Genomic DNA, 55641 nt, shown 5'->3' on the forward strand with positions numbered 1-55641 from the left:
TGCCGCGACCAAGCCTACATGGACGTATTTACGGCGTCCCCCTCAACCGGACCCACCCCGCCAACCCACGGAATGCACGCCTTTGACGTTGACGTTGACGTTGATTCTGCGGGTGCAGGGCTGCAAGCCCTGCCGGAACCCTTACCCCGCCGGGGTAGCAGCACCGTTCAAGTAATCCAGGCTCACCTGCATCAGCGCGCGGAACCCGACGTCCAACGCCTTCTCATCCAACAGGAACTTCGGCGAGTGGTTCGCCGGCGCCGTCGCCGGGTCGATGCCCACGCTGGTCGAGCCCACGAAGAAGAACATGCCCGGCACTTCCTTCGCGTACAGCGAGAAATCCTCCGCGCCCATCTGCAGCGGCGGCTCGTACACGTTGTCCTTGCCCACCACCGCCTGCAGGCTCGGCAGCATCTTCGCGGTCAGCGCCGGGTCGTTCACCGTGGCCGGGTTGCCCTCCGCTTCGTAGATGTCGGTCACCGCCTTGGCACCGTGCGCGGCCGCGGTGTGCTCGGCCACGTTGCGCAGGTCGGCGAAGATCTGCTGGCGCATGCCCTCGTCGAAGGTGCGGATGGTGCCGACCATTTCCACTTCATCCGGAATGATGTTGTAGCGGATGCCGCCGTTGATCGCGCCGAAGGTCAGCACCGCCGGCTGCTTGGACAGGTTGGCGCGGCGGCTGACGATGGTCTGTGCCGTACCGATCAGGTCGGCGGTGGCCACGATCGGGTCCACGCCGTTCCACGGTGCCGAACCATGGGTCTGGCGGCCGACCACCTTGATGCCGAAACGATCGGACGCGGCCATCAGCGGGCCACCGCGCACGGCGATCTGGCCCGCCTGCACGCTGGAAAACACATGCAGGCCGAACACCGCTTCCGGCTTGAAGTCGGCGAACAGGCCTTCCTTCAGCATCAGCGCCGCACCGCCCTCTTCCGGCGGCGGCGCGCCTTCCTCGGAGGGCTGGAAGATCAGCATCACCTGGCCGGGCAGGTCCTTCTTCATCGCCACCAGCGCCTGCGCCACGCCCAGCAGGGTGGCAGTGTGTGCATCGTGGCCGCAGGCATGCATCACGCCCACGGTCTGCCCGCGGTACTGCGCGGTGGCCTTGGATGCGAACGGCAGGCCGGTCTGCTCAGTCACCGGCAGCGCGTCCATGTCCGCGCGCAGGGCGATCTTCGGGCCCGGCTTGCCGCCTTCGATGATCGCCACCACGCCGTGGTGGGCGATGCCGGTCTTCGGCTTCAGGCCCATCGCACGCAGGCGCTTGGCGACCTCGGCCGAGGTGCGCTCCTCGCGGTTGGACAGTTCCGGGTGCTGGTGGAAATCACGGCGCCACTCCACCACCTGGGCCTGCAGGCGCTGCGCGGCGGCGGTCACCTCCGGGCGCTCGGCCTGCTGGGCGTGAGCAAGGGCCGGCAGGGCCAGCAGCAGGGCGGACAGCAGCAGGGAACGGCGCATCGGGGTCTCCACGGAAGGGGTCTGCACCTGAATGTAGGCCAACACCGCCGCTACGGGAACCTCCTTCGCTGCGCCCGGTCTTAGCGCCCGTCCCATACGTCATGCAGGAAACGTAGCGGGCCACAGGTATGCTTTGCGCATTGCCATCCGGGGTCCGCCCCGACCAGCCCTCTTGGAGTCCTTGAATGTCACGTGTTTGGAAGATCGTGCTGCTGGTCGTGGCAGTGCTGGTGCTGGCGGTGGTGGGCGTGCGCGTCCTCGGTGGCGGCAAGGACAAGGCCGGTGGCCAGGCCGCAGGTGCGCGCCAGGGCGGTGAGGATCCCGATGCCGGCCCGGTGCCGGTGACCGTGGTCGATGCCACGCGCCAGGACGTGCCGGTGTATGCCAGCGCGCTGGGCACGGTGACCGCGATGAACACGGTGACGGTGAGCCCGCAGGTCGGCGGCCAGCTGATGAGCCTCAATTTCCGCGAGGGCCAGGAAGTGAAGCAGGGTGACCTGCTGGCACAGATCGACCCGCGCAGCGCCCAGGCCAGCTACGACCAGGCCGTGGCCGCCAAGCGCCAGAACGAGGCGCTGCTGGCTACCGCCCGCTCCAACTACCAGCGCTCCAACGCGCCGGAGTACCGCCAGTTCGTCGCCAAGACCGATCTGGATACACAGCGAAACCAAGTGTCACAGTACGAAAGCGCCGTGGCCGCCAACGAAGCCAGCGCGCGTGCCGCGCAGGTGCAGCTGCAGTACACCCGCATCACCGCGCCGATCTCAGGCATCGCCGGCATCCGCGCGGTCGACGCCGGCAACGTGGTCAGCGCCGGTACCGCGCTGGTCACCCTCACCCAGATCCATCCGATCCACGTGCTGTTCAACCTGCCCGAGCGTCAGCTCGCCGACGTGCGCCAGGCGCAGAACGCCGGTGCCGTGCCGGTGGCCGCACTGGACCGCGCCGACTCGCACGTGCTGTCCGGTGACGGCAAGCTGGACGTGGTCGACAACCTGATCAGCGCCGACAGCGGCACCTTCAAGGCCCGCGCGATCTTCGACAACACCGACAACGGCCTGTGGCCGGGCCAGTTCGTCAACGTGCGCATGCAGCTGCGCACGATCGGCGGCGGCGTGGTCATTCCCACCCAGGCGGTGCTGCGTGGCCCGGACGGCGAGTACGTCTATGTCGTGCAGGGCGACAACACGGTGAAGATGCAGACCGTGCGCAGCGGCGTGGAAGTGGGCGACAGCCAGGTGCAGATCGCCGAAGGCCTGAAGGGCGGCGAGCGCGTGGTCAGCGAAGGCCAGTTCCGCCTGAAGCCGGGCAGCAAGGTGACCGCGCTGAAGCCGGGCGAGACGCCGGCGGCACCGACCGAGGCCGAACTGAAGGCCGCTGAACAGAAGAGTGGCGGCAGTGGCCGTCGTGGTGGTGGCCCGCGCTGAGCGCAGGCCACCCTTTCCTTTCGCGCCGGCCTCGCAGCCGGCGCTGCCATTGAAGCGCCAGCAAGGATCAGTCCGTGGGCTTTTCGACGATCTTCATCCGCCGTCCCATCGCTACCTCGCTGTTGATGGCGGGCCTGTTGCTGCTGGGCATCCTCGGTTACCGCAAGCTGCCGGTGTCGGCGCTGCCGGAAATCGATGCGCCCAGCCTGGTGGTCACCACCCAGTACCCGGGTGCCAACGCGACCACCATGGCCTCGCTGGTGACCACGCCGCTGGAGCGCCAGTTCGGGCAGATCTCCGGGCTGGAACTGATGACCTCCGATTCCTCGGCGGGGTTGTCGACGATCATCCTGCAGTTCTCGATGGACCGCGACATCGACATCGCCGCACAGGACGTGCAGGCGGCGATCCGCCAGGCCACCCTGCCCTCCTCGCTGCCCTACCAGCCGGTCTACAACCGGGTGAACCCGGCCGATGCGGCCATCGTCACCCTCAAGCTGACCTCGGACACGCGCCCGCTGCGTGACGTCAACAACTACGCCGACTCGATCCTCGCCCAGCGCCTGTCGCAGGTGCAGGGCGTGGGCCTGGTCTCGATCGCCGGCAACGTGCGCCCGGCCGTGCGCATCCAGGTCAACCCGGCGCAGCTGTCGAACATGGGCCTGACCATGGAGGAGCTGCGCAGCGCGCTCACCCAGGCCAACGTCAATGCGCCGAAGGGTTCGTTGAACGGCAAGACCCAGTCCTACAGCATCGGCACCAACGACCAGCTGGCCAGCGCCGCCGAGTACCGCGACACCATCATCAGCTACAAGAACGGCCGCCCGGTGCGGCTGTCCGACGTGGCCGACGTGATCGACGGCGTGGAGAACGACCAGCTGGCCGCCTGGGCCGATGGCAAGCCGGCCGTGCTGCTGGAAGTGCGCCGCCAGCCGGGCGCCAACATCGTGCAGACCGTCGAGCGCATCCGCGCGATCCTGCCGCAGCTGCAGGGCGTGCTGCCGGCCGACGTGCACCTGGAAATCTTCAACGACCGCACCGAGACCATCCGCGCCTCGGTGCACGAAGTGCAGTTCACCCTGATCCTCACCATCGGCCTGGTGGTGGCGGTCATCTTCGTGTTCCTGCGCCGGTTCTGGGCCACCATCATTCCCTCGGTGGCGGTGCCGCTGTCGCTGGCCGGTACCTTCGCGGTGATGGCCTTCACCGGCATGTCGCTGGACAACCTTTCGCTGATGGCGCTGGTGGTGGCCACCGGCTTCGTGGTCGACGATGCGATCGTGATGATCGAGAACATCGTCCGCTACATCGAGCAGGGCAAGAGTGGCAAGGAAGCGGCCGAGATCGGCGCGCGCCAGATCGGCTTCACCGTGCTGTCGCTGACCGTCTCGCTGGTGGCGGTGTTCCTGCCGCTGCTGCTGATGCCCGGCGTCACCGGCCGCCTGTTCCACGAGTTCGCGTGGGTGCTGAGCATCGCCGTCGTGCTGTCGATGCTGATCTCGCTGACGCTGACCCCGATGATGTGCGCCTACCTGCTCAAGCCCGACGCCCTGCCCGAGGGCGAGGACGCGCATGAGCGCGCGGCCGCGGCCGGCAAGCAGAACCTGTGGACGCGCACCGTGGGCCTGTACGAGCGCAGCCTGGACTGGGTGCTGGGCCACCAGAGGCTGACCCTGGCCGTGGCCGGCGCCGCGCTGGTTCTGACCGTGCTGCTGTACGTGCTGATTCCCAAGGGCCTGCTGCCCGAACAGGACACCGGCCTGATCACCGGCGTGGTCCAGGCCGACCAGAACATCGCCTTCCCGCAGATGGAGCAGCGCACCAGGCAGGTGGCCGAAGCACTGCGCCAGGATCCGGACGTGACCGGCGTGTCGGCCTTCATCGGCGCCGGCAGCATGAACCCCACGCTCAACCAGGGCCAACTGTCGATCGTGCTGAAGGAACGCGGCGAGCGTGATGGCCTGGATGAGATCCTGCCGCGCCTGCAGAAGGCCGTGGCCGGCATCCCCGGCGTGGCGCTGTACCTCAAGCCCGTGCAGGACGTGACCCTGGATACCCGCGTGGCCGCCACTGAGTACCAGTACTCGCTGTCGGACGTGGATTCGGCCACCGTGGCCACCCAGGCCACGCGCCTGACCGAGGCGCTGCGCAAGCGCCCGGAACTGGCCGACGTGGACAACAACCTGTCCAACCAGGGCCGCGCCCTCGAACTGAACATCGACCGCGACAAGGCCAGCGTGCTGGGCGTGCCGATGCAGACCATCGATGACACGCTCTACGATGCGTTCGGCCAGCGCCAGATCTCGACCATCTTCACCGAGCTCAACCAGTACCGCGTCGTGCTGGAAGTCGCGCCCGAGTTCCGCACCAGCACCGCGCTGATGGAACAGCTGGCCGTGGCCTCCAACGGTGCAGGCGCCCTCACCGGCACCAACGCCACCAGCTTCGGCCAGGTCACCTCGTCCAACTCGTCCACCGCCACCGGCATCGGCGCGCAGAACACCGGCATCACCGTCGGTGCGGGCAACATCATCCCGCTGTCGGCGCTGGCCGAAGGCAAGGTCACCAGCGCGCCGCTGGTGGTCAGCCACCAGCAGCAGCTGCCGGCAGTGACGGTGTCCTTCAACATCGCCCCGGGCTATTCGCTGTCCGATGCGGTCAAGGCCATCCAGGAAACCAAGGACAGCCTGGACATGCCGGCCCACCTGCATGCCGAGTTCATCGGCAAGGCGGCCGAATTCACCGGCAGCCAGACCGACGTGGTGTGGCTGCTGCTGGCCTCGCTGGTGGTCATCTACATCGTGCTGGGCGTGCTGTACGAAAGTTACATCCACCCGATCACGATCATCTCCACCCTGCCGCCGGCCGGCGTCGGCGCGCTGCTGGCGCTGATGGTGTGCGGGCTGAGCCTGTCGGTGGATGGCATCGTCGGCATCGTGCTGCTCATCGGCATCGTCAAGAAGAACGGCATCATGATGGTGGACTTCGCCATCGAAGCGCGCCGTGCCGGTGCCAACGCGCACGAAGCGATCCGCCGCGCCTGCCTGCTGCGCTTCCGCCCGATCATGATGACCACCGCTGCGGCCATGCTCGGTGCGCTGCCGCTGGCGCTGGGCACCGGCATCGGTTCGGAGCTGCGCCGCCCGCTGGGCATCGCCATCGTCGGCGGCCTGCTGCTCTCGCAGCTGGTCACCCTGTACACCACGCCGGTGATCTACCTGTACATGGAACGCTTCTCCGAGTGGCTGGCCCGTCGCCGCGAGCAGCGCGCCCTGCGTGACGGCACGCTGCAGGAGCCGCAGGCATGATCCACGCCCCGCTGCTGCGGGGGGCCGCACGATGAACCTGTCCGGCCCCTTCATCCGCCGCCCGATCGGCACTGCCCTGCTGGCCATCGGCTTGTTCATGATCGGCCTGATCTGCTACCTGCGGCTGGGCGTGTCGGCACTGCCGAACATCCAGATCCCGGTGATCTTCGTGCACGCCAGCCAGGCCGGTGCGGATGCGGCGACGATGGCCTCCACGGTGACCGCGCCGCTGGAACGCCACCTCGGCCAGCTGCCGGGCATCGACCGCATGCGCTCGTCCAGCTCGGAAGGCAGCTCGCTGGTCTTCATGATCTTCCAGACCGACCGTGACATCGATTCGGCCGCGCTGGACGTGCAGACCGCGATCAATTCGGCACAGGCCGACCTGCCCTCGGGGCTGGGTTCGCCCATGTACCAGAAGGCGAACCCGAACGACGATCCGGTCATCGCCATCGCCCTGACCTCGCAGACGCAGTCGGCCGACGAGCTGTACAACGTCGCCGATTCGCTGCTGGCCCAGCGCATCCGCCAGATCAGCGGCGTGGCCTCGGTGGACATCGCCGGTGCCTCGACGCCGGCCGTGCGCGTGGACGTCAACCTGCGCCTGATGAACGCCCTCGGCCTGACCGCCGACGACCTGCGCAATGCCGTGCGTGCGGCCAACGTGACCTCGCCCACCGGCTTCCTCAGCGACGGCAACACCACCACGGCGATCATCGCCAACGATTCTGTGGCGCGCGCCGCCGATTTCGCCGAGCTGGTGGTCAAGACCCAGGGCGATGGCCGGGTGATCCGCCTGAAGGACATCGCCAACGTCTACGACGGCCAGCAGGATGCCTACCAGGCCGCGTGGTTCAACCACAAACCGGCCGTGGTGATGTACGTGTTCACCCGTGCCGGCGCCAACATCGTCGAAACCGTGGACCGGGTGAAGGCGCAGATTCCCGCGTTGCGCGACTACCTGCAGCCCGGCACCACCATGACCCCGTACTTCGACCGTACGCCGACCATCCGTTCGTCGCTGCATGAAGTACAGATCACCCTGCTGATCAGCCTGGCCATGGTGGTGCTGACCATGGCGCTGTTCCTGCGCCGGCTGGCGCCCACGCTGATCGCCGCAGTGACCGTGCCGCTGTCGCTGGCCGGTGCCGCGCTGGTGATGTACGCGCTCGGTTTCACCCTCAACAACCTGAGCCTGCTGGCCCTGGTCATCGCGATCGGTTTCGTGGTGGACGATGCCATCGTGGTGATCGAAAACATCATGCGCCACCTCGACGAGGGCATGCCGCGCCTGCAGGCGGCCTTCACCGGCGCGCGCGAAATCGGCTTCACCATCGTCTCCATCACCGCCTCGCTGGTGGCGGTGTTCATCCCGCTGCTGTTTGCCAGCGGCATGATGGGCGCGTTCTTCCGCGAGTTCACCGTCACCCTGGTGGCGGCCATCGTGGTCTCGATGATCGTCTCGCTGACCCTGACCCCGGCGCTGTGCAGCCGCTTCCTCAGCGCGCATGACCACACCGCCGCACCGTCGCGCTTCGGCCGCTGGCTCGATGCCGGGCACGACCGCATGCTGCGCATCTACACGGTGTTCCTGGACTTCTCGCTGCGCCATGCCCTGCTGCTTTCGCTCACCCCGCTGATCCTGATCGGCGTCACCATCTTCCTGTTCGGTGCGGTGAAGAAGGGCGCGTTCCCGCCGCAGGACACCGGCCTGATCTGGGGCCGCGCCAATTCCAGCGCCACCGTTTCCTTCGAGGACATGGTCGCCCGCCAGCGCCGCATCACCGACATGCTGATGGCCGACCCGGCAGTGAAGACCGTGGGCGTGCGCCTGGGCAGTGGCCGCCAGGGTTCCAGCGCGCAGTTCAACGTCGAGCTGAAGTCGCGCAAGGACGGCCGCCGCGAGACCACCGCCCATGCGCTGGCCCGCCTGAGCGCCAAGGCCGACCGCTACCCCGACCTGCAGCTGCGCCTGCGGGCCATCCAGGACCTGCCCAGCAACGATGGCGGCGGCAACAGCCAGGGCGCGCAGTACCGCATCTCGCTGCAGGGCAATGACCTGGCCGCGCTGCAGGAGTGGCTGCCCAAGCTGCAGGCGGCGCTGAAGAAGAACCCGAAGCTGCGCGACGTCGGCACCGATGTCGACAGCGCCGGCCTGCGCCAGAACATCGAGATCGACCGGGCCAAGGCCGCGCGCCTGGGCATCTCGGTGGGTGCCATCGATGGCGCGCTGTACGGGGCCTTCGGCCAGCGCCAGATCTCCACGATCTACTCGGACATCAACCAGTACAGCGTGGTGGTCAACGCGCTGCCGTCGCAGACCGCCACGCCGACGGCACTGGACGAGGTGTACGTGAAGGCGCGCAGCGGCGAGATGGTGCCGATCACCGCGGTGGCCCGCCAGGCGCCGGGGCTGGCGCCGTCGCAGATCACCCATGAAAACCAGTACACGACGATGGACCTGAGCTACAACCTCGCACCGGGCGTCAGTGCCGGCGAGGCCAAGGCGATCATCGACGCGACGGTGGCCGGCATGCGCATGCCGGGCGACATCCGCCTGGCCGACGATGCGGGCTTCGGTTTCAATTCCGACCCCAGCGACATGCTGATCCTGGTGATGGCGGCGATCCTGACCGTGTACCTGGTGCTGGGCATGCTGTACGAGAGCCTGATCCACCCGGTGACGATCCTCTCGACCCTGCCAGCGGCCGGCGTGGGCGCGCTGCTGGCGCTGTTCGGCACCAACACCGAACTGTCGGTCATTTCGATGATCGCGCTGGTGCTGCTGATCGGCATCGTCAAGAAGAACGCGATCATGATGATCGACTTCGCCCTGGTGGCGCAGCGCGAGCATGGCCTGGCACCACGCGAGGCGGCGCGCGAGGCCAGCATCGTGCGCTTCCGCCCGATCATGATGACCACCATGGTGGCGATCCTGGCGGCGGTGCCGCTGGCGATCGGCCTCGGCGAGGGCTCGGAGCTGCGCCGCCCGCTGGGTATCGCGATGATCGGCGGCCTGCTGTTCTCGCAGAGCCTGACGCTGCTGAGCACCCCGGCGCTGTACGTGATCTTCTCGTGCCTGGCCGAACGCTGGCGGGCACGCCGCGCGCGCAAGCGCGAAGCAAAGCTGCTCAAGCGCGCGCAGCGGGCGTGATGGGAGGTGCCGGCCAGCGGCCGGCACTACCGCGGAAGGCCATCCACGCAGGGCGTGGATCTACTGGTAGAGCCGGCCGCTGGCCGGCTGCCTGGCCCTCCGGGTTTGACGCGCCGTAACGAAAAGAGAACAATTCGCATCCAGCCACGGTCCTGCGCCGCCTCCCCCAGCGACGCCCCGCTGCCGCTTGCCGGCACGCCTGCGTGATCCCAGCCATTGACCCCTTCCCTTCCGCCACCGCGGACGGTCGCGTGCTGTCCGCCGAGGATCCCCCACCGATGCTGCCCACCCGCTCCCCCCGCCTGGCCGTGCTGGCCATGGCCCTGTCCGCCGCCTGTGCCGCCCACGCCGGAGCCCCGGCCGATACCCGCAGTGCCACCGACCTGGATGCGATCAAGGTCACCGCCGAACGCACCCATACCGAAGCCGGCGCCCTCGGTGACCGCGCCCTGCGCGACACCCCGTTCGCGATCACCGCCGTCGGCCGCGAGCAGATCGAGCAGCGCCAGGTCGTCTCGCTGGGCGAAGTCTTCCTGTTCGATCCGTCGGTCACCACCCAGGTCAGCGCCTACGCCAGCGGCTGGAGCTCGCCGATCCGCAACCGCGGCATCGACCTCAACTTCGACAGCTACCGCGTCAACGGCCTGCAGGTGTCCTCGTGGGGTACCGAATGGCCGCTGGAAGTGATGGAGCAGGTGGACCTGCTGAAGGGTCCCGGTGGCTTCCTGTACGGCTTCGGCGCGCCCGGCGGCATCGTCAACTACATCACCAAGAAGCCGACCGACACCACCACCTTCAGCGCCCAGCTCGGCTGGCGCGAACAGGGCATCGCCAGCGGCGGCGTGGATGTCGGCGGCCGCTTCGGCAACGAGCAGATGTTCGGCTACCGCTTCAACGCGTACCAGGAAAAGGGCGAGACGTTCAACGGCGGCCATGTCGACCGCAAGGTCGGCGCGCTGTCGCTGGACGCGCGCCTGAGCGATGCGCTCACCTGGACCTTCGACGGCGTGTTCCAGTCGCGCGACCTCAGCGAGGAATCGCCGCAGTACTACTTCATCGGCCTGACCTCGCTGCCGCGCCCGATCGCCGGTGACGTCGACAACAGCGTACCCGGCACCTACTACGACACCCGCTCCAGCCTGCTGTCGACCGCCCTCAACTGGCAGATCAACAGCGACTGGAAGGCCAGCCTGAGCTACGGCGTCACCACCTCGTGGAATGACGTCAACAAGATCTTTGCCTACATCGACGATGTGAACGGCGACTACGACGTGAACGTGTACGAGCTGGGCGGCAAGAGCGAGTGGAAGCTGGCCCAGGCGCTGGTGCAGGGCAGCTTCCGCACCGGCCCGCTGCAGCACCAGCTGGTGGCCGGCGTCAGCCACCAGACCGGGCTGGGCTGGGACCGCCCCTACGAGTGGAGCAACATCGGCCGCGCCAACCTCTACCAGCGTTCGGCCATCCGCCACGACGCGGTGGGCTCGCGCGTACTCAGCCGCGGCGATGAAACCGTGCAGCAGGCGGTCTTCGCCAGCGACACCATCGATGTCGGCGGTGGCTGGTCGGTGCTGGCCGGCTGGCGCTACAACGACTTCGAAACCAAGGGCAGCTACCACACCTACCCGGTCACCCCGACCTACGCGGTGATGTACAAGCCCAGCGATGCGGTGACCCTGTACGCCAGCTACATCGAATCGCTGGAAGCCGGCAGCCGCGTCGGCAACACCTACATCAATGCTGGCGATGTGCTGGACCCGACCATCAGCAAGCAGTACGAGATCGGCGCCAAGGTGGAAGCCCCGCGCTGGAACGCGAACGTGGCAGCGTTCCGGCTGGAACGCGGGGCCAACATCGACCTGCTGACCAGCGCCGGCAAGTTCCTGGTGCAGGACGGCATCACCCTGTATGAAGGCGTGGAAGCCAGCGGCGACCTGCACCTGAGCGACGCGCTGACCGTCGGCGGCGGCGTGACCTGGCTGGACCCGACCTACGACAAGCTGTCCCCGGCCAGTGCATCGCAGGAAGGCAACCGCACCGCCGGTGCCGCCCGCTGGAGCGGCGTGCTGCACGCCAACTACCAGTTGCCGTGGGTGGACGGGCTGGAAGCCTATGCGGCCGTGCGCTACTACGGCGATGTCTGGTACGACGCCGACAACACCCTGAAGCTGCCCGACTACACCCTGGTCAACGCCGGCGTCGGCTACCGCCTGCTCGCCTCGGGCCATCCGGTCACCCTGCGCGCCAGCGTGGAGAACCTGGGCAACCGCAAATACTGGTCGAACGCGGGCGTCGGCCTGCCGCGCACCTTCGCGGTAAGCGTGCGCTGGGAGATGTGACCCGGCGCTACCCAACTCGGTGGGTGCGGACCGTTGGTCCGCACATCGGCTGCTGAAGGTGGGTGGGTGCGGACCGTTGGTCCGCACATCGGCTGCTGAAGGTGGGTGGGTGCGGACCGTTGGTCCGCACATCGTCCCCCCATTTCACGCGCGCACCGCAATAATGGGGGCATCCCGCCCCCCGAGCCTGCATGTCCACCCGCGAATCCCGTTTCAGCCGCCTGTGGGCACACGAAAAGGCCAGCTACGGCCTGCGCGTCTTCATCGCCCTGACCACGGCGCTGGGCGTGTGCTGGCACCTGGATGCGCTGCCGGCCCTGCCCGGGGTGTTCCTCGGCATCATCGCCAGCGCCATCGCCGAGACCGATGACAACTGGTGGGGCCGGACCAAGGCGGTGCTGCTGTCGCTGCTGTGCTTCTGCATCGCCGCCGCCTCGGTCATCTGGCTGTTCCCGCTGCCGTGGGTGTTCATCGGCGCGCTGGCGCTGTCCACGTTCTGCCTGACCCTGCTGGGCGCGCTGGGCGAACGCTACGCGTCCATCGCCCAGGCCACGGTGACCCTGGCCATCTACACCATGATCGGCCTGGAGCAGCACGGCGGCGCCGGCGACCTGCCGCGCGCCATGGAAGCGGCCAGCCACCTGCTGATCGGCGCGGTCTGGTACGGCCTGCTGTCGATCCTGTGGACGGCGCTGTTCGCCAACCGGCCCGTGCGCGAACGGGTCGCCCGCCTGTACGTGGAACTGGGCCGCTACCTGCAGCTCAAGGCCACGTTGTTCGAACCGGTGCGCGAAGCCGACCTGCAGCGCCGCCAGCTGGACCTGGCCGAACAGAACCGCCGCGTCGTCGGCGCGCTCAATGAAGCGAAGGCCGCGATCCTGGCCCGCTTCGGCCGCTCCGGCCGGCCCGGCGTCAATTCCGGCCTGTACCTGCGCCTGTACTACATGGCGCAGGATTTCCACGAACGCGCCAGTTCCTCGCACTACCCCTATGGCGCGCTGGTCGATGCGTTCTTCCACAGCGACGTGCTGTACCGCTGCCAGCGACTGCTTGACCTGCAGGGCCAGGCCTGTGCGCGCCTGGGCGAAGCCATCCGCCTGCGCCGCCCGTTCGTGTACGGCGAAAGCAACCAGCAGGCCGGCCGCGACCTGGCCGATGCGCTGGCCTACCTGCGCGACCAGCAGCGCCCGCAGTGGCAGCGCCTGCTCGGTTCGCTGGACCTGCTGGTGCACAACCTGCGCAGCATCGAACGCCGCCTGCTTGATGCCGAACGTTCCGAAGCCAGCCTGGACAACGTCGATACGCGCCTGCGCGACAGCAATCCACATACCCTGCGCGAGATGGGCGTGCGCATCCGCCAGCAGCTCACGCCGGGCTCGGTGCTGTTCCGCCACGGCCTGCGCATGGCCGTGGCACTGGTCGCCGGCTTCCTCGCCATCCGCCTGTTCGACGCGCAGCACGGTTCGTGGGTGCTGCTGACCATCGTCTTCGTGTGCCGGCCCAACTTCGGCGCCACCCGCCAGCGCCTGGCCCAGCGCGTGGTCGGCACCCTGGCCGGCCTGGTGCTGACCTGGGCGCTGCTGCAGCTGTTCCCGCAGCTGCACGTGCAGCTGCTGATCGCCCTGCTGTCGGCGCTGCTGTTCTTCTACAACCGCACCGATCGCTACCTGGTGGCCTCGGCAGCGATCACGGTGATGGCGCTGACCTGCTTCAACCTGATCGGCGACGGCTTCGTGCTGATCGTCCCGCGCATGGTCGACACGGTGCTGGGCTGTGCCATTGCCGCTGCCGCTGCGTTCCTGATCCTGCCCGACTGGCAGGGGCGGCAGCTGCACCTGGTGCTGGCACGGGTGCTGGATACCGCCTCGCGCTACCTCGATTCGGTGCTGGGCCAGTACCGCAGCGGCATGCGCGATGACCTGGCCTACCGCATCGCCCGCCGCGACATGCACAACGCCGACGCGGCCCTGTCCACGGCGCTGTCGAACATGCTGCGCGAGCCCGGCCACGTGCGCCGCAACCTCGATGCCGGCTTCCACTTCCTGGCCCTGTCCAACACCCTGCTTGGCCACCTGTCCGCGCTGGGCGCGCACCGCGACCAGGTGGACAGCTACGCCGGCGATCCACTGGCCCTGGCCGCTGGTGACCGGGTGCGCAAGGCGCTGCAGCAGCTGGCCACCGCGCTGACCGCACGGCAGCCGGTCAGCGAGGAGGACAACGATGCCGACCGTGCCGTGGCCGCCGAGCTGGAACAGATCGAAGAAGCGATGCCGCCGAAGCTGCAGTTGATCCGCACGCAGATGGCGCTGGTGCTGCGGCTGCTGCCGAAGGTGCGCGCGGCGGCGAACCAGGCGGTCACCACCCTGACCTGATGGGACGTGCGGACCAACGGTCCGCACCCACCGGGGCGCTTTCATGCGGACCAACGGTCCGCACCTGCCGATGCCGCACCATTGTGTTGCAGCTGGCGCTGCATGCCGATCACAGCGTCGGGTGGATACTGGCCAATCTCCCCCTTTGCTGGATGTTCCCCATGAAGATCGAACTGGGCGGCCGCACCGCGCTGGTCACCGCTTCCACTGCCGGCATCGGTCTGGCCATCGCCGAGGGCCTGGCCGCCGCCGGCGCCACGGTGGTCATCAACGGCCGCAGCGCCGACAGCACCGAGCGCGCCCGCCAGCGCCTGCTGGCCGCCGTGCCCGGTACCGAGGTGATCGGCGTGGCCGCCGACCTCTCCGATGCGGCCGGCGTGGACACCCTGCTGGCCGGCCTGCCGAAGATCGACATCCTCGTCAACAATGCCGGCATCTTCGGCCCGCAGGATTTCTTCGACACCGACGACGCCACCTGGGAACGCTACTGGCAGACCAACGTGATGTCCGGCGTGCGCCTGGCCCGTGCCCTGCTGCCGGCCATGGTCGATGTCGGCTGGGGCCGGGTGCTGTTCATTTCCTCCGAATCAGCACGCAACATCCCGGCCGACATGATCCATTACGGGGTCAGCAAGACTGCCCAGCTGTCGTTGTCGCGCGGCCTGGCCAAGCGCGTGGCCGGCAGCGGCGTCACCGTCAACGCGGTACTGCCCGGCCCGACCTTGTCCGACGGCTTCGCGGCGATGTTCGAGGAAGAACGCGCACGCAGCGGCAAGCCGCTGGAGCAGATCGGCCGTGAGTTCGTCATGGCCCACCGCCCGGCGTCGGTGATCCAGCGCGCGGCCACCGTCGAGGAAGTGGCCAACATGGTGGTCTACCTGGCGTCGGCGCAGGCCTCGGCCACGTCCGGCGCTGCCCTGCGCGTGGATGGGGGCGTGGTCGACGATATCGTGTAAGTGTTGGTGGGGTGTGCGAGGTGTGCGGACCAACGGTCCGCACCCACCAGAGTCCGGGTCCGCACCCACCAGAGTCCAGGTCCGCACCTACCGCATCCCTGCCTGACAGGCAGGAATGCTAGGCTGCGCCGGTCAAGGAGATTCCATGTCCGGTCACAGCCAGTTCGCCCTGCTCCGCCAGCGCCGCTTCCTGCCGTTCTTCATCGTGCAGGCGCTGGGCGCCTTCAACGACAACGTGTACCGGCAGGCCATCATCGGCCTGTTGTTCTACCTGGGCGTATCGGACGAGCAGCGCTCGCTGTACACCACGCTGGCGCCGGCCATCTTCATCCTTCCGTATTTCCTGTTCTCGGCCCTGGCCGGGCAGATCGCCGACAAACTGGAAAAATCGCGGCTGATCGTGATCACCACCACCATGGAGATCGTGATCATGTCGCTTGCGGCCATCGGGTTCATCACCGAGAACCTGCCGTTCCTGCTGGTGGCGCTGTTCTGCACCGGCATGCAGTCGACCCTGTTCGGCCCGGTGAAGTACTCGGTGCTGCCCTCGGTGCTGAAACCGGAGGAACTGACCGGTGGCAACGGCCTGGTCGAGATGGGCACCTCCATCTCGATCCTGTCGGGCATGATCATCGGCGGCTCGGTGTTCCTGCTGGCCGGCAGCCATGGTCCGATCGTGGCGGCAACAGCCGTCATCGCGCTGGCGATCTGCGGCAATCTCGCCGCGCGCATGATCCCCCGGGTCGACGCCGGCGACCCCGACCTGAAGATCAACTGGAACCCGCTGCCCGAGTCGCTGGTGGTGCTGCGCATGGCGCGGCAGCAGAAGGCGGTGCGCAACGCCATCCTCGGCGTGTCCTGGTTCTGGTTCGTCGGCACCGTGCTGACCTCGCAGCTGCCCAACTACGCGCTGGTCAACCTGGGCGGCGAGCCCAAGCTGTACCTGTTCGCGCTGGCGCTGTTCTCGGTGGGCACCGGCGTCGGTTCGCTGCTGTGCGAGAAGCTGTCGGCGCGCACGGTGGAAATCGGCCTGGTGCCGCTGGGTGCGTTCGGCATGACCGCCTTCCTGCTGGACCTGTACTTCGCCCGCACCGGCGAAGCGACCGTGCAGAACCTGGGCGTGCTGGCGTTCCTGCAGCAGCCGGGCAGCGTGCGCATCGTCATCGATCTTGTAGGCATCGGCCTGTTTACCGGTGTATTCGTGGTGCCGCTGTTCGCGCTCATCCAGAGCCGCACGCCGAAGGCGCAGATGTCGCGCGTGTTCGCCGCACTCAACATCCAGAATTCCGGTTTCATTGTCGCCGCGGCGCTGCTGTCGCTGGCCGCGCACCAGCTGCTGCACTGGTCCATCCCGCAGCAGTTCCTGGCGCTGGCCATCGCCAATGCCATCGTGGCGATCTACATCTTCACCATCGTCCCCGAATTCCTGATGCGCTTCCTCAGCTGGCTGATGGTGCGCTCGCTGTACCGGCTGCGCCCGCACGGCATCGAGGCCAACGTCCCCGACGAGGGCGCCGCGCTGCTGGTCTGCAACCACGTCAGCTACATGGACGCGCTGATCCTGTCGGCGACGATCCCGCGCCCCGTGCGTTTCGTCATGTACTACAAGATCTTCAACATCCCGGTGATGCGCTGGATCTTCCGCACCGCCAAGGCGATTCCCATCGCCGGCGCGCGCGAAGACCCGGCGCTGATGCAGCGCGCGTTCGACGAGATCGATGCGGCCCTGGCCGAGGGCGAGCTGGTCTGCATCTTCCCGGAGGGCGCGCTGACCAAGGACGGCAGCATGGCGCCGTTCAAGTCCGGCGTTGAGAAGATCCTCGAACGGCGCCCGGTGCCGGTGGTGCCGATGGCCCTGCGTGGCATGTGGTCGAGCATGTGGAGCCGGCGCGATACGCGCCTGGGCCGCATGCGCGTGCCGCGGCGTTTCCGCGCCACCGTGCATGTGGTGGCCGCTGCGGCCGTGGACGGCCACAGCGCCGATGCGCCCGCGCTGGAGGCGCAGGTGCGCGCCCTGCGCGGCGACCACGCCTGAGCATTTCCGCAGGGAAACCGGCACCCGGAAACCGTTCCAGTACTCCCCCGTCTGCTGCCGAGCCAGGCGTGGCGGGGATGTAAACGCATACATGGGCCGCCGGTTGCGGTAGATTACGCACCCACAGGGGGGAGGTTCGGTCTGTCTGCGACAGATCGACCGCCAAGGAATGGAGTCTTGCTTTGAATCAACCACCACAGCCCAGCCGTCCGGTCTACATCCCCAACCATCTGGTCTGGGCGATCCTGACGACGCTGTTCTGCTGCCTGCCACTGGGCGTGGTATCGATCGTGTATGCCTCGCAGGTCGATGGTCGCCGCGCGGCCGGTGATCTGGCCGGGGCTTACGCTGCATCGCGCAAGGCGGGCTGGTGGGCGGCGGCTTCGGCCGTGGCGCTGCCGGTCCTGTTGCTGTTGTGGTTCGGGCTGTTCGGCGGCTTGGCCGTTCTGGGCGCTCTTTCCGACCATTGATTCACCACCACCACCCATCGAGGAGCTTGAACCATGAATACCGCTACCCCGCAGATCCCGAACCACCTGGTCTGGGCCATCCTGTCCACGCTGTTCTGCTGCCTGCCGGCCGGCATCGTGTCGATCGTCTACGCCGCACAGGTCAACGGCAAGCTGGCCGCCGGTGACATCGCCGGTGCCCAGGAATCGTCGGAGAAGGCCAAGAAGTGGGCCATCTGGTCGGCCATCGCGGCGCTGGTCGTCGGCGTGCTGTACTTCATCCTGATCATGGCCATCGGCGGCATGGGCGCCCTGAGCGGCGGCAGCAGCTACTGATGCCTGCTACGGGATCCGGCCGCGCGCCGGGTCCCGTATCTCCCTGCATGCCTCCACCTCCCGTTCCCTCCCGCCTGGGCCGCTGGTCCCCGCTGCTGGCCGCTTCCGGCCTGGCCGCCGGTGCTGCCGTGGTGCTGCGCCACGTCAACCCGTATGTGCCCGGCAATCCGCTGCCGAGCTGCCCGCTGTATGCGCTGACCGGCTTCTACTGCCCCGGCTGCGGCAGCACCCGCTGCCTGTACTCGCTGGTCCATTTCGACCTGCCCGGCGCGATGGCGATGAACCCCCTGCTGGTCATCGGCCTGCCCTTCCTGTTCCTGATGCTGCTGCACATGGCGGGCGTGCGCATGAAGGCGCTCGATCCGTTGATGCGGCTGCTGGCCAATCCGAAGTTCTGGCTGTGGGTGCTGCCGGGGTATGCGCTGCTGCGCAACCTGCCGTGGGCACCGTTCACTGCGCTGGCACCGGTGTAGGTAGCGTCGACTGTCAGTCGACTGGCACCGCGCCTGGCCCGGCCTCTGACAGTTTCCGTGTGCGTTCACCACGGAAGAAAGAGAGGATCAAAAGCAGAAGCGGCTCGCTTCGCTCGGCTATGCTGGTGCGATGACTGATCGACGTGATGAATTGACCGCGGCCATGAAGGCTGCTGGCTGCACTGATCCGCGCAGCTGGGTGAACAGCGAACTGGGCGAGGACCTGCCGCAGTTCGCGCGCTTCCTGATGCTGCGCGATGTGCATACGCTGGCCGACGATGTGGACAGCGCGTTGTCCGAGGCGCTGTTTGATCGCCCGGAACTGGAACAGACACTGGCCACACTGCGCGGTGCGGTGGATCCGCAGGCCCTGCACGCGCTGCTGCGTGCGTACGGCAAGGCGCTGGGCAACAGCTTCGTGATGGCCGTGGATGAAGGTCCGGCGATGCGCGAAGACGGCATGCCCGGCTGGCTGCTGATGGAAACCGACGCCAACGACGAACCGACCGGACGCTTGGTGCAGGGCCTGCACGAGGATTACCTCGACTTCGACGATCGTTACACGCCGTAGCGCTGTGCAGCACCGCGCCATCCACGTATGGCGGATCTACGTCACCCAGCCGGCGATGACCAGCAGCGCCAGCACCGCCAGCCACAGCAGCAGCATCCGCCACACCAGGCTCATCGCATCGCGCAGGTCCGGCAGCCGCTGCCATACCGGCAACAGGCCCGCTTCGGTGTAGTCATGCGCCTCTTCGCGCAGCTCGGCATTCACGCTGGCCCGCGCCACCGCGCCGAGGAAGCCGATGCCACCGGCCAGGCGCTCGCCATGGGCCTGCCGCCACGCCTTCCACGCCGTATCGAAGTTGCCGACCAGCGCCATCGAGAACGCCATCAGCTGCGCCACTGGCCATTCGATCCAGGCCAGCAGGCGCTGTGCCAGCGCCAGTGGCTCCACCGGCACGCGTGCCCGCATCGGGCTCTCGGCCATCAGCGCCAGCAGGCGATAGGCCAATGCACCGACCGGGCCCAGCAGCAGGAACCAGAACAGCACCGCGAACCAGCGCCGCAGTGCATTGAGCACGGTCGCCTCGACCAGCGAGGGCACGTCCTCGCGCAGGCTGCCACCGGCGGCCTGCAGGTGGCGTACCGCCGCCTGGCGGCCCGCTGCGTCGTCGGCATCGATGATCGCTTCGATATCACGGTCGAGGTCGCGCGGGCCCCAGCACCAGGCCAGAACCGCCACGCCCAGCAGCAGGCCGGGCAGGCCGAACAGCACCCCGCGCAGCAACCAGGCCAGCAGTGCCATCAGCAGCAGCGGCGGCACGATCGCCAGCGCCACGCCGGCCGGCCCCTGCCATGCCCGTCCGCCATGCCCGTCCAACCAGCCCAGCCAGCGCCGGAAGCCGTCGAAACGGCGCAGCGAGGCGGCAGCAGCCGGGGCAACGTGGCCCAGGGCCAGCGCCACCAACACGGCGACCAGGGTGGTGAACATGGCAGGTCTCCCTACGAACAAGCGTTCTGCGCCGCTACCTTACCTGCCGCAGCGGCGCGTTCAGCGATGAACCCGACTGTAACCCGGCGCGTGTTCAGGTGGCGGCAATGCTGCCGCCGGCATCGGCCGGCACGGCCGCAGCGATCAGCCCTGCTGCTGCCGGTACCAGTGTTCGATCAGGCCGCGCGAGATCGAGATCGGCGGCGACAGGCGGATGCCTTCGCCATCGTCCTCGACGTCACGGGCCAGCGCCGCGCCCACCTCTTCAGCAGTGAACCAGCGTGCATCTTCCAGCTCGCCATTGACGGTCGGCACGTCGTCCTGCGCCTGCGCGCGGAACCCCACCATCAGCGCGCCGGGGAACGGCCACGGCTGCGAGCCGAGGTACTGGCAGGACGTCACCCGCACCTTGCTCTCTTCGTGCACCTCGCGCACCACGGTCTGCTCGAAGGTCTCGCCGGGCTCGACGAAGCCGGCCAGCACCGAATAGCGGCGCGGCGCCCAGTTGGACTGGCGGCCCAGCAGCAGGCGGCCCTGGTTTTCCACCGCGACGATCACCGCCGGGTCGACCCGCGGGTAATGCTCGGTGGAACACTGCGCGCAGCGACCGACGAAGCCACCGCGGGCGAAGGCCACCGCACCACCGCACACACCGCAGAAGCGCGTGCGCGAATGCCAGTAGGACATGCCGCGGGCGTAGCTGAAGGCGGTGGCATCGGCCACGCTCCACAGCAGTGCCGCCTGGCGCAGGTCGAGCCGGCGCGGTGCGGTCTGGGTGACGTTGGTGGCTTCGACGGAGAACCAGGCCTGGCCCGCGCGCAGGCCGAGGAAGATGGCCGCACCGGGGCCACCGCCGATATCGGCGCCAGTCAGGGCGACCGGCTGGTCGTCCTCACCGGTGAAGGCGGTGCCGTCCTGGTCCAGGACAAGAATGCGCGCATCCGGCCACAGGCGTGCCAGGGCATCGGCATCATCGCGCAGGGCATCGGCGCGCTCCAGCGGCTCGGCCACGAAGGCGAAACCGGAAAGCGGCGAAGGAGTATTGGGCATCCGACAAGCCTGCCGCCAATTGCCACAGGTGGCAAGGTCGGCGCTGTGCGCAATCAGTCGGTCTTGCGCGCAACGGCAGCGCGAGGCATCGGCCCCGCGCCCGGCATCACATGCTGAAGCTGCTGCCGCAGCCGCAGGTGGTCTTCGCGTTCGGGTTGCGGATCACGAACTGCGCACCGGTCAGGCTCTCGGTGTAATCCACCTCGGCGCCCATCAGGTACTGCAGGCTGAGCGGATCAACCAGCAGGGTGACCCCGCTGGTCTGCACCGCCAGGTCGTCCTCGGCGCGGTTCTCGTCGAACTCGAAGCCGTACTGGAACCCGGAACAGCCACCGCCCTCGATGTACACGCGCAGGGCTAGGTCGGGGTTGCCCTCGTCCTGGATCAGTTCCTTCACCTTGGCCGCGGCCGATTCGGTGAAGTTCAGCGGCCGCTCCAGCGACTGGTAGTCGGGAGCGGCGGCCGGCGTGGCGCCGGGCAGGGAAACTAGCGTGCTCATGACCTCAGCATGGGGGCGCCGGGGATGGCTTTCAAGCCATCGCCTCGGCCAGCTTGCGGCGCGCGGCGGTGCCGCCCTTGCCTTCCGTCGCTTCGCCTTCGCCTTCCGGCGCCGGCAGGGCCGCAACCGGGCTGCTGGCGTGGATCAGGCGGCCATTCAGCTGGGCGCCGGCGTTCATTTCCACCACCTGGTAGTGGACGTTGCCGTTCACCCGCGCGCTCGGGGTCAGTTCGACCTTCTCGCTGGCATGCACGTCACCGTCGAGGCGGCCACTGATGACCACCACCTGGGCGCGGATCTCGCCTTCGATGACGCCGTGCTCGGCCACCGTCAGGGTCGCGCCGCTGGCGCCTTCCTGGGCGATCACCTTGCCATGGATGCGGCCTTCCACGTACAGGCCACCACTGAATTCCACATCACCGCGGATCACCACCTGGTTGCCGATCAGGGCATCCACCACCAACTGGCCATCACGGCTGGATTTGCTGTTTCCGAACATCTGCCTACTCCCCTTTGCTGGCCGGTGCGCCGGCCTGTTTCCAGTCGAATACCTGCGTGGTGCCCCCTGCACCACTCCCCAGTGTCACCCTCACCCGTTGCGGGGTGAAGTCCGTCGGCAGCATCACACTGCCGGTGAGCTGCTGGAAGTACCGGAACGAGTAATCCTGTCCCGGCACCTTGCTGCGCTGGTGCAGCTCATCCCAGCTGATCGTGGCCAGCTTGCCGTTCTTCACGCCTTCCACGGTGAAGCGCATCTGCCCCTGGCTGATGGCCCCGCGGTTGAGGTTCTGGGTCAGCACCACGGCGTACTGCCAGGTGCCGGCCGATTCGGGGCTGAACTCGATCGAATGGGTGTTCAGGCCCTTGCGCTGGCTGGTCGAGCCGACCAGGCGCTCGTAGAAGGCCACGTCGGCACGCAGGCCCGCGATCTCTTCGTCGCGCTCGGCCAGCGAGGACTGCACCTCGGTGTTGGCGGCGCGGCTGATGCGGTCGGAGGCTTCCAGCGTGGCCTGCTTCTGGCGCAGCTCGGTCAGCTGTGCCTGCACCGTGTCGGCGCGCTTCTCGGCCGCCTGCAGGCGCTGCCCCTGGGCATCGCGCGGCGCGCCCAGCCAGCAGCCGCCCAGCACCGCCAGCACCAGGCTCAGCAGCCAGATGCCACCGATGACCAGCAGGCGGCGGCGGTCGAGCGGCTGCGGCTTGGCACCGGGCAGTCGGACCTGTACGCGCATGGGTGGGCGGTTGTTCATGGGTAGTCTCCGTGGACTCGCAATGGCGACACCAGCACGGCCCCTGTAGCAAACGACGGGCTAGTGTATGACAGGAACGGGGGCTTTCCCCGGTGCCGGCCGTCAGGGGCCGGTGGTGTTCAGCCACGTCATCGCCGATAGTGTGGCACCCCGCACAGTTCCGTCGCCGGAGCCCCGCCATGACCGAAGCCCACCTGTTCGTGATCGGCATCCTGCTGGCCTGGCTGGCCGGCATCCGCGTGTACCTCACCGTATTCGGCGTCGGCCTGGCCGGCCTGCTCGGCTGGGTCGACCTGCCACCGGCCCTGCAGGCCACCGAATCGTGGTGGGTGCTGGGCACCTCGGCGGCCCTGGCCATCGCCGAATTCTTCGCCGACAAGATTCCTGGCGTCGATTCCATCTGGGATCTCGTGCATACCCTGGCGCGGGTACCGGCCGGCGCCTTCCTGGCCGCCGCCACGCTCTCGCCCGATGGCCAGCTGGGCACCGGCACCCTGCTGGCCGGCGCCGGCGTGGCCCTGGCCAGCCACGGCCTGAAGGCCGGCACCCGCGCCCTGCTCAACACGTCGCCGGAGCCGGCCAGCAACTGGGTCGCTTCGGTCGCCGAGGACACCGTGGTGGTCGGCGGCCTGGCACTGGCACTGGCCCATCCCTGGATCGCCCTGGTCGTGGTGCTGGCCTGCAGCCTGGCCGGCGCACTGCTGGTGTGGCTGGTCTGGCGCACCCTGTGGAAGGGCGTGCGATGGCTTGCACGTGCTGGCGGAACAGCCTCTGCAGGCCAACCACGCACCGGCTGACGGCCGGGCTTGGCGCATAATGGCGGCGAACACCAGGAGCTTTGATGTCCGCAAATGAATCCCCCGCGGGCGCACGCCCCGGACGCGCTGAAACCCCTCCGGCCGATCATTGGCAGCGCTGGGCCAGTGCCCCGGCCGCCGCCGCGCCCAGTCTTGCCGTGGTCCCCTCCGCACCGGCAGATGCGACCGACGGGCTGGCGACGCCGCCGCCGCTGCCGCCCGCGCCGATGGATGCAGACAACAGCAGTGATGCCCCGGTGCCGTCCGACTCGCCGTACCGCGTGCTGATCGTCGAAGACGACCGCGCCCAGGCCCTGTTCGCACAGAGCGTGCTGCACGGTGCCGGCATGCAGGCAGTGGTGCTGTCCGATGCCGATGGCGTACAGCAGGCGATCCGCGAACAGCGCCCCGACCTGATCCTGATGGACCTGCACCTGCCGGGCCTGGATGGCATGCGGCTGACCGCGATGATCCGCCAGCAGCCGGGCATGCAGCTGCTGCCGATCGTCTTCCTCAGTGGCGACCCGGACCCGGAGCGCCAGTTCGAAGTGCTCGACAGCGGCGCCGACGATTACCTGAGCAAGCCGATCCGCCCGCGCCACCTGATCGCGGCCGTGGCCAACCGCATCCGCCGCGCCCGCGCGCAGGCCGCCACCCTGCCCGGCGCCAACGGTGCGCCGGCCACCAGCAACCCGGAAACCGGCCTGCCCACCCGCCACCATGTGCTGCAGCAGCTCAACGCCGCGCTGGAACAGCGCGACCGTGGCGGCGTGTTCTTCGTGGAAATCTCCAGCGCGCTGGGCCTGCGCGAGCGCTATGGCTACGCCGCCTTCGAGCGGCTGATGGTGCAGGCTGGCCAGCGCCTGGCCGAGGCCGGCCACCCGCACCTGCTGGCACGCCTGAACGACAACAGCTTCCTGCTGCTGGCCCGCGGTGCCGACGAGGAAAGCCTGGAAGGCATCGCCGCGGCGCTGCGCGAACAGCTGTCCGCACGCGCCTTCGTCATCCGCGACGATGAATCGGTACACCTGCGTGGCGTGGTCGGCTATGCGCCGCTGTCGCCGGGCTTCGACGATGCCAACAGCGCGCTGGAAGCCATCGAACGCACCACCCTGCAGGCGCGCCTGCTCACCGCCGGCGTGGCCGGCCACGTGCATCGCCAGGCGATGACCGAGCAGGAACACCTGGCCCTGCTGGAAGGCCAGCTGGAACTGGCCTACCAGCCGATCGTGGCCGTGGCCGGTGGTGATACCGCGCAGTACCAGCTGCTGCTGCGCCTGCGCCAGGCCGATGGCACCGTGCTCACCGCCGGCCAGGTCATTCCGGCGGCCGAAGCGGCCGGCCGCATCGCCGATCTGGACCAGCAGGTGCTGGAGCATGCGATGGGCCTGCTCGACCTGTACCGCCACGCGACGCAGCCGCTGAACCTGTTCGTCTCGCAGTCGCTGCGCACGCTGCAGCGCGATGCCTTCACCGATTGGCTGCTGGAATCGCTGCAGCAGCGCGACCTGCCCGGCAGCGCGCTGGTGATCGACGTGCGCCTGCCCGACGCGCTCATCCATACCGTGCCGCTGCAGCAGTTCTGCCAGCGCATGGCCAGTGCCGGCGTGCGCTTCTGCCTGAGCCAGTTCGAGCCCGGCAGCGAAGCCGATGCCCTGCTCACCCAGCTGCCGCTGTCGTTCGTGCGCATGGCCGCGCGCTTCTCCAGCAGCCATTCCAACCCGGGCACCCGCGAGGAACTGCGCCGGGCGATCGATCGCGCTCATGCCGCTGGCCTGCAGATCATCGGCCAGCAGATCGAGGATCCGCAGGCAGCCGCGGCGATGTGGGTCGGTGGCGTGGACTACATCCAGGGCAACATGGTGCAGTCGGCGGGCAGCGACCTGAACTTCGACTTCCACAACGCGGTGCTCTGAGTGCCGCTGACGGTCACGCTGCTGGCGGCACTGGTGCTGGCCACCGGCGTGGCAGTGGCCCTTGGCCTGCGCCTGCGCCAACGCGGCCAGGCGCTGGCGGCACTGCAGCGCGAACGCACGGTGCTGGCCAGCGAGCGCGACCAGCTGCGCCGCACCACCGAGCGCCAGGGCCAGCTGGAACAACAGCTGCTGCAGGCCAAGCAGGCCGCCGAAGCGGCCGCGCTGGCCAAGGGCGAATTCCTGGCCACCATGAGCCACGAGATCCGCACGCCGCTCAACGGCATCCTGCCGATGCTGGAGCTGATCGCACGCGGGCCGCTGGGCGACGACCAGCGGCAGATGCTGGCCACCGCATCGGTCAGCTCGCAGCAGCTGCTGCGCATCGTCGATGACATCCTCGACTACTCGCGCCTGGAAGCGCAGGCGCTGGAGCTGGAGATCACCAGCTTCAACCTGCGCGAACTGCTTGATGGCGTGGTGCAGCTGCTGCAGCGCGCCGCCGAATCGAAGGGCCTGGTGCTCGGCCTGCAGCTGGACCCTGCCGTGCGCCTGCCGGTGCGTGGCGATCCGGTGCGCCTGCGCCAGGTGCTGACCAACCTGCTGGCCAACGCCATCAAGTTCACCGCACGCGGCCAGGTCCAGCTGCGCGTGCAGCGCCTGGGCGAAGGCCCGGCCCAGCACCAGCTGCGTTTCGAAGTGGCCGACACCGGCATCGGCATCGACGCCACGCTGCAGTCACGGCTGTTCCAGTCCTTCAGCCAGGCCGATGCGTCGACCACCCGCCTGTATGGCGGCACCGGCCTGGGCCTGGCCATCTGCAAGCGCATCATCGACCTCATGCACGGCCAGATCGGCGTGCAGTCCACGCCTGGCCAAGGCGCCACGTTCTGGTTCGAGATTCCGCTGCTGAAGATCCCCGGCGACCTGCCGGCACTGGCGCGCGCGCCCTCGCCGCTGCTGCTGCACAGTGCCGATGTGGCCCTGCAGGCGCGCGTGGAACGCATTGCCGCCCACCACGGGCTGCCCGTGCAGGTGCTGGCCGAACGCGATCTCCTGCTGGAGCGCCTGCGTGCGGCGCCACGCCCCGGCCAGCCGCCGCCGGCGTGGCTGCTGGTGGACGCCCGCCAGCGCCGCGGCGGCGAAGCGACGCTGCTGCGCACGCTGGCCGAGCGCGGCACGGAGGACACGCTGCAGGTGCTGTGGCTGCAGGACGAGCCCGCGCCCACGCAGGCCCGCCAGCAGCAGTTGCCGGGCGGCTTCAGCGACGCCACCCTGCACGCCCTGCTGGCCACGCCCACCGCCAGCGTACGGCCGGCGGCCCTGCTGGCCACGGCCGAGTATGGCCAGGCACCGGCGATGCTGCCGCCCCTGGGCCTGCGCGTGCTGCTGGTGGAGGACAACGCGGTCAACCGCATGGTGGCCGAACAGCTACTGCGGGTGTTCCAGTGCGAGGTGCGCAACGCCGCCGACGGCGAGCAGGCCCTCGTGGCGCTGCGCCAGGGCGGTATCGACGTGGTGCTGATGGATTGCCAGATGCCGGTACTGGATGGCTATGCCGCCACCGGCCAATGGCGGAGCGAGGAAGCGGCACAAGGCCGCGCGCGGCTGCCGATCATCGCCATGACCGCCAACGCCATGGCCGGCGACCGCGAACGCTGCCTGCAGGCCGGCATGGATGATTACCTGTCCAAGCCGATCAACCGCGAAACCCTGCATGCGCTGCTGCAGCGCTGGGGCGAAGCGCCTGTGGCTGTCGACCGTTGCGATGCTCCCGAAACCGTAGAGTCGAGCTTGCTCGACTGCCGCCATACCCAGAACAGTCGAGCAAGCTCGACTCTACCTCCGCCGCCCGAAGCAGACATGCCGCCGCAGCCGGTGCTCGACCGCAGCGTGCTCGAGGAACTGCAGGCGGTGATCGGAGCGGCCGCACTGCAGATCGTGGCCGTGTTCCTCGAAGATGCCCCTGCGATGGTGCAGGCCCTGCAGCAGGCCGCGCAGGGCAACGACATCGAGCGCCTGCAGGCGCTGTCGCACAGTCTCAAGTCATCCAGCGCCAATGTCGGCGCACTGTCACTGTCGGCCGTCGCCCGGCGCATCGAGCACGAAGCCCGCGCCGGCAGCCTGCAGCGCCCCGCCGTGGCAGTGGCGCTGCTGGTGGCCGAGTTCGCCCGCGCACGCGTGGCGCTGACCGGCTACCTGGCCCAGGAACGGTAGCGTCGAGCTTGCTCGACTACCGTTTTGTAGAGTCGAGCCATGCTCGACGCCACATGTTGAATCAGTCTTCCAGCTTGCTCAGCAGGTACTTCGGCTCGCCGATGCGCTCGACCAGGTCCAGCTGGGTTTCCAGCCAGTCGATGTGCTCTTCCTCGGCATCGAGGATGCTGGTGAACAACGAACGGCTCACGTAGTCGCCCACCGAATCGGCGTAAGCCACGGCGTTGCGCAGCACCACCACGCCGTCCTGTTCCAGCGACAGGTCACACTGCAGCATTTCCGGCGGGTTCTCGCCGATGCGCAGCTTGCCCAGCGCCTGGAAGTTCGGCAGGCCTTCAAGGAACAGGATGCGGTCGGACAGCGCGTCGGCGCGCTTCATCGCGTGGATCGATTCCTTGTACTCGTACTCCGCCAGTTCCTTGATGCCCCAGTTCTTGAACATCTTGGCGTGCAGGAAGTACTGGTTGATCGCGGTCAGCTCGTTGAAGAGGACCTTGTTGAGGAATTCGATGACCTTGGCGTCGCCTTTCATGGCTGGCTCCTAGCGCTGAGAACGCGGGCACTGTACCCGGTTCGCCGCCGCCGTGAAGGAACGCGAATCGTGCTCATTGGCGGGTTCGCCCCGCCACCGAAGCTGGCATGCTGGGCGGCCCCTCCCCTGCGCGATGGACATGAGCGACGATTCCAACGACCCCTGGCAGCCGGTGCGTGCCTTCGTCGCCCTGCGCATGGACGCCGCCGCCTTCGAGGCGGTGCTGTACCGCGATGCGGCGCTGGCGGCGGCCCTGGAAGCGGCACGACCGCTGCCGGCCTGGCTGCCGCTGCCGGATCTCTACAGCTGGGCCTGCTCGCTGGACCTGGCCCGCGCCGATGACCTGCTCAACCTGCGCAGCGTACTGGCGCAGGTGCTGCCTGGCGGGGAACGGGAAGTGGAGGTCGACCAGGCCGCAAGGAAGGCGGCCGACGCACGCGACCGCGCCCTGCGGTCTGCACAGCCGCGCTGGCTGTCACTGGATGAAGGCTATCTCGCGCACTGGCTGGCCGGACACGGCGAAGACGCGCCAGACGTCCTGCGGGCCGCGTTGCAGGCCCACATCCGCGCGCATTTCCTCTCGGTCAAGCGACCACCGCGCTGGCTGCAGGAAGCGGCGTGGCCGATCGAGCAGGGGCGTCCCCTGCGGTTCATCGGCCAATTGCCATTGGGCGATCACGCGCACGATGACGCGTTCGTCTATGTGTTCCAGCGTGGGGATGGGAGCTGCTGGACGATCGTCCAGCACGCCTGAACCGGGCTCAGGCAGCCTGCAGGCCCAGCACGGGCAGCGGCAGGTCGTGGGTGGCCAGCGCCTTGGCCAGCAGATCGCCGGCCATGTCCAGGCAGGAACCGCAGGTCGCGCCACAACCGGTACGCATGGTCAGCTCGCCCACCGTGGTGACGCCATGGCTGGCGGCCTCGCGGATCTGGTGGTCGGTGACTCCGTTGCAGATGCAGACGTACACAGGCGGGAACCGGGCTGACAGGCCAGAAGCGGCCTGGTGCCCATTCCAATGGAAACGAGAATGGTTGTCAATCAGAGACCTGAACCATTCTCGCTACCGTTCATCCACTCAGCTGGCGGGCGCGTCGCCCTGCGCCTTGCGTGGCCAATAACCCTTGCTGCGCGGGCGCTTGCGGGGGCGGTCGTGGCCTGCGGTATTGCCCGGCATCCAGGCCTCGGCCGCGGTCTTGGGCATTGCGGTCACCCCCTGCCCGGCCACCCCGCGCGCCAACGGCGCCAGGTGGCGCAAGGCACGCGCATAGACCCCCCGCTTGAACATCACCACATGCTCGACCGGGTACCAGAAATCGACCCAGCGCCAGTTGTCGAACTCGGGCGAGTCGGTATGGTCCAGCCGCACATGCGATTCATCGCCGGTGAGGCGCAGCAGGAACCAGACCTGCTTCTGGCCGATGCAGACCTGCCGCTCGTTACGGCGGATGGCCCGGGCTGGCAGCTTGTAGCGCAGCCAGCCCGGTGTCGCCCCCAGCACTTCTACGTGCTCGGGCAGCAGGCCGGTCTCTTCCTGCAGTTCACGATACATGGCCTCGACCGGGGTCTCGTCGGTGTTCATGCCACCCTGCGGGAACTGCCAGCCATCCCGGCGCACGCGTCGTGCCCAGAACACCTGCCCGTCCTGCCGCATCAGCACGATGCCGACGTTCGGTCGATAGCCGTCCGGATCGATCACGATGCGGACTCCTAAGAAAATCTACTGGTCGGGACTATCCCATGCCGCCTGTCGGCCCACAAGCTCGGCACAAAAGTGTTGACAGGCCCGATACACATGAGCAGAATAGCTGGCTCACCGAGGCTATGTAGCTCAGCCGGTTAGAGCACAGCACTCATAATGCTGGGGTCGGTGGTTCGAGTCCACCCATAGCCACCACACTGAAAATCAAGTTGTTTTTCAGCGTGAAAAGTGACAAAATAGTTTTTCGTTACATTGCCCCTTAGCCAAGCGGTAAGGCACCTGACTCTGACTCAGGCATCGGTGGTTCGAATCCATCAGGGGCAGCCAAATTAAAAAGAAAAAGGCCTGATCTTTCGATCAGGCCTTTTTCTTTTTAATTTGGTCACGCATTCCACCTGATCCCCGCGCCTGTCGGCGCGCCCCCCCCCCCCCCTTGAACATCAAGGGGGCTCCTCTCCAGAGAGAACCCCAGGGTCGGACATGCAAAAAGACGGGTAGTGCCGGCCGCTGGCCGGCAATCAGGAAATCCACGACCCCAGAACGACAAAAGCCCGGCCGAAGCCGGGCTTTTGCTTTTCCAACCAGCGGGCTCCCGAAGGAGCCCAACCAGGCGCGGTAAATCAGCGCTTGGAGAACTGGGTGGCGCGGCGGGCCTTGTGCAGACCGACCTTCTTACGCTCGACTTCACGGGCGTCACGGGTCACGAAGCCAGCCTTGCGCAGCTCGGACTTCAGGGTTTCGTCGTACTCGACCAGAGCACGGGCGATGCCCAGACGGATCGCACCGGCCTGGCCGGTGGTGCCGCCGCCAGCGGCGGTGACCAGGATGTCGAAGCTTTCGGTGTTCTTGGTCAGCTCGAGCGGCTGGCGCACGATCATGCGCGCGGTCTCACGACCGAAGAACTCGTCCAGCGGACGGCCATTGACGGTGATGTTGCCCGTACCCTTGCGCAGGAACACGCGAGCGGTGGAGGACTTGCGGCGGCCAGTGCCGTAGTTTTGAGTGATAGCCATGATTAGATATCCAGAACCTGCGGCTGCTGTGCGGCGTGCGGATGCTCAGTGCCGGCGTAGACCTTGAGCTTGCGGTACATCTGGCGACCCAGCGGGCCCTTCGGCAGCATGCCCTTGACGGCAGTCTCGATGACGCGCTCCGGGTGACGCTCCAGCGCCTGGGCCAGGGATTCGGTCTTCAGGTTGCCGATGTAACCGGTGAAACGGTGATACATCTTGTCCTGCAGCTTCTTGCCGGTGACGGCAATCTTTTCTGCATTGATGACGACCAGGTAGTCGCCGGTATCAACGTGGGGGGTGTAGACCGGCTTGTGCTTGCCACGCAGACGGCGGGCCAGCTCGGTGCAGAGACGGCCCAGGGTCTTGCCCTCGGCGTCGACGAGGTACCAGTCGCGCTGGACGGTCTCGTTCTTGGCAGTGAAAGTGCTCATGAAGAACTCTAGGTTAGGTCGGGCTCATTGCGGCGAAAGGCTCGCCGGAACTCTGCCACGCGTTGTGAAAAGGTGAAGCGTAAGAGGCGGGATTGTACTCACCCCGGCGCCCCGGCGCAAGCCGCCCCCTGTACCGGGTTGGCAGGGGACCGGGGCCGGGCGAGAATCGGGGGTCCCCCGCCCCACCCATGCCGCCATGACCGTGCTCCGCCAGACCACCCCGCTGGACCATCTGCTGACCGAGGCGCAGCGCGCCCTGGACACGGTGTTCGGCAACCCGCCGGCATCGCGCCCCTACCCGGCGGCCGAAACCGGCGAGCCGGGCATGGACACAGCGCAGCGCCGCCATGCCGCTGGCCTGATGCGGATCAACCACGTCGGCGAGGTCTGCGCGCAGGGCCTGTATTTCGGCCAGGCCGCGGTCGCCCGTGACCCCTCCACCCGCGAGCACCTGCTGGAAGCGGCGCAGGAAGAAACCGACCACCTGGCCTGGTGCGCCACCCGGCTGGCCGAGCTGGACAGCCGCCCCAGCCTGTTCAACCCGCTGTGGTACGCCGGCAGCTACACCATCGGCACCCTGGCCGGGCTGCGCGGCGACGGCTGGAACCTCGGCTTCGTGGTCGAGACCGAGCGCCAGGTGGAAGCCCACCTGGACGAGCACCTGGTCGACCTGCCGGCCGGCGACCTGCGCAGCCGCGCGGTCATCCGGGTGATGAAGGAAGACGAGGCCCGCCATGCCGAGCACGCCGAGCAGGCCGGCGCCCGCCGCCTGCCGTTCCCGATCCCGGGCGCGATGGCCCTGGCGTCGAAGGTGATGAAGCACATCGCCTACCGCATTTGAACGGCCGCCCCCATCAACGGTGAGGGCCTACCAAAGGTGCGGTGGGGCCCGACCGTTGGTCGGGCCGTCGGGTCGCCTTAATTGGGCGACACCAGCTTCAGGCCGATCACGCCGGCCACGATCAGGCCCACGCAGGCCAGGCGCGCCGGCGACGCACTGTCGTTGAACAGGAAAATGCCCAGCACCGCCACGCCCATGGCGCCGATGCCGGTCCAGATGGCATAGGCCGTGCCGACCGGGATGGCCTTCATTGCCTGGCTCATCAGGTACAGGCTGATCAGGGCCGACACTACGGTGGCAGCGGTCGGCAGCGGCTTGCTGAAGCCTTCGGAGTACTTCATCCCGAGCGCGAAGCCGATTTCGAACAGGCCGGCCAGCAGCAGGTAGATCCAGGGCATGGGTGGGGGCTCCTCACCTTGTTGAAGAAAAACAAAACGGCCCGGTGTTTTCACACCGGGCCGTGGGTCGGTACATCACCGTGGAACTGCAAACTGCGCGAAAAGCGCGTTCCACGGGGCGGGTCGTCCCGCCTGGGTGGCGATGCCGGAGGGCATCGCGCACGGGTCTTACTCGGACAGGTTCCGGCCGTGGAACAGCTCTTCGATCTCGCGCTTGAGCAGCGCTTCGATCTTCATGCGTTCCTTGAACGACAGGTTCTTGGCCTTTTCCTCGAACAGGTACTGGTCCAGGTCGAAGTCCTTCAGGTGCATCTTCGTGTGGAAGATGTTTTCCTGGTAGACGTTGACGTCGAACATCTCGTAACGCGACTTGATGTTCTTGGCCAGGAAGTTCTGGATCGAGTTGATCTTGTGATCGATGTAGTGCTTCTTGCCCTTCACATCACGGGTGAAGCCACGGACACGGTAGTCCATGATCACGATGTCCGATTCCAGGCTCTCGATCAGGTAGTTCAGGGCCTTCAGCGGCGAAATGACGCCACAGGTGGCCACGTCGATGTCGGCACGGAACGTCGCGATACCTTCCTGCGGATGGGTCTCCGGGTAGGTGTGGACAGTGATGTGGCTCTTGTCCATGTGCGCGACCACGGCATCGGAGATCAGCTCCTTGCCAGCCTGCTTCTTGTCGATCACCGGCTCTTCGGAGATCAGGATCGTCACCGAGGCACCCTGCGGATCGTAGTCCTGGCGGGCCACGTTCAGGATGTTCGCGCCGATGATCTCGGCGACATCGGTCAAGATTTGAGTCAGCCTGTCGGCGTTGTACTCTTCATCGATGTATTCAATGTAACGCTGACGCTCCTCTTCGGTGCGCGCGTAACACACGTCATAGATGTTGAAGCTCAGCGCCTTGGTGAGGTTGTTGAAACCCTGCAACCTCAGGCGAGGCAACGGCTTGACCACGGCGGTCGATTCCTGTGTAAGAAGGGAAAGGGTGAATTATGGGGCAAAGTGCCCCCGGGGGGAACGTGAAGAGCTCACGACTCTGGCACACTATTTGCCCTTAACAGGTGCGCTGGTTAAGCTCCGCCATCGAACCTGTGAATCCGTTCATGCGCAGAGGGAGCGCCCCTATCGTGTCAACCGTGCGCCTAGCTAGCAGCCCATTGGCCTTGGACATCGCCACAATCGACCGTTTCCTGGCTCACAGCCATCGGCGGCGATACCCCACCCGGACCGACGTCTTCCGCCCTGGAGACCCGGCGGGGACCCTGTATTACGTCATCAGCGGCTCGGTTTCGATCATGGCCGAGGAAGATGACGACCGCGAGCTGGTGCTGGGCTATTTCGGCGCAGGCGAGTTCGTCGGTGAGATGGGCCTGTTCGTGGAGTCGGACCGCCGAGAGGTGATCCTGCGCACGCGCACCGCCTGTGAACTGGCCGAGATCAGCTACGAGCGCCTGCACCAGCTGTTCCTGGGCCCGCTCTCGGCCGATGCCCCGCGCCTGCTGTACGCGCTCGGCCAGCAGATCTCCAAGCGCCTGCTCGATACCAGCCGCAAGGCCAGCCGCCTGGCGTTCCTGGACGTGACCGACCGCATCGTGCGCACCCTGCACGATCTGGCCCAGGAGCCGGAATCGATGAGCCACCCGCAGGGCAGCCAGCTGCGCGTCTCGCGCCAGGAACTGGCGCGCCTGGTCGGCTGCTCGCGTGAAATGGCCGGCCGCGTACTGAAGAAGCTGCAGACCGACGGCCTGCTGCATGCCCGCGGCAAGACCGTGGTGCTGTACGGCACCCGTTGAGAAAGCCGTGTCCGCCGGGCATGGCCCGGCGCTACCACGAGGCACGCATCACCGTAGCGCCGGGCCATGCCCGGCGGATCGGCGGACGTGCGACATGCCATCGCACGCCCCGCACACGCGCATCCGCTAGGCTCGGTGCATGGAACTGAGCAGCGAATTCTGGTGGTTCATCCTCATCGGCCTGGGCGCACAGCTGGTCGATGGCGCATTGGGTATGGCCTTCGGCCTGGTGTCCTCGTCGGTGATGCTGGCCATGGGCATCCCGCCGGCACAGGCCAGTGCGGCCATCCACACCGCCGAAGTGTTCACCACCGGCGCCTCCGGTGTGTCGCATCTGGTCGCCGGCAATGTCGATAAACGCCTGTTTTTCCGTCTCGCCATTCCCGGCGCGATAGGCGGCGCGGTGGGCGCCTACGGCCTGACCCAGTTGCCCGGCGACGTGATCCGCCCGCTGATCTACCTCTACCTGCTGGTGCTGGCCATCATCATCCTGGCCCGTGCCGCTGGCCGGCTGATGCCCAAGGGCGAGGTCAAGCGCGTGCCCGTGCTGGGCTTCGTGGCCGGCTTCCTCGATGCCAGCGGCGGCGGTGGCTGGGGCCCGGTGGCCACCTCCACCCTGCTCGCCCGCGGCGGCCAGGCGCGCACCACCATCGGCACGGTGAATGCGTCCGAGTTCGTGGTGACCCTGACGGTTTCAGCCACTTTCCTGATGTCGATGGGGCTGCATCACCTGCAGATCGTGGCCGGCCTGCTGATCGGCGGCATGATGGCCGCGCCGGTGGCGGCGCTGCTGGTGAAGCGGCTGAAGGAACGCTGGGTGCTGATCGCCGTGGGCGTGCTGGTGCTGGCCATCAGCCTGTTCCAGATCGGCCATGCGCTGACCGGGTACCTGGGGCGCTGAGCGTTTGCCGGCCAGCGGCCGGCACTACCGGGTAGTGCCGGCCGCTGGCCGGCAGATCCGTCACCGTGCGATGGGTTCAGGCCTTCTCGCCACCGCGGTCCACGCAGCCCCAGTTGAGGATGCGGGTACCGGCCGGCAGCACGCGGCGGAAGAAGTCCACCTTGCCCGGCTTCGGGTTCACCACCACCGGGGCCTTGGCCGCCAGCAGCAGCGGCAGGTCGGCGGTGCTGTCGGAATAGGCAATGTCGATCTGCCCATAGCCGCGCTCGCGCAGCATGCGCATCTTTTCTTCGTTGTGGCAGTGCCGGGTCGGGCCAACACCGCCCAGCCGCGGGCCGACCTCGGTACCGATCACCGGCACGTCCTGGTGGGCCACGAAGGCCAGGATGGCGCGGGCCAGCTCCGGCGGCGCGCCGGTGGCAACCACCACGCGGTCGCCCTTGGCCCGGTGCGCGGCGAACACCTCCAGCGCCTGCGGCAGCAGCTTGGCGCGCATCTGCGCCTCGTTGCGCAGCACGTAGGCGTCGATGACCTTGTTGAAGTCACGCGCGCGGTGCAGGCCGAAGCTGCCGATCCACACATAGACCGAAATGCCGGCACGGCGGGTCGGCAGCATCGCCACCATCGGCCCGGCGATCGGCGTGACCAGCAGCGCGGCCAGCATGCGCAGCGGGTTGCGCTTGATCAGCGAGGCGAACAGGTGGGTGCCCGAATCGCCGTCGTAGAGGGTGTGGTCGAAGTCGAAGACCACCAGCGGCGCATCCTCGCGCGGCGTTGGATAGTGCGTTGTCATGCCGCGAAGAATAGCTGACGCAGGCCCTCGCCCGGCTCTTCCACGCGCATGAAGGCCTCGCCGACCAGGAAAGCGTGAATGCCGGCGTCGCGCATAAGGGCCACGTCCTGCGGGCCGAGGATGCCGCTTTCGGTCACCAGCAGGCGGTCACGCGGCACCGCTTTCTGCATGTCCAGGGTGGTCTGCAGCGAGACTTCGAAGGTGCGCAGGTTGCGGTTGTTGATGCCGATCATCGGCGCCGGCACCTGCAGCGCGCGCTCCAGCTCGTCGATGTCGTGCACTTCCACCAGCACGTCCATGCCCAGCGACAGCGCCAGTTCGGACAGGGTGGCCAGCTGGGTGTCGTCCAGCGCGGCGACGATCAGCAGGATGCAGTCGGCGCCCAGCACGCGCGCCTCGTACACCTGGTAGGCGTCGATCACGAAGTCCTTGCGCAGCACCGGCAGCGTGCAGGCCTCTCGGGCCTGCTGCAGGTAGGCGTCGGCGCCCTGGAAGAAGTCCACGTCGGTGAGCACCGACAGGCAGCTGGCACCGCCGAATTCGTAGCTGACGGCGATGTCGGCCGGGCGGAAGTCCGGGCGGATGACGCCCTTGGACGGGCTGGCCTTCTTCACCTCGGCAATGACCGCCGGGTCGCCGTTGGCCACGGCCGCCTGCAGGGCGCGCACGAAGCCACGGACCGGCGGGGCGCTGGCCAGGGCGGCCTGCAACGCCTCGAGCGGGCGCTGGGCGCGGCGCTGGGCCACTTCTTCGGCCTTGCGGGCCAGGATCGTCTGCAGGATGTCGCTCATCGTCGTCGGTTCAATGCGGGGGCGGTGAGGACGGCCATTATCGGCCATCGGGTGGGTCAGGCTGAACCGCGCGCTCAGGCAACCAGCGCGCGGGTGGTGTCAACGTACTGCTGCAGGCGCTGGCGGGCGCTGCCGTTGGCGATGGCGGCACGGGCGCGGGCCAGGCCGTCTCCGATGTCGCTGGCCACGCCGGCCACGTACAGGGCAGCGCCGGCATTGAGGGCCACGATGTCCAGCGCCGGCCCCGGGGTGTTGTCCAGCACCGCGCGCAGCATCTGGATGGACTGCTCCGGGCTGTCCACGCGCAGGTTGCGGCTGGCCGACATGGCGATGCCGAAGTCTTCCGGGTGGATCTCGTACTCGCGCACCTTGCCGTCGCGCAGCTCGCCCACCAGGGTGCCGGCGCCCAGCGAGATCTCGTCCATGTTGTCGCGGCCCCAGACCACCATGGCGCGCTCGGTGCCCAGCTCGCGCAGCACGCGCGCCTGGATGCCCACCAGATCGGGGTGGAACACGCCCATCAGCACCGACGGTGCGCTGGCCGGGTTGGTCAGCGGGCCGAGGATGTTGAAGATGGTGCGCACGCCCATCTCGCGGCGGACCGGCGCGACGACCTTCATCGACGGGTGGTGGATCGGCGCGAACATGAAGCCGATGCCGGTCTGTTCGATCGCGGCGGCCACCTGGGCCGGCTGCAGTTCGATGGCCGCACCCAGCGCTTCCACCGCATCGGCGCTGCCGGACTTGGACGACACGCTGCGGTTGCCGTGCTTGGCCACGCGCGCACCGGCGGCGGCGGCGACGAACATCGCGCAGGTGGAGATGTTGAAGGTGTGCGAGCCATCGCCACCGGTGCCGACGATGTCGACCAGGTGGCTGGTATCGGCCACCGGCACCGCCAGCGCGAATTCGCGCATGACCGTGGCTGCCGCGGCGATCTCGTCGATGGTTTCCTTCTTCACCCGCAGGCCGGTGAGGATGGCGGCGGTCATCATCGGCGAGACGTCGCCGCGCATGATCTGCCGCATCAGGTCGACCATTTCGTCGAAGAAGATTTCGCGGTGCTCGATGGTGCGTTGCAGGGCTTCCTGGGGGGAGAAGCTCATGGGAATGCTCCTTGGATCAGGCCGCCGGGCGCTGCAGGAAATTGCGCAGCAGGGCGTGGCCGTGTTCGGTGAGGATGGATTCGGGGTGGAACTGCACGCCTTCCACCGGGAACTGGCGATGGCGCAGGCCCATGATCTCTTCGATCGAGCCGTCCTCGTTCTCGGTCCAGGCGGTCACTTCCAGCGCGTCGGGCAGGCTGTGCTTGTCCACCACCAGCGAGTGGTAGCGGGTGGCCTGGTAACGGTCCGGCAGGCCGGCGAACACGCCCTTGCCTTCATGGCGGATGGGCGAGGTCTTGCCATGCATGATGTTGCCGGCGCGGATGACCGTACCGCCGTAGACCTGGCCGATGCCCTGGTGGCCCAGGCACACGCCGAGGATGGGCGTGGTCGGGCCCAGGCGCTCGATCAGTGCCAGCGACACGCCCGCTTCGTTGGGCGTGCACGGGCCGGGCGAGATGACGATGCGCTCGGGTTTCTGCGCGGCGATCTCGTCCACGCTCATCGCATCGTTGCGCACCACTTTCACCTCAGCGCCCAGCGTCTGCAGGTACTGCACGAGGTTGTAGGTGAAGCTGTCGTAGTTGTCGATCATCCACAACATGGTCAGGTTCCGTCGCTTATCAGGAAAATGGCGTACACGTTTTCGGTGTAGGTGATGGGGCCGGCCTCGAGGGATTCCGGCGCCCTGGGCGCGGCACTGCCGGTCACGGTGATGTCGTTCGCGCGCGGCTCGGGAACATCGACCTCATCCCCTTCGTCCGACGCCGGCCATCGACCCGCCTGGATGCCGTAGGCGAAGTCCGGCGCCACATCGGAAATGCTGTACAGCCCGCGCAGCTGGGTGCCGTAGGCCTTGGCCAGGCCCTGCGCGGACTGGCGCGTCTGTGCCGCCGCCTCACCCTTGAGTTCGCGTCGCAGTGCCACTTCGCCCGAATAGGAGGGGGCGACGCTGCTGACCTGCACGTTCTCGTTGGCTTTCAGCGCCCCCAGCACGTCCTGCATCGCCTTCACGCTGGCGAAGCTGGCACGCAGCTGGCGCGACACGCGGGTGCCGACGAAGACCTGCCGGCTCTGCTCATAGCGCGTCGCCGGGCCAATGCGCAGGTTGTCCGCGCGCACGCTGCCTTCCACCGCATTGTTCTGCTTGAACAGCGCCAGCGCGCGGGCGACGTTGTCCTGCACGCGGCGGCGCGCGGCGTCGGCGTCCATGTCGGTTTCTTCGATGTTCAACTGCAGGCCGAACCGGTCGGGCATCACCGTGCGGGTACCCTGCCCCTTCACCAGCAGGTGCGGCTGCGAGGGGATGGTGTTGGCCTGCGCCCATGCAGAGGGGGCCATCGTGGCCAGCAGCGACGACCACAGCAATGCGCTCAGCAGCTTCATGCGGTACTCCTTGTCGGGAAGTGGGGAGGGCGGGAGACGCGTTGCTGCCGGCAATACACACGGCCAGGCAAGGCGCCCACTCCAGGTGGCCGCCGCGTCGCATCAGTATGTCGGGGGTACGCTTTGTGCAGCAATCAACCAGCTCCTGTTGGGGGAGCCGCCGTGCCGGGGAGCGTTCTATTGGATCTTGCCCGCCGATACGGCGGCAAGGTGCGGTCCGGGACCGCGACGACCTGCCGCTTCCTATTGGAAGCGCCACCACTTGGCTACGTTGTTCAGCAGGGTGCGGGTCATCGGACAACTCTGGGGGGCGATTACCGGAGGCAGCGGCCTGGAAGCGCCGTTGCGGTGTATGGGCCAAGCGTATCAGATCCCGAACGCCCCGGGGCGGGGAGATTTATCTGCCTGATCAGGGAGCAGAACCGGGGTCACCTCGTGCATGTCGCAATTGCCTTGGTGCGGAAAGGGCTCCGTCCTGGTTTTTCAGACTTTTACCTGGCCCTATGTGACCGCCCTTGCAGTTGCGTGCCAGTGCGATTGAGGCGGCGTTCCCTCCCGCTCATCGTCCCTCGCACTCTCCAGCAGCACAGGAGCGCCAGGATGGCGCGATTATTCATCGTCGTGGGCGACAGACTCAGTAGTGGCGGCAGCGTTCTCACCGGCTCACCGTTCACCGATATCGAGGGGCGGCAAAACCAGAATCTGATCCAACGGCCACCATCATGTCGACTTCAGGTTCCACCACCACAGAATCAAGGCACGCCTGGCCGATCGCTCTGGAAGCACAGACTTCGCTGAGCCTCGTGATAGGGAGGGCAGTAACATGCGCCATCACTTGATCATCCATGCCGCCATCCTCTTGAGCAGCAGCGCAAGCGCCGAGACCCAACCCATGAGTTCGAATCCCGACTTCGAGGTAAGTGCGGCATGCGCCGGAAGCTCTCGATGCATCTTTGACCGTGACGATGTTGATTTCATTGTCACGGTAAAGAATGTCAGCAACACCACGATCAAGTTCCCACTGGAGTTCATTCGACGCGGCGGCCCGTACATCACCCTGCACGACAACAGGCGCAATTACTCGGAGTCCGTGCCGTCTGGCATGCGGGACGAGAAGCTGTTGAATGATTTCACTCTGTTAGAGGCAGGACAGTCTGTTTCGGTGCCTGGATCCATCAATGCCTCACGGCTTGAGGAATGGGGCGGCTCGTCCGCGGACGTCACAGCGCAGATAAGGATCTCCGCACCACTGGACGGAACCTTCACGTTCCGCCTGATTGGTGAAACGACGCTTCGCATCATCGGCAAGGATGTAAGAGAGAACCCTTGATTCGTGCCTGTGACATGCGTCGGCTAGCGCTTTTCATGGCCATGGGATTGAGCAGCGTTATAAACGCGGAGAGCCGCTCCACGGACAGCGATCCTGACTTTGAAATCACTGCCACCTGCAAGGGGCAGACTCCCTGCATCTTTGATGGCGACAGAATCGCCTTCGATATCAGCGTCAGGAACGTCAAGGACACGCCCATCAATCTGCCATTGGAATTCATTCGCTACGGTGGCCCTTACATTGTTCTTCATGACAACCGGACGCAGCGCCAACTGACGCTTCCCTCGCACATGCTCGATGGCGCCCTTCTGTCCAACGTGACCGCAGTAGCACCAGGCCAGTCGGTGTCCGTATCCGGTTCCATCGATGCATCCTATCTGGATGCGTGGGGAGGTGAGGATGCAGATGTGACTGCCATGGTAAAGCTCGCCGCACCTTTGGACGGGTCAAAAGAGTTCCGTTCGATTGGAACAACAGCACTTCGAATCGTCGGAAGCAAGGCATTCACAGGCCCGGCCCTCAACAGGGCGCCCAGCAACTACAACCCCTTGGCGGCCTGGGCGACGGCACGGAACAGCGCGCGGCCCTTGTTCATCGTCTCGTCCCATTCCTTGTCCGGGTCCGAGTCGTAGACGATGCCAGCGCCGGCCTGCACGTACAGGCGGCCGTCCTTGATCACCGCGGTGCGGATCGCGATCGCGGTATCGGCATCGCCATGCCAGCCGATGTAGCCGATGCTGCCGGCGTACACGTTGCGCTTGATCGGTTCCAGCTCGCGGATCACTTCCAGCGCGCGGATCTTCGGCGCGCCGCTGACCGTACCGGCCGGGAAGGTGGCGCGCAGCACGTCCGCATAGCTCAGGCCCGGCTGCAGCTGCCCGGTCACTTCGCTGACGATGTGCATGACGTGGCTGTAGCGTTCGATCACGAACTGCTCGCCCACTTCCACGGTGCCGGCCTTGGACACGCGGCCCGCATCGTTGCGGCCGAGGTCGATCAGCATCAGGTGCTCGGCACGTTCCTTCGGGTCGGCCAGCAGCTCGGCTTCCAGCGCCTGGTCCAGCTCGGGCGTGGCACCGCGCGGGCGGGTGCCGGCAATCGGGCGCACGGTCACTTCGCCGTCCTGCAGACGCACCAGGATTTCCGGCGAGGAACCGACCACCTGCAGGTCGCCCACGTCGAGGAAGTACATGTATGGCGAGGGATTCAGTGCACGCAGCGCGCGGTACACATCCACCGGGCGCGCCTTGAACGGCACGCTCAGGCGCTGGCTGAGCACCACCTGGAAGATGTCGCCGGCGCGGATGTATTCCTTGCTGCGCTGGACCGCATCGACGAAGCCTTCGCGGGTGAAACCGGAAACGAAATCGGATTCGTCCAGCACATCACTGTTGAGCGGGGCGGGATAGCCCGCACCCGGCGCACGCAGCTTGGCGGTCAATGCATCCAGGCGGGCCTGGGCCTGCTCGAAGGCACCCTCGACACGCGGGTCGGCATGCACGATCAGGTACAGGCGGCCCTTGAGGTTGTCGAACACCGCCAGCTCGTTGGAGTCCAGCAGCAGGATGTCCGGCGTGCCCAGCTCATCGCGGCCGGCCGGCGGCGCCAGGCGCGGTTCGATGTAGCCGATGCATTCGAAGCCGAACCAGCCGACCAGGCCGCCGGTGAAGCCCGGCAGGCCGTCCAGCTTGGGCACCGAGTGGGCGCTGCGCAGCGCCTCAACCTCGGCGAAGGGATCGGCGACCTCGCGGGTGTCCACCACCTGGCCATCCTCGCGCACGGTCAGGGTGTGGCCGTGGAAGGCGTACACGCGACGTGCCGGCAGGCCGATGATCGAGTAACGACCAAAGCGCTCGCCGCCTTCGACGGATTCAAACAGGTAGGTATTGGGGCCGTCGGCGAGCTTCAGGTAGACCGAAAGCGGCGTGTCCAGGTCGGACAGCACTTCACGGACGACGGGAATGTGGGTGTGGCCTTCAGCGGCCTGCTGCTGAAACTGAGCGAGCGAATTCAAGACGACTTTCCTTCCGGGACACAGCGTTATGGGGGCGGACGACGGCAACGGGCCACCATCGCCACCAACGGCGTGCGGAAGAAAGAGTATGCGGGGTCGTCAGGCTGGACACCCCTTGACTGTAACGCAGCTTCGCCGGGAGGGAAACCCTGTGAAACTGAACCACGGCGAGTGGTGGGCCGGTGATGGGGGCCTGTGGCGCGGACCGCGGCGGCGACCTGTGCGGGATCGGCGGCGGGGTCGCGGCGACTACCGGTGCGGGGACCGGGACGGGGCCGGTGGCGGCGGCCGGTAGAGTCGACTGTTAGTCGACTGCTCTTCCATCCGGTGCCGGGAAACCCCGCGCTGCGCGCGTCAGTCGACTAACAGTCGACTCTACCCGTCGACTCTACCCGGTCGACTCTACCCCTGCCCCGCCAGCAGCTCGCAGTCGGCCGGCAGGTGCATGCGCACCCGCCCGGCCACGCAGTCGATGCGGAAACGTTGCGCCTGCACCGGCTCGCCATCCAGGTTCAGGGTCAACGCCTGCGGGGCGTCGATCTGCAGCCACGGCAGCTGCGCGCGGGTCGCCACCCGCTCCAGTGCCGCCTCCTTGCCACCGGTCAGCATCTGACCCAGGGTCGCGGCCACCTCGCCGTCCAGTTCGGGCACCACGGTGACGTCCAGCAGGCCGTCATCGATCAGCGCCTGCGGGCACAGCTGCTGGCCGCCACCGGCCTGGCGACCGTTGCCGATGCCCAGCGCGATGAAACCGCCTTCCCAGCTGAAATCCGGGCCGGACAGGCGCGCAGTGATCGGTTCGATGCGGCCCAGCTTGGCAATGCCGGTGATGACGTAGGCCAGTCCGCCCAGCATTTTCTTCAGGCCGGCATCGGTTTCCACGGTGACCTGGGTACCGAAGCCGCCGCTGGCCAGGTTGGCGCACCACCAGGGCGTGCCATCGGCCTCCACACGCAGCAGGTCGATGGGCCTGGCCGGCACCTGCCCGATCAGGGCGAAGGCCTCCGAGGGTTCGGTGGGAATGCCGGCCGACGTGGCGAAATCGTTGGCCGTGCCCATCGGCACCAGGGCCAGCGATGGCAGTGCGTCGGCCGGTTCATCGCGATGGGCGAGGGTTTCGGCGACCGCACTGAGCGTGCCGTCACCGCCGGCCGCCACGATCACATCCACGCCGTGGTCGATGGCTTCAGCCACGTAGCGTTCGGCGTCGCCTTCTTCCCACGTCACCCGCACTTCCAGCCGCACGCCCTGCCCGCGCCAGTGGCCGACGGCACTGCGCAGTTCGTCATTGCCAGCGGATTTTCCGTTGAGTATCAGGCGCCAGCGCGGGGTGGTCATGCAGGTGCTTCCAGTGGGGGTGGCACAGGCTAGCAACCGCGCGTTCGCGGCCGGTGAAGCCTCCGTGTCATGCGGGTGTCATCGCCGACCCGGAACATGGGAGGCCATAGCAGGGACGACGGATGGAGGCAGGATCAGCCTCCCACGAATGCAGCAGGGCCGCGCCAGTGTTTGGCGCGGCTTTTTTTTGCTTCAACCGTTGGCGAAATCGTGCAGCGCCTGGCCCTGCAGCCGGTACACGGTCCACTCGTCCTGCGGCTTCGCACCGGCAGCGGTGTAGAACTCGATGGCCGGGGTATTCCAGTCCAGCACCGACCATTCGAAGCGGCCGCAACCTTCGGCCACCGCCTGGCGCGCGATGTACTTCAGCAGCGCCTTGCCGGCGCCGGCACCGCGCTTTTCCTGGCTGACATACAGGTCTTCCAGGTAGATGCCCTTGCGGCCCAGCCAGGTCGAGTAATTGTAGAAATACACCGCATAGCCGATGGCCTCGCCGCCGGCTTCGCAGATCAGCGCGCGGGCAGTGGCATCGGCCCCGAACAGGCTCTCGGCGATGCCGGTTTCATCGGTCTGCACCGAATGCTCGGCCTTCTCGTAGATGGCCAGCTCGCGGATGAAATGCAGGATCAGGCCGGCATCGGCCACGGTGGCCGGGCGGATGTTCAACACGGCCACCGTGCTCATGGCTCAGCCCCGCGCCGCAGTGACATTCGCGCGCATCTGCGCGATCACGTCCTGGTAGCTGGTCTTGGCGTTGAAGATGGCCGAACCGGCGACGAACGTGTCGGCGCCGGCAGCGGCGATCGCACCGATGTTGTCGGCCTTCACGCCGCCGTCGATCTCCAGGCGGATGTCCTTGCCGCTGGCATCGATCTTCTGGCGGACCACGCGCAGCTTGTCCAGCGCCGAGGGGATGAAGGCCTGGCCGCCGAAGCCCGGGTTGACCGACATCAGCAGCACCAGGTCCAGGTCATCCAGCACCCAGTCCAGGATGTCCACCGGGGTGGCCGGGTTCAGCACGATGCCCGGCTTGCAGCCCAGCGAACGGATCAGCTGGATGGTGCGGTGCGGATGGCGGCTGGCCTCCGGGTGAAAGCTGATGTAGGTGGCACCGGCCTCGGCGAAGTCCGGGATGATGCGGTCCACCGGCTCGACCATCAGGTGCACGTCGATCGGCGCGGTCACGCCGTGCTTGCGCAGGGCCTGGCAGACCATCGGGCCGATGGTCAGGTTGGGCACGTAATGGTTGTCCATCACGTCGAAGTGGACCCAGTCCGCACCGGCGGCCAGGACGTTGTCCACTTCCTCGCCCAGGCGGGCGAAATCGGCGGACAGGATGGACGGGGCGATGAGGCAGTTGGACATGGCCGGGGCCTTGGGGACGAGGGAAAGGGGTCAGCGCTTGCGCAGCGTCTTGATGCGGTCGTAGGCGGCGTTGATCCGCCGCGACTTCTGCTCGGCCTGCTGCTGCAGCTCGGGAGCCGCGCCGCCGAGCTTGTCGGGGTGGTACTGGGAAATGAGCTTGCGGTAGGCCCGCTCGACCTCGGCGTCGGTGGCCTCGGACGTCAGCCCCAGCTCGCGGTACGGGTTTTCCTTGTTCAGGCGGAACCAGTCCGAATCGAAGGCATGGCCGAGCAGCAGGCCGATGACCGCCCCGAACAGCGGATTGGGCCGGAACAGCAGGGCACCGGCGATGAAACCGAGCAGTTTTCCGTACCAGCGCATGGCGCTCCGGGGTCGGCCGACGAAATGGACGCTCATTTTACGTCACAGCGGGCCCGGACCGCTTTACACTAGGCCGCCCGCTGGTCAGCGGGCCCGCCGGGTCCGCTGGGCAGCCGTATCGACAACGCCCCAGGAGTGCCCGTGCCAACCACGCTGTTGCAATCCGATCTCCCCGGCCTGCCCTTGCGCCATCGCGGCAAGGTGCGTGATGTGTTCGATATCCCGCGCGAGCGGCTGCCTGCAGGGACCCCGCCGGGCGACTACCTGCTGATGGTGGCCACCGATCGCCTGTCGGCGTTCGATGTGGTCCTGCCCGACCCGATCCCGGGCAAGGGCGAGATGCTCTGCCAGGTCTCCAACTTCTGGTTCGCCAAGACCGCGCACCTGATGCCCAACCACCTGACCGGCATCGACGTGGCCAGCGTGCTGCCCGAGGGCGTGGACCCGGCCCTGTACGCCAAGCGCGCGGTGGTCACCCGCAAGCTGAAGCCGGTGCCGGTGGAAGCGATCGCCCGCGGCTACCTGATCGGCAGCGGCTGGAAGGACTACCAGCGCACCGGCAAGGTCAGCGGCATCGACCTGCCCGATGGCCTACGCCAGGCCGAGCAGCTGCCCGAGCCGATCTTCACCCCGTCCACCAAGGCCGCCGTCGGCGACCATGACGAGAACATCGATTTCGATGCGATGGTCAAGCAGGTGGGCGCGGACCTGGCCGAGCGCGTGCGCGATGCCACCCTGCGCATCTACAAGTTCGCGGCGGACTACGCCCGCGAGCGCGGCATCATCCTGGCCGACACCAAGTTCGAGTTCGGCACCGATGCCGATGGCCGCCTGTACATCATGGACGAGATGCTGACGCCGGATTCCTCGCGTTACTGGCCGGCCGACGAGTACGAGGTGGGCACCAGCCCGCCGAGCTACGACAAGCAGTTCGTGCGTGATTACCTGGAGACGCTGGACTGGGGCAAGACCGCCCCGGGCCCGGCCATCCCGGCCGAAATCATCGAGCGCACCCGCGCCAAGTACGCCGAGGCGCTGCAGCGCCTGGCCGGCATCAGCGTCGACTGATGCCCCTGCGCCCCCGGCCGGTCTGGCCGGGGGCGTTCGCGCAGCCAGGCATGGCCTGGCTCTACTGTGGGTGTGGCGGGAGATGCGCCCGATGAATTGGACCCGGTAGAGTCGACCGTGGGTCGACTATCGCGCGCAGCGCGGGAATTTCGCGATCTGATGGTAGAGCAGTCGACTGACAGTCGACTCTACCAAGTCGACTCTACCAAGCCGGCCCCACCCCGGCGGCCCACCATTCTGCGCCCCCCATGATCGCGCGGTGCTGCGGGAGTATGCTGGCAGCATGCAGACCACCACCCAGCTTGCGCGGCCGATCGACCGCTACTTCGCCAGCTACTCCGACGACCACCGCAATGTGATCAACCAGCGCATCCACGTGGTGGCGGTACCGGCGATCCTGTGGTCGGTGGTGGCCCTGCTGTGGTGCGTACCGCCGCTGATCACCTGGTTCCAGTACGGCATCTGGGCCGCCTTTGCGATGTTCAGCGCCTGGTGCTTCTACAACAAGCTGTCGCGCCCGCTGGGCATCGGCATGCTCATCCAGTTCTTCGTGTTCGGCTGCCTGTGCCGCCTGCTGGAGGCCGAGATCGGCCTGCACAACCTGTTCTGGCTGGCGGCGGGCGTGTTCGTGGTGGCCTGGGTGGCGCAGTTCATCGGCCACAAGTTCGAAGGCCGCAAACCCAGTTTCCTGACCGACCTGACCTACCTGCTGATCGGACCGGCCTGGGTGATGGCCAAAGCCTACCGCAAGCTCGACTGGCGCTACTGACACCTCCCGCCGCGCCGTCCGGCCGTCGTTTCCTGAACGGGCGCGGCCCGTCACCCCTGCTGCACGATCGACCTGCCAGCCTGCGATGCAAGGGCGGCGCAGGCCTGCCTGCAGGTTCGCCGTGTGGCCCCCAGCCGTTGCCACGCGGGGGCGCAGCCCCCCATGCGCGGGCGTAGGGAGCCGATCCGGCAAAGCCGGCGACCACACCCTGCAAGGCACGGAAAAGGGCGTGCCGCACCGCAAAAAATATGAATAGCGCACGTTACATGCCGTTTGTAGCCGTTACATGGGTTTCGGCGACATTTGGCTGACTGTTAGACTCAATGACCTGCTCGTGAATCATGGATTCCCTGCATGCTCCCCAGCCTGCCCCTGCTGCTGGCCCTGCCGTTCCTGATGGCAGTGGCTGTTGCGGCCTTCCCCCGTAGTTCCCGCTCGACAGCCGCCTGGCTGGCGGCGCTGGCGCCGTTGGGCGGCCTGGCCATCCTCGGCTGGCTGACCCCGGCGGTGATGGACGGGCAGGTGGTCCGCACCCTGGTGCCCTGGCTGCCGCAGATCGGGCTGGATTTCGCCCTGCGCCTGGATGGCCTGGCCTGGATGTTCGCCGGCATGGTGCTGGGCATCGGCGCGCTGGTGGTGCTGTATGCGCGCTACTACCTCAGCAGCCAGGACAACGCGCACCGCTTCTACTGCTACCTGCTGCTGTTCATGGGCGCCATGCTGGGCATGGTGCTGTCGGGCAACCTGCTGCTGCTGATGGTGTTCTGGGAAATGACCAGCATCAGCTCGTTCCTGCTGATCGGCTTCTGGTCGCACCGCAAGGATGCCCGCGAGGGCGCGCGGATGGCGCTGGTGATCACCGGCGGCGGCGGCCTGGCCCTGCTCGGTGGCGTGCTGCTGATCGGCCGCATCGTCGGCAGCTTCGACCTGGACGTCGTGCTGGCCGCCGGCGAGCAGATCCGCGCCAGCGCGCTCTACCCCTACGCCCTGTTCCTGGTGCTGGCCGGCATCTTCACCAAGAGCGCGCAGTTCCCGTTCCACTTCTGGCTGCCGCACGCCATGGCCGCGCCCACCCCGGTGTCGGCCTACCTGCATTCGGCCACCATGGTGAAGGCCGGCGTATTCCTGCTGGCGCGCCTGCACCCGGCCCTGGCCGGCAGCGACCTGTTTTTCTACACGGTCAGCGGCATCGGCGCGCTGACCCTGCTGATCGGCGCCTGGAACGCGATCTTCCAGCATGACCTGAAGGGCCTGCTGGCCTATTCGACGATCTCGCACCTGGGCCTGATCACCCTGCTGTTCGGCCTGTCCACGCCGATGGCGGTGGTGGCCGGCGTGTTCCACATCCTCAACCACGCCACCTTCAAGGCCTCGCTGTTCATGGCCGCCGGCATCATCGACCACGAGACCGGCACCCGCGACATGCGCAAGCTGGGCGGGCTGCGCAGGCTGATGCCCTTCACCAGCGCGCTGGCGATCATCGCCTCGCTGGCGATGGCCGGCATCCCGCTGCTCAACGGCTTCCTGTCCAAGGAAATGCTGTTTGCCGAGGCGCTGACCGCCGGCGGGCCAGGCACCATGCGCACGGCCGTGTCGATCGCCGCGCTGCTGGCCGGCGTGTTCGGCGTGGCCTACAGCCTGCGCTTCGTCCACGACACGTTCTTCGGCCCCGGCCCGCATGGCCTGGACCGCGTACCGCACGAGCCGCCGCGCTGGATGAAGGTGCCGGTGGAGATCCTGGTGGTGATCTGCGTGGCGGTGGGCATCGCTCCGGCGCTGACCGTGGCCCCAGTGCTGCACGCCGCGGCCGGTTCCATCCTCGGCAGCGCCATGCCCGAGTACAGCCTGTCGGTCTGGCACGGCTTCAACCTGCCGCTGGCGATGAGTGCGATCGGCGTGGTCGGCGGCGTGGCCCTGTACTTCGGCCTGCGCAAGCTGATCAACCTGCACGGCGTGCAGAACACCACTACCGGCCGCAACGTCTTCCATGCGCAGCTGGACACGATTTCCGCGCTGGCCATGCGCCTGACCAACGGCATCGCCAACGGCAGCCTGCAGCGCATGCTGCTGGGCCTGGTACTGGTGGCGATCACCGTAGCCGCCGCGCCGTACATCGCCAACCCGGCCTCGCCCAACTGGACCCGGCCGCAGCCGATCCCGCTGCTGGGCTGGGCGCTGTGGCTGGTGATGATGGCCTGTGCGGTGGCCACCCTGCGCGTGTACAAGCAGCGCTTGCTGGCGGTGCTGCTGGTGGGTGGCGTCGGCCTGATGGTGTCGCTGACCTTCGTGTTCCTGTCCGCGCCGGACCTGGCGCTGACCCAGCTGCTGGTGGAGATGGTGACGCTGGTGCTGATGCTGCTGGGCATGAACTACCTGCCCGCCCAGTCGGGGCCGGAGCGGCCACGCTGGCGCAAGCGCCGCGATGCGGTCATCGCGATCCTCGCCGGCAGCGGCCTCGGCGCGCTGGCCTACAGCGCGATGACCCTGCCGCCGAACACCATGGCCGGCGAGATGCTCGCCCGCGCCCTGCCCGAGGCCTATGGGCAGAACGTGGTCAACGTGATCCTGGTCGACTTCCGCGGCTTCGATACCTTCGGCGAGATCACCGTGTTCGGCATTGCCGCGCTGGTGGTGCATGCCCTGCTGCGGCGCACGCGCATGGCACCGGAACAGATCATGCCCGGCCCGCCGATCAAGCTGCCGGTGCCGGCCGATCTGGCCCAGATCATGTTCCCGCTCACCCTGACGGTGTCGATCTTCCTGTTCCTGCGCGGCCACAACGCGCCCGGCGGCGGCTTCATCGCCGGCCTGGTGCTGGCGGTGCCGCTGCTGATCCAGTACGTGATCCAGGGCACCGCGTCGGTGGAGTCGCGCTTCGGCTTCGACTACATCCGCTGCATCGGCATGGGCCTGCTGATCGCCCTGCTCAGCGGCAGCGCCTCGATGCTGTTCGGCGTGCCGTTCCTGACCAGCGGCCACCTCGACCTGCACCTGCCGTTGATCGGTGAGGTGCCGCTGGCCAGCGCCATTGGTTTTGACATCGGCGTCTACCTGGTGGTGTTCGGCGGCGCCATGCTGATGCTGTCGATGATGGCCACCGTGAAGCCCTCGCGTACCCGCAGCGCGCGCAAGGGCGAGATCGACCTGCAACGCCGTTCGGCCCGTACCGGGGAGATGCACTGATGGAACTGGCCCTGGCCACCGCGATCGGCGTGCTGACCGCCATTGGCATCTACCTGCTGCTGCGCGCGCGCAGCTTCGATGTGATCCTCGGCATGACCTTCCTCTCCTATGCCACCAACCTGCTGATCTTCGCCGGTGGCCGCGTGGTGCAGGGCAAGGCGCCGGTGCTGCAGGACGGCCTGGAAAGCCACCTCGGCAACTACACCGATCCACTGCCGCAGGCGCTGGTGCTGACCGCCATCGTCATCGCCTTTGCGATGACCGCGGTGACCATCGTGCTGGCCATGCGCAGCCGCAGCGACAACCACAGCGACCACGTGGACGCCCACGAACCGGATGAGGACGCACCGCCGCGTCGGGGCGAGGACCAGGCATGAACCATCTGGTGATCCTGCCGATCCTGATTCCGCTGCTCGGCGCCTCGCTGTCGCTGTTCGTCGAACACCGCCGTTACGGCCCGAAAGTGCAGCGCAGCGTGGCCTGGACCGCACTGGGTGCGCTGGCGCTGGCCGTGGGCCTGCTGTTCGCGCAGACCGCCGGCGGTGACATCAACGTCTACCTGCTGGGTGACTGGCCGTCGCGGCTGGGCATCGCGCTGGTGGCCGACCGCCTGTCGGCGTGGATGCTGCTGACCACCCTGCTGCTGGCCATCCCCTGCCTGATGCACGCCTGCTCGGGCTGGGACCGGCGCGCGCCGCACTTCCATGCCCTTTTCCAGTTCCAGCTGGTGGGCCTGAACGGCGCGTTCCTCACCGGCGACATCTTCAACCTGTTCGTGTTCTTCGAGGTGATGCTGATCGCCTCCTACGGACTGCTGCTGAGTGGTGGCCGTGGCCTGCGCATGCGCATCGGCCTGCATTACGTGGTGTTCAACGTCACCGCCTCGACCTTGTTCCTGATCGCGCTGGGCCTGCTGTACGCCTCGCTGGGGTCGCTGAACATGGCCGAGCTGTCGCAGCGCATCGCCGAAGTGCCGGCCTCGCAGCTGACCCTGGTGAAAGCGACCATCGGCCTGTTGCTGCTGGTGTTCTGCGCCAAGGCCGCGCTGATGCCGCTGTATCTGTGGCTGCCCGAGTCCTATGCGCGTGCGCCGGCCGCAGTGGCCGCGCTGTTTGCGATCATGACCAAGGTCGGCCTGTACGCCGTGCTGCGCGTGCAGATGCTGTGGTTCGGCGAAGACGCCGGCGCGCTGGCCGGCTACGGCCGCGACTGGCTGCTGTGGGCCGGCGTGGCCACCCTGGTGCTGGGCGGCCTGGGTGCACTGGCGGCTGCGCGCCTGCGCGTGCTGATCTCCTACCTGGTCATCGTCTCGGCAGCGACGCTGTTCATCGCCTTCGCGGTGGGCACGCCGAAGGTACTGTCGGCCGGTCTCTACTACCTGCCGCACAGCAGCTTCGTTGCGGCGGCGCTGTTCCTCATCGCCGACCTGATCCGCCGCCGCCGTGGCGGTGCCAGCGATCGGAAGGAAGTGGTGGCACCGATGCCGGGCAAGGAAACGCCGGCCGTGCTGTTCCTGATCGGCGCGGTTTCGGTGGCCGGACTGCCGCCACTGTCCGGCTTCCTGGCCAAGGCCGCGCTGCTGGCGGGCATGCCCGCGCAGTACACCGGTGCGGTGTGGACGGCGGTGCTGGCCAGCAGCCTGCTGGTCATCATGGGCCTGACCCGCGGTGGCATCCGCCTGTTCTGGCGCGTGCCGCTGCCCGACCCGGAGGCACCGCCGCCGCGCAAGGCACCGCTGCGCCGCATCGAGCTGTACGCCGCCTGCCTGCTGCTGGCCTACGGCATCGGCATGACCCTGGGTGCCGCACCGCTGATGCGCCACACCGATGCCATCGCCGCCCAGCTGCTGCAGCCGGGTGACTACGTGCAGCAGTTGCGCGCGACCACGCCGGAGATCCGCCAGCCATGACCGCCAAGCGTTCCTTCCGCCGCCGCGTGTTCCCCTCGCCCGCCCTGAGCATGATGGTGGTGGCGTTCTGGCTGCTGATGTCCGACAGCTTCACCCTCGGCCAGATCGTGCTGGGCCTGGTGCTGGGCGTGGTGGTGCCGCTGTTCGCCGCGCGCCTGGACCGCGAGTTCGCCCGCATCGGCACGCTGCGGCCGGTGCCCAGGCTGCTGGTCGTCACCCTGTGGGACATCCTGATGTCCAACATCCGCGTGGCCATCCAGGTGCTCGGCCCGGAGCGCAACATCCACCCCGGTTTCATCTGGTTGCCGCTGGATATCGCCAACATCCATGGCATCGCCGCGCTGACCAGCATGATCACCCTGACCCCGGGCACCGTGTCGGCCGCGCTGAGCGATGACCGCAAGTACCTGCTGGTGCACGTGCTGCACCTGGAAGACCCGCAGGAGCTGATCGACACGATCAAGCGACGTTACGAAGCCCCGTTGATGGAGATCTTCCCATGACTGGATTCCAGATCATCCAGACCACCCTGGTGGTGTGCATGCACGTGGTCGGCCTGGCCATGCTGCTGGGCACCTGGCGCCTGCTGCGCGGCCCGACCGTGCCCGACCGCATCCTCGCGCTGGACACGCTGTCGGTGACCGCCATCGCCGAGCTGATGCTGTTCGGCATGTACCTCAACTCGGCGATCTACTTCGAAGCGGCGCTGGTCATTGCCATGCTCGGCTTCGGCAGCACCGTGGTGCTGAGCAAGTTCGTGCTGCGCCGGGACATCGTCGAATGATCACCTTCATCCAGATCGCCCTGTCGGTGCTGCTGCTGTTTGGCTGCTTCTTCATCCTGGTCGGTGCACTGGGGCTGGTGAAGCTGTCGACCTTCTTCAAGCGCCTGCACGCGCCGACCAAGGCCAGCACGCTGGGCGTGGGCTGCGTGCTGGCGTGTTCGGTCTGCTACCACATCTTCCTGGGCCAGGATCCGCAGCCGCGCGAGCTGCTGATCACTGTGTTCCTGTTCATCACCGCGCCGATCAGCGCGCACATGATGGCCAAGGCCGCGCTGTCGCTGCTGATGGAAACCCGGCCCAGCCTGCCCGGCAACGAACGCGCCAAGGAAGAACAGCTGCCGCCGCCGGAACCGGCGCGGGAAGAGGACACCCCGCAGAACCGGTAGGTGGCGGCCGCTGGCCGGCACGGTTCATTGATGGTGGGTGCCACAGCTCATTGATGGTGGGTGCCGACCGTTGGTCGGCACGGCCCGTCATCCACGCATGGCGTGGATCTACATGACCAGGGCGATCTCCAGCCCCAGCCACGCAACGAATGCGCCCAGCAGGATCGCGCCTTCCACCCGGCTGATGCGCAGGTCGCCGCGCAGCATCGGGTACAGCACCAGGGCGAAGGCCAGCAGCGCCGGCAGTTCCAGGCGCACGAACGAGGCCGGCAGCGCCAGCGGCTGCAGCAGGCCCATCGCACCGATCACCAGCAGCAGGTTCACCACGCTGGAACCCAGCACGTGGCCCAGCACCATGTCGCCGTGGCCGCGCCGCGCCGCCGCGAGGGCCGCGGCCACTTCCGGCAGCGCGGTGCCGATGGCCACCGGCAACAGGCCCACCAGCACCGGGGTCCAGCCCAGCGCCGTGCCGAAATCCGCCGCAGCGCCTACCACCAGGCGCGCGCCCCAGTAGAGCGTCAGCGCGGCGATCAGCACGCGCAGCACGTTCAGCGGCAGGCTGGTGCGGCTCAGCGCGGATTCGGCGATGACCGCCTGCACGTCCGGCGCTTCCAGGCGCCCGCGACGCAGCAGCACGATCTGCACCAGCACGAAGCCCGCCACCAGCACGCCGGCTTCCCAGCGCTGCAGGCGCCCATCCAGGCCGAACACGATCAGCAGCAGGCCGGCGGCCAGCAGCGACCACCACAGCACGCCCTGCAGGCGCGCGCGCAGCAGCAGCGGCGCGGCGATGGCGGCCACGGCCAGGGTCAGGCCGAGATTGGCGATGCTGCTGCCGATGGCGTTGCCCAGGGCCAGTTCGGGCTGGCCAACCCACAGCGCGCGCGCATTGACCGCCAGTTCCGGCAGCGACGTGGCGACGCCCAGCAGCACCAGCCCGGCAGTGAAGGCACTGGCGCCGAAGCGCTGGGCGAGGCCGGCGACGGCCTTGACGATGGAATCCCCGCCCAGCGCCAGCAGCAGCAGGCCAAGCAGGAACCAGGCAATTGAAATGGCGATCATCGAGCACTCCCCAGCGGTCGTGGCGCGATTCTACGCGTGGCCCACCCTTCGCGGGTGAGCCACGGCGGCCGTGGTCAGCCGCAGCCTTCCACGTAATCCACCTGCGGGGTCTGGCCGACCCGCCAGCTGCCGACCTTGCCGTCGGCGCCCAGCGCGAAATCGATGATGGCCGCGCCTTCCTGGGCCGGGCGAACGCGCAGGTGCTGGGCCTTCTCGTCGTACTTGTCCGGGCCGACGTCAGCGCGCTCGGGGTACAGCAGCTGCAGTTCGCCCAGGGTCATGCCGACCTTGCCGCCGCCCGGGGCGACGATGCCGGTGCTGCGTACGTCGTAGCGCACCAGCTTGCGGCCCTCGATCATCAGGCGCGGGTCCTCGGCATCCTGCGGGCGGAGGAAGTAGCAGCCGTCGTTGTTGTCATCGGCCGGCAGCGGCTTGCCTGCCGCGTCGCTGCCCAGGCCCTGCAGCGGCGTGCCGAAGCCACTGCGCACGTCGGCGATGGGCGCGCCCAGGCGGGCACCGCCGAAGCCATCCAGCCGCGCCGGGCTGTCGCTGCGCGGGTCGGCCGGGGAGGTGGTGGCGAGGTCGGCATCGGCTGGGGCGGTGGCGGTCGCCGTGTCCTTGGCCGGGGCAGAGGCCTCGGCGGGGGCGTCGGCGGTGCGGTTGCAGGCGGCCAGCGACAACAGCAGCAGGCCGGCGATGGGCAGGTGTTTCATGGGTGCGGGTCCTTGGCACAGGGTGCTGGCACGCTAGCGCAGCGCGCGTGCAGGCGCTGCATTGTCATCGCCGTTTCATGGCCCTCGTTCAGGCTCGGCGTGCACCGACTTGGCTGTCCTTTCCATGCAACCGCGCAAGAC

General features: G+C 67.6%; 54 protein-coding genes and 2 tRNA genes (1 of these 56 only partly in view). 30 read left to right on the forward strand and 26 right to left on the reverse strand.

What is annotated here, in order from left to right:
- Positions 1-141: 141 nt before the first annotated feature.
- Entirely contained in the window at positions 142-1461 is a 1320-nt protein-coding gene (locus tag AC3WL7_RS15335) for a M20 family metallopeptidase (protein WP_108760665.1), read from the reverse strand.
- Positions 1462-1646: 185 nt separating this feature from the next.
- On the opposite strand from AC3WL7_RS15335, the gene AC3WL7_RS15340 reads away from it, so the two are divergent.
- From AC3WL7_RS15340 to AC3WL7_RS15390, 11 genes are all read left to right on the forward strand, one after another.
- On the forward strand, positions 1647-2888 hold the full coding sequence (locus AC3WL7_RS15340; protein ID WP_492751371.1) for an efflux RND transporter periplasmic adaptor subunit: 1242 nt from the start codon (positions 1647-1649) through the stop codon (positions 2886-2888).
- A gap of 74 nt (positions 2889-2962) precedes the next feature.
- Positions 2963-6196, forward strand: coding sequence for an efflux RND transporter permease subunit (locus tag AC3WL7_RS15345; protein ID WP_079223830.1), 3234 nt, complete (start codon positions 2963-2965; stop codon positions 6194-6196).
- A 31-nt stretch (positions 6197-6227) separates the two neighbouring features.
- Entirely contained in the window at positions 6228-9350 is a 3123-nt protein-coding gene (locus AC3WL7_RS15350; RefSeq protein WP_492751374.1) for an efflux RND transporter permease subunit, read from the forward strand.
- Between the two features lie 278 nt (positions 9351-9628).
- Positions 9629-11686, forward strand: a complete 2058-nt coding sequence (locus tag AC3WL7_RS15355) for a TonB-dependent siderophore receptor (protein WP_492751376.1) — start codon at positions 9629-9631, stop codon at positions 11684-11686.
- A 191-nt stretch (positions 11687-11877) separates the two neighbouring features.
- Positions 11878-14058 (forward strand): YccS family putative transporter, encoded by a 2181-nt coding sequence (yccS, locus tag AC3WL7_RS15360; protein ID WP_079223835.1) that lies wholly within the window; start codon positions 11878-11880, stop codon positions 14056-14058.
- A 161-nt stretch (positions 14059-14219) separates the two neighbouring features.
- Positions 14220-15014: an SDR family NAD(P)-dependent oxidoreductase gene (locus AC3WL7_RS15365; protein ID WP_492751378.1), complete on the forward strand. Its 795-nt coding sequence runs from the start codon at positions 14220-14222 to the stop codon at positions 15012-15014.
- A gap of 145 nt (positions 15015-15159) precedes the next feature.
- On the forward strand, positions 15160-17049 hold the full coding sequence (locus AC3WL7_RS15370) for an MFS transporter (protein ID WP_492751380.1): 1890 nt from the start codon (positions 15160-15162) through the stop codon (positions 17047-17049).
- 182 nt (positions 17050-17231) lie between these two features.
- Positions 17232-17519, forward strand: a complete 288-nt coding sequence (locus tag AC3WL7_RS15375) for a CD225/dispanin family protein (protein WP_108747523.1) — start codon at positions 17232-17234, stop codon at positions 17517-17519.
- Positions 17520-17552: 33 nt separating this feature from the next.
- A complete protein-coding gene (locus AC3WL7_RS15380) occupies positions 17553-17834 on the forward strand; it encodes a CD225/dispanin family protein (protein ID WP_079223850.1) in 282 nt (93 codons plus the stop codon).
- Between the two features lie 47 nt (positions 17835-17881).
- Positions 17882-18307, forward strand: coding sequence for a DUF2752 domain-containing protein (locus AC3WL7_RS15385; RefSeq protein ID WP_492751384.1), 426 nt, complete (start codon positions 17882-17884; stop codon positions 18305-18307).
- Positions 18308-18437: 130 nt separating this feature from the next.
- On the forward strand, positions 18438-18878 hold the full coding sequence (locus tag AC3WL7_RS15390; protein ID WP_312739169.1) for a hypothetical protein: 441 nt from the start codon (positions 18438-18440) through the stop codon (positions 18876-18878).
- Positions 18879-18914: 36 nt separating this feature from the next.
- On the opposite strand, the gene ampE is transcribed toward AC3WL7_RS15390, so the two are convergent.
- The 5 genes from ampE to AC3WL7_RS15415 form a co-directional block, all read right to left on the reverse strand.
- A complete protein-coding gene (gene ampE, locus AC3WL7_RS15395; RefSeq protein WP_079223855.1) occupies positions 18915-19802 on the reverse strand; it encodes a regulatory signaling modulator protein AmpE in 888 nt (295 codons plus the stop codon).
- Between the two features lie 144 nt (positions 19803-19946).
- Positions 19947-20852: an NAD(+) diphosphatase gene (gene nudC / locus AC3WL7_RS15400; protein ID WP_313141266.1), complete on the reverse strand. Its 906-nt coding sequence runs from the start codon at positions 20850-20852 to the stop codon at positions 19947-19949.
- Positions 20853-20958: 106 nt separating this feature from the next.
- Complete coding sequence (gene erpA, locus AC3WL7_RS15405; RefSeq protein ID WP_108747525.1) at positions 20959-21351, reverse strand: iron-sulfur cluster insertion protein ErpA; 393 nt, start codon at positions 21349-21351, stop codon at positions 20959-20961.
- A 31-nt stretch (positions 21352-21382) separates the two neighbouring features.
- Entirely contained in the window at positions 21383-21850 is a 468-nt protein-coding gene (locus AC3WL7_RS15410) for a bactofilin family protein (protein WP_079223860.1), read from the reverse strand.
- A gap of 4 nt (positions 21851-21854) precedes the next feature.
- Entirely contained in the window at positions 21855-22598 is a 744-nt protein-coding gene (locus AC3WL7_RS15415; protein ID WP_283220322.1) for a DUF6776 family protein, read from the reverse strand.
- Positions 22599-22777: 179 nt separating this feature from the next.
- Here AC3WL7_RS15415 and AC3WL7_RS15420 point away from each other — a divergent pair, with 179 nt between their 5' ends.
- Genes AC3WL7_RS15420 through AC3WL7_RS15430 form a run of 3 tightly spaced genes read left to right on the forward strand, consistent with a single transcriptional unit; the run spans position 22778 to position 27525 of the window.
- Entirely contained in the window at positions 22778-23395 is a 618-nt protein-coding gene (locus AC3WL7_RS15420; protein WP_079223863.1) for a DUF4126 domain-containing protein, read from the forward strand.
- A 44-nt stretch (positions 23396-23439) separates the two neighbouring features.
- Entirely contained in the window at positions 23440-25311 is a 1872-nt protein-coding gene (locus tag AC3WL7_RS15425; RefSeq protein ID WP_492751393.1) for an EAL domain-containing protein, read from the forward strand.
- Positions 25312-27525 (forward strand): ATP-binding protein, encoded by a 2214-nt coding sequence (locus tag AC3WL7_RS15430; RefSeq protein WP_492751395.1) that lies wholly within the window; start codon positions 25312-25314, stop codon positions 27523-27525.
- Between the two features lie 61 nt (positions 27526-27586).
- On the opposite strand, the gene bfr is transcribed toward AC3WL7_RS15430, so the two are convergent.
- Positions 27587-28057: a bacterioferritin gene (gene bfr, locus AC3WL7_RS15435; RefSeq protein WP_079223868.1), complete on the reverse strand. Its 471-nt coding sequence runs from the start codon at positions 28055-28057 to the stop codon at positions 27587-27589.
- 139 nt (positions 28058-28196) lie between these two features.
- Between bfr and AC3WL7_RS15440 the strand changes: the two genes are divergently transcribed.
- Complete coding sequence (locus AC3WL7_RS15440; RefSeq protein WP_492751398.1) at positions 28197-28811, forward strand: hypothetical protein; 615 nt, start codon at positions 28197-28199, stop codon at positions 28809-28811.
- Between the two features lie 7 nt (positions 28812-28818).
- On the opposite strand, the gene AC3WL7_RS15445 is transcribed toward AC3WL7_RS15440, so the two are convergent.
- The gene (locus AC3WL7_RS15445) at positions 28819-29025 is read right to left on the reverse strand and encodes a (2Fe-2S)-binding protein (RefSeq protein WP_079223871.1); all 207 of its coding nucleotides are present in this window, start codon (positions 29023-29025) and stop codon (positions 28819-28821) included.
- Positions 29026-29133: 108 nt separating this feature from the next.
- Positions 29134-29754, reverse strand: a complete 621-nt coding sequence (locus tag AC3WL7_RS15450; protein ID WP_200732464.1) for an RNA pyrophosphohydrolase — start codon at positions 29752-29754, stop codon at positions 29134-29136.
- Positions 29755-29875: 121 nt separating this feature from the next.
- On the opposite strand from AC3WL7_RS15450, the gene AC3WL7_RS15455 reads away from it, so the two are divergent.
- Positions 29876-29952, forward strand: a tRNA-Met gene (locus tag AC3WL7_RS15455).
- 58 nt (positions 29953-30010) lie between these two features.
- A tRNA-Gln gene (locus AC3WL7_RS15460) sits at positions 30011-30084 on the forward strand.
- Between the two features lie 293 nt (positions 30085-30377).
- On the opposite strand, the gene rpsI is transcribed toward AC3WL7_RS15460, so the two are convergent.
- Positions 30378-30770: a 30S ribosomal protein S9 gene (gene rpsI / locus AC3WL7_RS15465; protein WP_079223875.1), complete on the reverse strand. Its 393-nt coding sequence runs from the start codon at positions 30768-30770 to the stop codon at positions 30378-30380.
- Between the two features lie 2 nt (positions 30771-30772).
- Positions 30773-31201: a 50S ribosomal protein L13 gene (rplM, locus tag AC3WL7_RS15470; RefSeq protein ID WP_079223878.1), complete on the reverse strand. Its 429-nt coding sequence runs from the start codon at positions 31199-31201 to the stop codon at positions 30773-30775.
- 196 nt (positions 31202-31397) lie between these two features.
- Here rplM and coq7 point away from each other — a divergent pair, with 196 nt between their 5' ends.
- On the forward strand, positions 31398-32042 hold the full coding sequence (gene coq7 / locus AC3WL7_RS15475; protein ID WP_283220325.1) for a 2-polyprenyl-3-methyl-6-methoxy-1,4-benzoquinone monooxygenase: 645 nt from the start codon (positions 31398-31400) through the stop codon (positions 32040-32042).
- Positions 32043-32119: 77 nt separating this feature from the next.
- Here coq7 and AC3WL7_RS15480 read toward each other — a convergent pair whose 3' ends face one another.
- Both AC3WL7_RS15480 and speD read right to left on the reverse strand, forming a co-directional pair.
- The gene (locus AC3WL7_RS15480; protein ID WP_079223883.1) at positions 32120-32440 is read right to left on the reverse strand and encodes a DMT family transporter; all 321 of its coding nucleotides are present in this window, start codon (positions 32438-32440) and stop codon (positions 32120-32122) included.
- Between the two features lie 168 nt (positions 32441-32608).
- Positions 32609-33403, reverse strand: a complete 795-nt coding sequence (gene speD, locus AC3WL7_RS15485; RefSeq protein ID WP_006473908.1) for an adenosylmethionine decarboxylase — start codon at positions 33401-33403, stop codon at positions 32609-32611.
- A 149-nt stretch (positions 33404-33552) separates the two neighbouring features.
- Here speD and crp point away from each other — a divergent pair, with 149 nt between their 5' ends.
- Together crp and AC3WL7_RS15495 are read left to right on the forward strand one after the other, a co-directional pair.
- A complete protein-coding gene (gene crp / locus AC3WL7_RS15490) occupies positions 33553-34242 on the forward strand; it encodes a cAMP-activated global transcriptional regulator CRP (protein WP_079225401.1) in 690 nt (229 codons plus the stop codon).
- Between the two features lie 139 nt (positions 34243-34381).
- The gene (locus AC3WL7_RS15495) at positions 34382-35143 is read left to right on the forward strand and encodes a sulfite exporter TauE/SafE family protein (protein ID WP_079223885.1); all 762 of its coding nucleotides are present in this window, start codon (positions 34382-34384) and stop codon (positions 35141-35143) included.
- Positions 35144-35219: 76 nt separating this feature from the next.
- Here the strand turns inward: AC3WL7_RS15495 and AC3WL7_RS15500 are convergent, their stop codons facing one another.
- From AC3WL7_RS15500 to AC3WL7_RS15520, 5 genes are all read right to left on the reverse strand, one after another.
- Positions 35220-35936, reverse strand: coding sequence for a haloacid dehalogenase-like hydrolase (locus AC3WL7_RS15500; RefSeq protein ID WP_079223887.1), 717 nt, complete (start codon positions 35934-35936; stop codon positions 35220-35222).
- Positions 35933-36727, reverse strand: coding sequence for an indole-3-glycerol phosphate synthase TrpC (gene trpC, locus AC3WL7_RS15505; RefSeq protein ID WP_108747535.1), 795 nt, complete (start codon positions 36725-36727; stop codon positions 35933-35935). Before trpC ends, AC3WL7_RS15500 begins: the two co-directional genes overlap by 4 nt.
- 74 nt (positions 36728-36801) lie before the next feature.
- Entirely contained in the window at positions 36802-37833 is a 1032-nt protein-coding gene (gene trpD / locus AC3WL7_RS15510) for an anthranilate phosphoribosyltransferase (RefSeq protein WP_079223892.1), read from the reverse strand.
- Between the two features lie 16 nt (positions 37834-37849).
- Complete coding sequence (locus AC3WL7_RS15515) at positions 37850-38437, reverse strand: anthranilate synthase component II (RefSeq protein WP_046983686.1); 588 nt, start codon at positions 38435-38437, stop codon at positions 37850-37852.
- 2 nt (positions 38438-38439) lie between these two features.
- Positions 38440-39219, reverse strand: a complete 780-nt coding sequence (locus AC3WL7_RS15520; protein WP_313141254.1) for an SIMPL domain-containing protein — start codon at positions 39217-39219, stop codon at positions 38440-38442.
- 823 nt (positions 39220-40042) lie between these two features.
- Between AC3WL7_RS15520 and AC3WL7_RS15525 the strand changes: the two genes are divergently transcribed.
- Positions 40043-40549: a hypothetical protein gene (locus tag AC3WL7_RS15525; protein WP_492751418.1), complete on the forward strand. Its 507-nt coding sequence runs from the start codon at positions 40043-40045 to the stop codon at positions 40547-40549.
- Between the two features lie 23 nt (positions 40550-40572).
- Here AC3WL7_RS15525 and AC3WL7_RS15530 read toward each other — a convergent pair whose 3' ends face one another.
- From AC3WL7_RS15530 to AC3WL7_RS15555, 6 genes are all read right to left on the reverse strand, one after another.
- The gene (locus AC3WL7_RS15530) at positions 40573-40821 is read right to left on the reverse strand and encodes a hypothetical protein (RefSeq protein ID WP_492751420.1); all 249 of its coding nucleotides are present in this window, start codon (positions 40819-40821) and stop codon (positions 40573-40575) included.
- 266 nt (positions 40822-41087) lie between these two features.
- Complete coding sequence (gene trpE / locus AC3WL7_RS15535; RefSeq protein ID WP_283220330.1) at positions 41088-42563, reverse strand: anthranilate synthase component I; 1476 nt, start codon at positions 42561-42563, stop codon at positions 41088-41090.
- A gap of 402 nt (positions 42564-42965) precedes the next feature.
- Positions 42966-43901, reverse strand: coding sequence for a lipid kinase YegS (gene yegS, locus AC3WL7_RS15540; protein ID WP_492751422.1), 936 nt, complete (start codon positions 43899-43901; stop codon positions 42966-42968).
- 192 nt (positions 43902-44093) lie between these two features.
- The gene (locus AC3WL7_RS15545; protein ID WP_108747539.1) at positions 44094-44576 is read right to left on the reverse strand and encodes a GNAT family N-acetyltransferase; all 483 of its coding nucleotides are present in this window, start codon (positions 44574-44576) and stop codon (positions 44094-44096) included.
- A gap of 12 nt (positions 44577-44588) precedes the next feature.
- The gene (gene rpe / locus AC3WL7_RS15550) at positions 44589-45266 is read right to left on the reverse strand and encodes a ribulose-phosphate 3-epimerase (protein WP_079223905.1); all 678 of its coding nucleotides are present in this window, start codon (positions 45264-45266) and stop codon (positions 44589-44591) included.
- Positions 45267-45296: 30 nt separating this feature from the next.
- A complete protein-coding gene (locus tag AC3WL7_RS15555) occupies positions 45297-45626 on the reverse strand; it encodes a J domain-containing protein (RefSeq protein WP_079223907.1) in 330 nt (109 codons plus the stop codon).
- 141 nt (positions 45627-45767) lie between these two features.
- Between AC3WL7_RS15555 and AC3WL7_RS15560 the strand changes: the two genes are divergently transcribed.
- The 8 genes from AC3WL7_RS15560 (at position 45768) to AC3WL7_RS15595 (ending at position 53725) form a co-directional block, all read left to right on the forward strand.
- A complete protein-coding gene (locus tag AC3WL7_RS15560; RefSeq protein WP_079223909.1) occupies positions 45768-46694 on the forward strand; it encodes a phosphoribosylaminoimidazolesuccinocarboxamide synthase in 927 nt (308 codons plus the stop codon).
- Positions 46695-46977: 283 nt separating this feature from the next.
- Entirely contained in the window at positions 46978-47463 is a 486-nt protein-coding gene (locus AC3WL7_RS15565) for an Mpo1 family 2-hydroxy fatty acid dioxygenase (protein ID WP_492751426.1), read from the forward strand.
- A gap of 354 nt (positions 47464-47817) precedes the next feature.
- A complete protein-coding gene (locus AC3WL7_RS15570; RefSeq protein ID WP_108747541.1) occupies positions 47818-50646 on the forward strand; it encodes a monovalent cation/H+ antiporter subunit A in 2829 nt (942 codons plus the stop codon).
- The gene (locus AC3WL7_RS15575; RefSeq protein ID WP_079223912.1) at positions 50646-51023 is read left to right on the forward strand and encodes a Na+/H+ antiporter subunit C; all 378 of its coding nucleotides are present in this window, start codon (positions 50646-50648) and stop codon (positions 51021-51023) included. Before AC3WL7_RS15570 ends, AC3WL7_RS15575 begins: the two co-directional genes overlap by 1 nt.
- A complete protein-coding gene (locus AC3WL7_RS15580) occupies positions 51020-52555 on the forward strand; it encodes a monovalent cation/H+ antiporter subunit D (protein WP_492751429.1) in 1536 nt (511 codons plus the stop codon). Before AC3WL7_RS15575 ends, AC3WL7_RS15580 begins: the two co-directional genes overlap by 4 nt.
- Positions 52552-53058, forward strand: a complete 507-nt coding sequence (locus AC3WL7_RS15585) for a Na+/H+ antiporter subunit E (RefSeq protein WP_108747543.1) — start codon at positions 52552-52554, stop codon at positions 53056-53058. The genes AC3WL7_RS15580 and AC3WL7_RS15585 overlap by 4 nt, the downstream gene beginning before the upstream one ends.
- Positions 53055-53339, forward strand: coding sequence for a K+/H+ antiporter subunit F (locus tag AC3WL7_RS15590; protein ID WP_079223917.1), 285 nt, complete (start codon positions 53055-53057; stop codon positions 53337-53339). Before AC3WL7_RS15585 ends, AC3WL7_RS15590 begins: the two co-directional genes overlap by 4 nt.
- The gene (locus AC3WL7_RS15595; protein ID WP_108747544.1) at positions 53336-53725 is read left to right on the forward strand and encodes a Na+/H+ antiporter subunit G; all 390 of its coding nucleotides are present in this window, start codon (positions 53336-53338) and stop codon (positions 53723-53725) included. Before AC3WL7_RS15590 ends, AC3WL7_RS15595 begins: the two co-directional genes overlap by 4 nt.
- Before the next feature lie 108 nt (positions 53726-53833).
- Here AC3WL7_RS15595 and AC3WL7_RS15600 read toward each other — a convergent pair whose 3' ends face one another.
- Together AC3WL7_RS15600 and AC3WL7_RS15605 are read right to left on the reverse strand one after the other, a co-directional pair.
- The gene (locus AC3WL7_RS15600) at positions 53834-54787 is read right to left on the reverse strand and encodes a sodium:calcium antiporter (RefSeq protein ID WP_492751432.1); all 954 of its coding nucleotides are present in this window, start codon (positions 54785-54787) and stop codon (positions 53834-53836) included.
- A 74-nt stretch (positions 54788-54861) separates the two neighbouring features.
- A complete protein-coding gene (locus tag AC3WL7_RS15605) occupies positions 54862-55500 on the reverse strand; it encodes a hypothetical protein (protein WP_492751434.1) in 639 nt (212 codons plus the stop codon).
- Positions 55501-55624: 124 nt separating this feature from the next.
- Between AC3WL7_RS15605 and AC3WL7_RS15610 the strand changes: the two genes are divergently transcribed.
- A protein-coding gene (locus AC3WL7_RS15610; protein ID WP_492751436.1) for a hypothetical protein crosses the window boundary here: on the forward strand, positions 55625-55641 show its 5' end (the start). Its footprint extends 547 nt past the window's final position; the window shows 17 of its 564 coding nt (coding positions 1-17); the start codon lies at positions 55625-55627; its stop codon lies beyond the right edge, outside the window.

This window comes from Stenotrophomonas sp. FW305-3-2-15-E-LB1 (assembly GCF_058787375.1).

Bases quoted from the DNA above. Each gene is read 5' to 3' on its own strand.
- AC3WL7_RS15335 (WP_108760665.1), bottom strand. From the start codon at position 1,461: ATGCGCCGTTCCCTGCTGCTGTCCGCCCTGCTGCTGGCCCTGCCGGCC.
- AC3WL7_RS15340 (WP_492751371.1), top strand. From the start codon at position 1,647: ATGTCACGTGTTTGGAAGATCGTGCTGCTGGTCGTGGCAGTGCTGGTG.
- AC3WL7_RS15350 (WP_492751374.1), top strand. From the start codon at position 6,228: ATGAACCTGTCCGGCCCCTTCATCCGCCGCCCGATCGGCACTGCCCTG.
- AC3WL7_RS15355 (WP_492751376.1), top strand. From the start codon at position 9,629: ATGCTGCCCACCCGCTCCCCCCGCCTGGCCGTGCTGGCCATGGCCCTG.
- yccS (WP_079223835.1), top strand. From the start codon at position 11,878: ATGTCCACCCGCGAATCCCGTTTCAGCCGCCTGTGGGCACACGAAAAG.
- AC3WL7_RS15365 (WP_492751378.1), top strand. From the start codon at position 14,220: ATGAAGATCGAACTGGGCGGCCGCACCGCGCTGGTCACCGCTTCCACT.
- AC3WL7_RS15370 (WP_492751380.1), top strand. From the start codon at position 15,160: ATGTCCGGTCACAGCCAGTTCGCCCTGCTCCGCCAGCGCCGCTTCCTG.
- AC3WL7_RS15380 (WP_079223850.1), top strand. From the start codon at position 17,553: ATGAATACCGCTACCCCGCAGATCCCGAACCACCTGGTCTGGGCCATC.
- AC3WL7_RS15385 (WP_492751384.1), top strand. From the start codon at position 17,882: ATGCCTCCACCTCCCGTTCCCTCCCGCCTGGGCCGCTGGTCCCCGCTG.
- AC3WL7_RS15390 (WP_312739169.1), top strand. From the start codon at position 18,438: ATGACTGATCGACGTGATGAATTGACCGCGGCCATGAAGGCTGCTGGC.
- ampE (WP_079223855.1), bottom strand. From the start codon at position 19,802: ATGTTCACCACCCTGGTCGCCGTGTTGGTGGCGCTGGCCCTGGGCCAC.
- nudC (WP_313141266.1), bottom strand. From the start codon at position 20,852: ATGCCCAATACTCCTTCGCCGCTTTCCGGTTTCGCCTTCGTGGCCGAG.
- erpA (WP_108747525.1), bottom strand. From the start codon at position 21,351: ATGAGCACGCTAGTTTCCCTGCCCGGCGCCACGCCGGCCGCCGCTCCC.
- AC3WL7_RS15410 (WP_079223860.1), bottom strand. From the start codon at position 21,850: ATGTTCGGAAACAGCAAATCCAGCCGTGATGGCCAGTTGGTGGTGGAT.
- AC3WL7_RS15415 (WP_283220322.1), bottom strand. From the start codon at position 22,598: ATGAACAACCGCCCACCCATGCGCGTACAGGTCCGACTGCCCGGTGCC.
- AC3WL7_RS15420 (WP_079223863.1), top strand. From the start codon at position 22,778: ATGACCGAAGCCCACCTGTTCGTGATCGGCATCCTGCTGGCCTGGCTG.
- AC3WL7_RS15425 (WP_492751393.1), top strand. From the start codon at position 23,440: ATGTCCGCAAATGAATCCCCCGCGGGCGCACGCCCCGGACGCGCTGAA.
- bfr (WP_079223868.1), bottom strand. From the start codon at position 28,057: ATGAAAGGCGACGCCAAGGTCATCGAATTCCTCAACAAGGTCCTCTTC.
- AC3WL7_RS15440 (WP_492751398.1), top strand. From the start codon at position 28,197: ATGAGCGACGATTCCAACGACCCCTGGCAGCCGGTGCGTGCCTTCGTC.
- rpsI (WP_079223875.1), bottom strand. From the start codon at position 30,770: ATGGCTATCACTCAAAACTACGGCACTGGCCGCCGCAAGTCCTCCACC.
- rplM (WP_079223878.1), bottom strand. From the start codon at position 31,201: ATGAGCACTTTCACTGCCAAGAACGAGACCGTCCAGCGCGACTGGTAC.
- coq7 (WP_283220325.1), top strand. From the start codon at position 31,398: ATGACCGTGCTCCGCCAGACCACCCCGCTGGACCATCTGCTGACCGAG.
- AC3WL7_RS15480 (WP_079223883.1), bottom strand. From the start codon at position 32,440: ATGCCCTGGATCTACCTGCTGCTGGCCGGCCTGTTCGAAATCGGCTTC.
- crp (WP_079225401.1), top strand. From the start codon at position 33,553: ATGCGCAGAGGGAGCGCCCCTATCGTGTCAACCGTGCGCCTAGCTAGC.
- AC3WL7_RS15495 (WP_079223885.1), top strand. From the start codon at position 34,382: ATGGAACTGAGCAGCGAATTCTGGTGGTTCATCCTCATCGGCCTGGGC.
- AC3WL7_RS15500 (WP_079223887.1), bottom strand. From the start codon at position 35,936: ATGACAACGCACTATCCAACGCCGCGCGAGGATGCGCCGCTGGTGGTC.
- trpC (WP_108747535.1), bottom strand. From the start codon at position 36,727: ATGAGCGACATCCTGCAGACGATCCTGGCCCGCAAGGCCGAAGAAGTG.
- trpD (WP_079223892.1), bottom strand. From the start codon at position 37,833: ATGAGCTTCTCCCCCCAGGAAGCCCTGCAACGCACCATCGAGCACCGC.
- AC3WL7_RS15515 (WP_046983686.1), bottom strand. From the start codon at position 38,437: ATGTTGTGGATGATCGACAACTACGACAGCTTCACCTACAACCTCGTG.
- AC3WL7_RS15520 (WP_313141254.1), bottom strand. From the start codon at position 39,219: ATGAAGCTGCTGAGCGCATTGCTGTGGTCGTCGCTGCTGGCCACGATG.
- AC3WL7_RS15525 (WP_492751418.1), top strand. From the start codon at position 40,043: ATGCGCCATCACTTGATCATCCATGCCGCCATCCTCTTGAGCAGCAGC.
- yegS (WP_492751422.1), bottom strand. From the start codon at position 43,901: ATGACCACCCCGCGCTGGCGCCTGATACTCAACGGAAAATCCGCTGGC.
- rpe (WP_079223905.1), bottom strand. From the start codon at position 45,266: ATGTCCAACTGCCTCATCGCCCCGTCCATCCTGTCCGCCGATTTCGCC.
- AC3WL7_RS15555 (WP_079223907.1), bottom strand. From the start codon at position 45,626: ATGCGCTGGTACGGAAAACTGCTCGGTTTCATCGCCGGTGCCCTGCTG.
- AC3WL7_RS15565 (WP_492751426.1), top strand. From the start codon at position 46,978: ATGCAGACCACCACCCAGCTTGCGCGGCCGATCGACCGCTACTTCGCC.
- AC3WL7_RS15570 (WP_108747541.1), top strand. From the start codon at position 47,818: ATGCTCCCCAGCCTGCCCCTGCTGCTGGCCCTGCCGTTCCTGATGGCA.
- AC3WL7_RS15575 (WP_079223912.1), top strand. From the start codon at position 50,646: ATGGAACTGGCCCTGGCCACCGCGATCGGCGTGCTGACCGCCATTGGC.
- AC3WL7_RS15580 (WP_492751429.1), top strand. From the start codon at position 51,020: ATGAACCATCTGGTGATCCTGCCGATCCTGATTCCGCTGCTCGGCGCC.
- AC3WL7_RS15585 (WP_108747543.1), top strand. From the start codon at position 52,552: ATGACCGCCAAGCGTTCCTTCCGCCGCCGCGTGTTCCCCTCGCCCGCC.
- AC3WL7_RS15590 (WP_079223917.1), top strand. From the start codon at position 53,055: ATGACTGGATTCCAGATCATCCAGACCACCCTGGTGGTGTGCATGCAC.
- AC3WL7_RS15595 (WP_108747544.1), top strand. From the start codon at position 53,336: ATGATCACCTTCATCCAGATCGCCCTGTCGGTGCTGCTGCTGTTTGGC.
- AC3WL7_RS15600 (WP_492751432.1), bottom strand. From the start codon at position 54,787: ATGATCGCCATTTCAATTGCCTGGTTCCTGCTTGGCCTGCTGCTGCTG.
- AC3WL7_RS15605 (WP_492751434.1), bottom strand. From the start codon at position 55,500: ATGAAACACCTGCCCATCGCCGGCCTGCTGCTGTTGTCGCTGGCCGCC.